The sequence below is a fragment of the Oceanicaulis sp. UBA6590 genome, from assembly GCF_002433705.1.
Lineage (GTDB): Bacteria > Pseudomonadota > Alphaproteobacteria > Caulobacterales > Maricaulaceae > Oceanicaulis.
In genome coordinates, this window is sequence record NZ_DJIQ01000062.1 from 110,593 (window position 1) to 155,008 (window position 44,416).

42 protein-coding genes and 1 other RNA gene (1 of these 43 cut by a window edge) are annotated in these 44,416 nt (G+C 64.1%); 21 read left to right on the forward strand and 22 right to left on the reverse strand.

Going from position 1 to position 44,416, the window contains the following annotated elements; all coding sequences use genetic code 11:
• The 3 genes in view from B2Z70_RS12790 to B2Z70_RS12800 are tightly spaced (each overlapping or abutting the next) and all read left to right on the forward strand, a layout consistent with a single transcriptional unit that may run on beyond the window.
• Positions 1-1,055 carry the 3' portion of a glycosyltransferase family 4 protein gene (locus B2Z70_RS12790; protein ID WP_292983722.1) on the forward strand. 247 nt of this gene lie to the left of the window's left edge, so only the last 1,055 of its 1,302 coding nucleotides appear in the window; its start codon lies off the left edge, out of view; its stop codon occupies positions 1,053-1,055.
• Complete coding sequence (locus tag B2Z70_RS12795) at positions 1,052-1,774, forward strand: class I SAM-dependent methyltransferase (RefSeq protein WP_292983724.1); 723 nt, start codon at positions 1,052-1,054, stop codon at positions 1,772-1,774. The genes B2Z70_RS12790 and B2Z70_RS12795 overlap by 4 nt, the downstream gene beginning before the upstream one ends.
• Complete coding sequence (locus B2Z70_RS12800) at positions 1,771-2,874, forward strand: prenyltransferase/squalene oxidase repeat-containing protein (protein WP_292983726.1); 1,104 nt, start codon at positions 1,771-1,773, stop codon at positions 2,872-2,874. The genes B2Z70_RS12795 and B2Z70_RS12800 overlap by 4 nt, the downstream gene beginning before the upstream one ends.
• On the opposite strand, the gene B2Z70_RS12805 is transcribed toward B2Z70_RS12800, so the two are convergent.
• Together B2Z70_RS12805 and B2Z70_RS12810 are read right to left on the reverse strand one after the other, a co-directional pair.
• A complete protein-coding gene (locus B2Z70_RS12805; RefSeq protein ID WP_292983728.1) occupies positions 2,843-3,475 on the reverse strand; it encodes a class I SAM-dependent methyltransferase in 633 nt (210 codons plus the stop codon). The genes B2Z70_RS12800 and B2Z70_RS12805 overlap by 32 nt on opposite strands.
• A complete protein-coding gene (locus B2Z70_RS12810; protein ID WP_292983730.1) occupies positions 3,475-4,131 on the reverse strand; it encodes a hypothetical protein in 657 nt (218 codons plus the stop codon). The genes B2Z70_RS12805 and B2Z70_RS12810 overlap by 1 nt, the downstream gene beginning before the upstream one ends.
• Before the next feature lie 106 nt (positions 4,132-4,237).
• Here B2Z70_RS12810 and pip point away from each other — a divergent pair, with 106 nt between their 5' ends.
• Positions 4,238-5,212, forward strand: a complete 975-nt coding sequence (gene pip, locus B2Z70_RS12815) for a prolyl aminopeptidase (protein ID WP_009801435.1) — start codon at positions 4,238-4,240, stop codon at positions 5,210-5,212.
• 71 nt (positions 5,213-5,283) lie between these two features.
• On the opposite strand, the gene B2Z70_RS12820 is transcribed toward pip, so the two are convergent.
• The 14 genes from B2Z70_RS12820 to B2Z70_RS12885 all read right to left on the reverse strand — a co-directional run bounded on the left by B2Z70_RS12820 (position 5,284) and on the right by B2Z70_RS12885 (position 20,274).
• Positions 5,284-6,639 carry a sodium-dependent transporter gene (locus B2Z70_RS12820; RefSeq protein WP_292983733.1) on the reverse strand — a complete coding sequence of 452 codons (1,356 nt, stop codon included), beginning with the start codon at positions 6,637-6,639 and terminating at the stop codon, positions 5,284-5,286.
• A 125-nt stretch (positions 6,640-6,764) separates the two neighbouring features.
• Positions 6,765-7,910: a rod shape-determining protein RodA gene (rodA, locus tag B2Z70_RS12825; protein WP_009801437.1), complete on the reverse strand. Its 1,146-nt coding sequence runs from the start codon at positions 7,908-7,910 to the stop codon at positions 6,765-6,767.
• A gap of 3 nt (positions 7,911-7,913) precedes the next feature.
• Complete coding sequence (mrdA, locus tag B2Z70_RS12830) at positions 7,914-9,791, reverse strand: penicillin-binding protein 2 (protein ID WP_292983735.1); 1,878 nt, start codon at positions 9,789-9,791, stop codon at positions 7,914-7,916.
• A gap of 26 nt (positions 9,792-9,817) precedes the next feature.
• The gene (locus B2Z70_RS12835) at positions 9,818-10,324 is read right to left on the reverse strand and encodes a rod shape-determining protein MreD (RefSeq protein ID WP_009801439.1); all 507 of its coding nucleotides are present in this window, start codon (positions 10,322-10,324) and stop codon (positions 9,818-9,820) included.
• Positions 10,324-11,169, reverse strand: a complete 846-nt coding sequence (gene mreC / locus B2Z70_RS12840) for a rod shape-determining protein MreC (protein ID WP_009801440.1) — start codon at positions 11,167-11,169, stop codon at positions 10,324-10,326. Before mreC ends, B2Z70_RS12835 begins: the two co-directional genes overlap by 1 nt.
• 78 nt (positions 11,170-11,247) lie before the next feature.
• Entirely contained in the window at positions 11,248-12,288 is a 1,041-nt protein-coding gene (locus tag B2Z70_RS12845) for a rod shape-determining protein (protein WP_009801441.1), read from the reverse strand.
• A 56-nt stretch (positions 12,289-12,344) separates the two neighbouring features.
• Positions 12,345-13,136 (reverse strand): TVP38/TMEM64 family protein, encoded by a 792-nt coding sequence (locus B2Z70_RS12850; RefSeq protein ID WP_156776114.1) that lies wholly within the window; start codon positions 13,134-13,136, stop codon positions 12,345-12,347.
• Between the two features lie 128 nt (positions 13,137-13,264).
• The gene (gene ilvC, locus B2Z70_RS12855) at positions 13,265-14,254 is read right to left on the reverse strand and encodes a ketol-acid reductoisomerase (protein WP_009801443.1); all 990 of its coding nucleotides are present in this window, start codon (positions 14,252-14,254) and stop codon (positions 13,265-13,267) included.
• Positions 14,254-15,198: a tRNA (adenosine(37)-N6)-dimethylallyltransferase MiaA gene (gene miaA / locus B2Z70_RS12860; protein ID WP_292983740.1), complete on the reverse strand. Its 945-nt coding sequence runs from the start codon at positions 15,196-15,198 to the stop codon at positions 14,254-14,256. Before miaA ends, ilvC begins: the two co-directional genes overlap by 1 nt.
• Before the next feature lie 9 nt (positions 15,199-15,207).
• Positions 15,208-16,608: a trypsin-like peptidase domain-containing protein gene (locus B2Z70_RS12865; RefSeq protein ID WP_292983742.1), complete on the reverse strand. Its 1,401-nt coding sequence runs from the start codon at positions 16,606-16,608 to the stop codon at positions 15,208-15,210.
• A 160-nt stretch (positions 16,609-16,768) separates the two neighbouring features.
• Positions 16,769-17,650 (reverse strand): protease modulator HflC, encoded by an 882-nt coding sequence (hflC, locus tag B2Z70_RS12870; protein WP_009801446.1) that lies wholly within the window; start codon positions 17,648-17,650, stop codon positions 16,769-16,771.
• A 3-nt stretch (positions 17,651-17,653) separates the two neighbouring features.
• Positions 17,654-18,808, reverse strand: coding sequence for an FtsH protease activity modulator HflK (gene hflK, locus B2Z70_RS12875; RefSeq protein WP_292983744.1), 1,155 nt, complete (start codon positions 18,806-18,808; stop codon positions 17,654-17,656).
• A 102-nt stretch (positions 18,809-18,910) separates the two neighbouring features.
• Positions 18,911-19,432 carry a dihydrofolate reductase gene (locus tag B2Z70_RS12880; RefSeq protein ID WP_292983745.1) on the reverse strand — a complete coding sequence of 174 codons (522 nt, stop codon included), beginning with the start codon at positions 19,430-19,432 and terminating at the stop codon, positions 18,911-18,913.
• Positions 19,433-19,434: 2 nt separating this feature from the next.
• Positions 19,435-20,274, reverse strand: coding sequence for a thymidylate synthase (locus B2Z70_RS12885; RefSeq protein WP_292983746.1), 840 nt, complete (start codon positions 20,272-20,274; stop codon positions 19,435-19,437).
• Between the two features lie 162 nt (positions 20,275-20,436).
• Here B2Z70_RS12885 and B2Z70_RS12890 point away from each other — a divergent pair, with 162 nt between their 5' ends.
• A complete protein-coding gene (locus B2Z70_RS12890; RefSeq protein ID WP_292983747.1) occupies positions 20,437-22,692 on the forward strand; it encodes a heavy metal translocating P-type ATPase in 2,256 nt (751 codons plus the stop codon).
• 92 nt (positions 22,693-22,784) lie between these two features.
• On the forward strand, positions 22,785-23,162 hold the full coding sequence (locus B2Z70_RS12895; protein WP_009801451.1) for a VOC family protein: 378 nt from the start codon (positions 22,785-22,787) through the stop codon (positions 23,160-23,162).
• Here B2Z70_RS12895 and B2Z70_RS12900 read toward each other — a convergent pair.
• Both B2Z70_RS12900 and B2Z70_RS12905 read right to left on the reverse strand, forming a co-directional pair.
• On the reverse strand, positions 23,146-23,733 hold the full coding sequence (locus B2Z70_RS12900) for a hypothetical protein (RefSeq protein ID WP_292983749.1): 588 nt from the start codon (positions 23,731-23,733) through the stop codon (positions 23,146-23,148). The genes B2Z70_RS12895 and B2Z70_RS12900 overlap by 17 nt on opposite strands.
• A complete protein-coding gene (locus B2Z70_RS12905; RefSeq protein ID WP_292983752.1) occupies positions 23,733-24,062 on the reverse strand; it encodes a PadR family transcriptional regulator in 330 nt (109 codons plus the stop codon). Before B2Z70_RS12905 ends, B2Z70_RS12900 begins: the two co-directional genes overlap by 1 nt.
• A gap of 112 nt (positions 24,063-24,174) precedes the next feature.
• Here B2Z70_RS12905 and B2Z70_RS12910 point away from each other — a divergent pair, with 112 nt between their 5' ends.
• The 3 genes from B2Z70_RS12910 (at position 24,175) to B2Z70_RS12920 (ending at position 26,838) form a co-directional block, all read left to right on the forward strand.
• Entirely contained in the window at positions 24,175-24,909 is a 735-nt protein-coding gene (locus B2Z70_RS12910; RefSeq protein ID WP_292983754.1) for a DUF6624 domain-containing protein, read from the forward strand.
• A gap of 31 nt (positions 24,910-24,940) precedes the next feature.
• Positions 24,941-25,297: a transfer-messenger RNA gene (gene ssrA / locus B2Z70_RS12915) on the forward strand.
• 110 nt (positions 25,298-25,407) lie between these two features.
• The gene (locus B2Z70_RS12920; RefSeq protein ID WP_292983756.1) at positions 25,408-26,838 is read left to right on the forward strand and encodes a methyl-accepting chemotaxis protein; all 1,431 of its coding nucleotides are present in this window, start codon (positions 25,408-25,410) and stop codon (positions 26,836-26,838) included.
• Here B2Z70_RS12920 and B2Z70_RS12925 read toward each other — a convergent pair.
• Entirely contained in the window at positions 26,835-28,601 is a 1,767-nt protein-coding gene (locus B2Z70_RS12925; protein ID WP_083783204.1) for an ATP-binding protein, read from the reverse strand. The two genes, B2Z70_RS12920 and B2Z70_RS12925, sit on opposite strands and share 4 nt — an antisense overlap.
• A 252-nt stretch (positions 28,602-28,853) precedes the next feature.
• Here B2Z70_RS12925 and B2Z70_RS12930 point away from each other — a divergent pair, with 252 nt between their 5' ends.
• The 6 genes from B2Z70_RS12930 to B2Z70_RS12955 all read left to right on the forward strand — a co-directional run bounded on the left by B2Z70_RS12930 (position 28,854) and on the right by B2Z70_RS12955 (position 34,992).
• Positions 28,854-29,312 (forward strand): SspB family protein, encoded by a 459-nt coding sequence (locus tag B2Z70_RS12930; RefSeq protein ID WP_009801457.1) that lies wholly within the window; start codon positions 28,854-28,856, stop codon positions 29,310-29,312.
• On the forward strand, positions 29,309-29,752 hold the full coding sequence (locus B2Z70_RS12935; protein ID WP_292983759.1) for a PaaI family thioesterase: 444 nt from the start codon (positions 29,309-29,311) through the stop codon (positions 29,750-29,752). Before B2Z70_RS12930 ends, B2Z70_RS12935 begins: the two co-directional genes overlap by 4 nt.
• Positions 29,745-30,956, forward strand: a complete 1,212-nt coding sequence (locus tag B2Z70_RS12940) for an MFS transporter (protein ID WP_292983761.1) — start codon at positions 29,745-29,747, stop codon at positions 30,954-30,956. Before B2Z70_RS12935 ends, B2Z70_RS12940 begins: the two co-directional genes overlap by 8 nt.
• 121 nt (positions 30,957-31,077) lie before the next feature.
• The gene (locus B2Z70_RS12945; protein WP_009801460.1) at positions 31,078-32,751 is read left to right on the forward strand and encodes a methyl-accepting chemotaxis protein; all 1,674 of its coding nucleotides are present in this window, start codon (positions 31,078-31,080) and stop codon (positions 32,749-32,751) included.
• A gap of 194 nt (positions 32,752-32,945) precedes the next feature.
• Entirely contained in the window at positions 32,946-33,599 is a 654-nt protein-coding gene (locus tag B2Z70_RS12950) for a hypothetical protein (protein WP_292983764.1), read from the forward strand.
• Positions 33,600-33,777: 178 nt separating this feature from the next.
• On the forward strand, positions 33,778-34,992 hold the full coding sequence (locus tag B2Z70_RS12955) for a hypothetical protein (RefSeq protein WP_292983766.1): 1,215 nt from the start codon (positions 33,778-33,780) through the stop codon (positions 34,990-34,992).
• Positions 34,993-35,066: 74 nt separating this feature from the next.
• Here B2Z70_RS12955 and B2Z70_RS12960 read toward each other — a convergent pair whose 3' ends face one another.
• Positions 35,067-35,426 carry a RusA family crossover junction endodeoxyribonuclease gene (locus B2Z70_RS12960; protein WP_009801463.1) on the reverse strand — a complete coding sequence of 120 codons (360 nt, stop codon included), beginning with the start codon at positions 35,424-35,426 and terminating at the stop codon, positions 35,067-35,069.
• 85 nt (positions 35,427-35,511) lie between these two features.
• A complete protein-coding gene (locus tag B2Z70_RS12965; protein WP_292983768.1) occupies positions 35,512-36,069 on the reverse strand; it encodes a DUF6653 family protein in 558 nt (185 codons plus the stop codon).
• A gap of 169 nt (positions 36,070-36,238) precedes the next feature.
• Between B2Z70_RS12965 and fumC the strand changes: the two genes are divergently transcribed.
• Both fumC and B2Z70_RS12975 read left to right on the forward strand, forming a co-directional pair.
• Complete coding sequence (gene fumC, locus B2Z70_RS12970) at positions 36,239-37,630, forward strand: class II fumarate hydratase (protein WP_009801465.1); 1,392 nt, start codon at positions 36,239-36,241, stop codon at positions 37,628-37,630.
• Between the two features lie 49 nt (positions 37,631-37,679).
• Positions 37,680-37,874 carry a DUF4169 family protein gene (locus tag B2Z70_RS12975; RefSeq protein WP_292983770.1) on the forward strand — a complete coding sequence of 65 codons (195 nt, stop codon included), beginning with the start codon at positions 37,680-37,682 and terminating at the stop codon, positions 37,872-37,874.
• A gap of 50 nt (positions 37,875-37,924) precedes the next feature.
• On the opposite strand, the gene B2Z70_RS12980 is transcribed toward B2Z70_RS12975, so the two are convergent.
• The gene (locus B2Z70_RS12980) at positions 37,925-40,027 is read right to left on the reverse strand and encodes a TonB-dependent receptor (RefSeq protein ID WP_292983772.1); all 2,103 of its coding nucleotides are present in this window, start codon (positions 40,025-40,027) and stop codon (positions 37,925-37,927) included.
• Positions 40,028-40,327: 300 nt separating this feature from the next.
• Between B2Z70_RS12980 and B2Z70_RS12985 the strand changes: the two genes are divergently transcribed.
• From B2Z70_RS12985 to B2Z70_RS13000, 4 genes are all read left to right on the forward strand, one after another.
• Positions 40,328-41,428, forward strand: a complete 1,101-nt coding sequence (locus B2Z70_RS12985) for an NADH:flavin oxidoreductase (RefSeq protein ID WP_009801468.1) — start codon at positions 40,328-40,330, stop codon at positions 41,426-41,428.
• 5 nt (positions 41,429-41,433) lie between these two features.
• Positions 41,434-41,652: a ribbon-helix-helix domain-containing protein gene (locus B2Z70_RS12990; RefSeq protein ID WP_292983775.1), complete on the forward strand. Its 219-nt coding sequence runs from the start codon at positions 41,434-41,436 to the stop codon at positions 41,650-41,652.
• Between the two features lie 42 nt (positions 41,653-41,694).
• The gene (locus B2Z70_RS12995) at positions 41,695-43,347 is read left to right on the forward strand and encodes a chloride channel protein (protein ID WP_292983777.1); all 1,653 of its coding nucleotides are present in this window, start codon (positions 41,695-41,697) and stop codon (positions 43,345-43,347) included.
• A gap of 105 nt (positions 43,348-43,452) precedes the next feature.
• The coding region (locus B2Z70_RS13000) for an ATP-dependent helicase (RefSeq protein ID WP_292983779.1) at positions 43,453-44,416 on the forward strand (964 nt) is incomplete at its 3' end.

Here is a 44,416-nt window from a genome sequence, read left to right on the forward strand (position 1 = left end):
TGCAATTGCGCTGGAAGACGCTGTTCGACCGGGCGGACCGCACCGAATGGCTGTCACACAATACCGGCGCCTTCGCCGAGATGATCAGCTACGCCATCCGGCTCGAAGCCTGGGTCGCCCAGCATGGCGACCAGTTCGACGTGATCCATGACAACCAGACCCTGGCTCTGGCCATGGCGGGCGTGGACCAGTACCTGCCGGTCATCACCACCTTGCATCACCCCATCGCCATTGACCGCGACTTCGCGGTGGCAGGAGCGGCGAACTGGTGGCGGCGCGCCCTGACCCGGCGCTGGCATTCTTTTGTGGATCATCAGGCGAAAGCCGCGCGGGCCCTGCCGCGCTTCCTGGCGGTGTCGGACGCAGCGCGACAATCCTACGCCCGGCATTGCGGCGTTGATCCTGACAAGGTGCGCGTGGCGTTCAACGGGCTCGACCTGGACAGCTTCAAACCCGATCCGACCGTCGAACGGGATACGGACCATGTCCTGGCCCTCGCCAGCGCCGATGTGCCCATCAAGGGGCTCGATGTGCTGATCGATGCGATGGCCAGGCTCAAGGCCCGCGGCCGCACGCCGCGACTGACGGTCATTGGCCAGCTGCGCGACGGGCCTACCAAGCGCGCCCTGATCGAGACCGGTCTTCTGGACAGCGTCGAGTTCGTTTCGGGACTGAGCCTTGATGAAATCGTCGCGCTCTATCGCAAGGCGACCGTGTTCGTCTCCGCCTCCCGCTTTGAGGGGTTCGGCTTTCCGGCGGCGGAGGCGATGGCCTGTGGCGCCCCGGTGATCGTCTCGCGCGGCGGCGCCCTGCCCGAAGTCGCGGGCGAGGCCGGGATCGTCACCGAAGTCGAGGACGCGGACGGACTCGCAGACGCGCTGGAGCGCGTGCTGTCGGATCCCGAGCTGCAACAGCAGATGAGCGCGGCCTGCGCGGCGCGCGCCCATAGCGCCTTTCGCTGGGACGAGCATGCGCGCGCCAGCCTTGATCTTTACTACGACGCGCTCTCCGAGCGCGGACGCCTGCCGGATGTGACGGAGCTTGCCGCCCAATGATGGTGACGCTGGACCTTGATGCGCTGGACCTTCAGGACGGTCAGCGTGTCCTTGACCTGGGCTGTGGCCGGGGCCGCCACAGCCATGCCTTCTACTGGCATGACAAGGCGCTTGACGTGACCATGCTCGATCTCAGCCTTGAGGATCTCAAGAGCGCCGTCGACGGCTTTATCGAGCTGCCCCCGCCCCCGCAGACCCCGCCGCGCAGCGCGGTCTGGTGCGTCGGCGATGCGGGCCGCCTGCCCTTCGCCGATAACAGCTTTGACGTGGTGATCTGCTCTGAAGTGCTCGAGCATCTGCCCGATGTGGATGCGGCGCTCGATGAGATCACCCGCATTGTCAAACCGGGCGGGCGCTTTGCGCTGTCCGTGCCGCGCTACTGGCCGGAGAAGATCTGCTGGGCCCTGTCTGAAGGCTATCAGAACACCCCCGGCGGACATGTGCGCATCTTCCGCGATCATGAGCTTCGCGACCGGGTCGCGAGCCGCGGCTACCGCCCCTACAAGCGTCACTGGGCGCACGCCCTGCACTCGCCCTATTGGTGGCTGCGCTGCGCCAAATGGGAACGCCAGGAAGAGAGCCGCACGGTCAAAGCCTTCCGCAAGCTGCTGGAATGGGATCTGTTGGAAAAGCCGCGCCTGACGCGCTGGACCGAAGCCGCGCTCAACCCGGTGATGGGCAAGTCCGTCGCGCTTTATTTCCAGAAGGACGCGGCATGAGCCATCGCCCGCAATCCATCGGCGTCGATATCGCCGCCTGCGCCGACCGGATCGAGGACCTGCAATTGCGCGACGGCGCGATCCCCTGGATCGAGACCGGCGTCTGGGACCCCTGGAACCATGGTGAAAGCGCCATGGCGCTGGCGGTCGCAGGACGCGAGACGGCGGTGCACGCCGCCCTTGATGCGCTGGCCGAGCGTCAGCATGAAGACGGCTCCTGGCTGGGTGAGCTGGGCGCTGGCGTGCCCATGGATGAAAGCGGGGACCGTATCGCCCCGCCTGAAAACCCGGTCACCGCCCGTGACACCAATTTCACCGGCTATGCCGCGGTCACCGTGCTGCGCTGTGCGCTGGCGCTCGATGAGCCGCGCCTGATCGCCCGCCATGCCGGGATGATCACGAGGGCGCTCGACTGGGTGGTCAGCCACCAGACGCCCCATGGCGATGTGGTCTGGCGCAAGCCCGATGACGGCCAGCCGCTCGAAGACGTGGACTCGCTCAAGGCCGGCAACGCCTCGCTCTACAAGAGCCTCGAGTGCGGATTGCGCATTGCCGATGCGCTCGATCAGTCCCGCCCCGACTGGGCTCGCGCCCGCAAGACAATCGCTCAGACCTTCACGGACCGGCCACACCGGTTTGACCGGCTGGGCGAGGATCGCTCCCGCTACGCCATGGACTGGTATTATCCGGTTCTGTCCGGCGTTCTGACCGGTCTGGGCGCCAAGGCGCACCTGCACGCAGGCTGGGACAAGTTCGTGGTCGAGGACCTGGGCTGCCGCTGCGTCAGCGAGGAGCCCTGGATCACCGCCGCCGAAACGGCCGAACTGGCGCTGGCCTGTCTGAGCATTGGCGAAACCGTGCGGGCGCAGCGTCTCCTGGGCGCGCTGGCGCCTCTGGCGCGGGATGGTCAGGGCTACTGGATGGGCTGGCAGTTCGAGCTCGGGCAGGTCTGGCCCAAGGAACGCCCCAGCTGGACAGCGGGCGCGGTCGTACTGGCCGCTGACGCCCTTTACGGGCTCAGCAATGGATCAGACCTTCTGATCCGTCACGCCCGGTCGGACGCCTGGCTCAAAGGCGACGCAGAATCTCGAGCGTATTGATCCGCTCGACCGGCTCGAACAGGCCTGACGCCACAGCGAGCTTCCAGATTTCATAGGGCGGGCGTCCCCCGTCCTCGGGATTGGGGAAGACGTCATGGATGGCCAGCAGGCCGCCACGCGCCACATGTCCCGCCCAAGCGCGATAATCGGCCAATGCCGTATCCATGGCGTGACCGCCATCAATGAACACAAAGCTCAGGGGCGCGGACCAGTGTGCGCCAATGACAGCAGACGGCCCGACAACCGGAACCACGTTCTGCTCAAGATCGGCGAGCGCGATCGTGCGGCGAAGCGCCGGCAGGGTGTCGACCCGGCCCAGTTCGGCGTCAAACAGGTCGGGATCGTGATAGCCCTCGCCCGGCTGATGCTCTTCAGAACCGCGATGATGGTCGATGGCGAACAGCACACGGCCCGCCTCCCGCGCAGCGCGGCCCAGATAGACGCTGGAGCGACCACACCAGCTGCCGATCTCGACAAAGTCGCCGGGCGCAGCCTGTGACGCACGGATTGCATGACGAGCCAAGGCCTGGCCCTCGTCATCGGCTAGGAAGCCCTTGACGGTTTGCGGGTCGAGCGCATCGCCCGGAAGAGTCTCTGACATCAGCTGGACAGGCCCTGACTGGATTGCGCCGCCCAGCGCCGTTCAGCCAGCGCGTCGGCGGCATCGGCAAGGCGGGTCTTCTCCGCCGCAAGCAAGGAGAGCGCTTGCGCAATCTGCGCTTCGTCCGCGGCCGGACCAAAGCCTTCGGAGACAGCCTTGAAGAAGTCCTCTGCGCGACGCACTGCTCCCAGCGCGCCTTCAGCAGACGCAAGATCCTGTGTCAGCGTCGCTTGGCCCAGACCCTGAGCGTTCTCGCTGACATTGGCGGCGGCGTCCGCCACCCCCTGCGCCAGAGTGGTCAGTTGAGCGATATCCTCATGGAAGGCCAGCACCACATTGGCGCCCTGGGCTTCTACATAGAGGCTGACAGGATCCGATTGCGCGTCAGCGTCCTCGCCGCCATTGATCAGGCGGGAAAAGAATTGTCGCGCGGCGTCTGCAGGTCCGGCCGTGAGGGTCCAGCCCTCCTCGTCCACCAGCGCGCTCAGTCGCGCCGCCTGTGAACGCAGACGCGCCTCCGCCTCGATGTCCGCCTGGGAGTCCGCGCCCAGGGTGATCGGTTGACTGGCGCATCCGGCCGCAAGGCTGCAGGTGCATAAACCGACTACCAGGCCCAGAGTCCTGAAGACCGTGTGCATGTCGAAGCGATCCTTCATACAGAGACCAACTCCCCCTCGCGAAGCTGGTTCCACATAGTGATAAAACGACATAGTCTCACGGTAAACAGACTTGAAAGTTAATCCGCTGATTAGCACGGAAAAAATGGACACAGCACGCTCTCATCGCCGTCTTGGGCTGTATCCGCCCCTGACCCCGGTCCACACCGGATTTCTGGACGTGGGTCAGGGTCACAGCCTGTATTACGAGGACTGCGGACGCCCGGACGGCGTGCCCGTCATCACCCTGCATGGCGGGCCGGGAGGCGGCGCGGCCCCCGCCATGCGGCGCTTCTTTGATCCGCGCCGCTACCGCATCATTGTCTTTGATCAGCGCGGTTGCGGACGCTCCCGTCCCTATTCCTCGCTGGAACACAATACCACCGCTCATCTCGTCAACGACATCGAGCAATTGCGCGTCCATCTGGGCGTGGACAAATGGCTCGCCTTTGGCGGGTCCTGGGGCGCGACGCTGGCGCTCGCCTATGCCCGCGCCTGTCCGGACCGCGTTCTGGGCCTGGTGTTGCGCGGCGTGTTCACCTGCACCCGTCATGAACTGAACTGGTTCTACCGTGATGGCGCCAACCGTCTCTTCCCCGACGCCTGGGCCCGGCTGACCGATCGGCTGGCGCCGGATGAGCGCGAGGATGTCATTGCCGCCTACTACACGCGGCTGACCTCGGGCGCGAGCATGGACCAGCGTCGCGATGACGCGCTGGCCTGGTCAAGCTGGGAAAGCGCGCTGATCTCGATGGGCACGACGCCCGATCATGTGAACCCTGATCCGCACCGCTCCGATGCGCTGGCGCGCATTGAGTCCCACTATTTCCATCATGGCGGCTTCTTTGAACGTGAAGGCGTCCTGCTGGAGGATACCAACCATCTCAGGGAGATCCCCGGCGTCATCGTGCAGGGGCGGTATGACATGGTCACCCCGCCGCGCACGGCCTGGGAATTGTCGCGCGTCTGGCCCGGGGTGCAGCTGAATTTCGTCGCGGACGCGGGCCATGCCGCCGGCGAGCCCGGAATTGTGGACGGGCTGGTGCGCGCCACCGACATGTTCGCCCGCCGCTTCGGCTAGGACCGGCGTCATGCAACTACAAAAAAGCCCCGGTCATCAGACCGGGGCTTTTGTTTGAGTTGGATCAGGCTCTAGCCGATGAAGGGCAGACTGATGCCGAACATGCTGGCGAGACCCGTGACGATGATCAGGCCCACCGCCACCGGCGCCAGCCAGCGAATGGTGAAGCGCCAATAGGCGAAGAACTTCTCGCCGGCATGCGGCAGCTCTTTCTGCATGAGCGCCTTGGAAACGATCCAGCCGGTGAACAGAGCGATCAGAAGACCGCCCAGCGGCAGCAGGATCGTGCCGGACACCTTGTCGAGAATATCGAAGAAATCGCCCGAGAAGGCCGCGGCGACGCCGAACATGTAGATGATCGCGCCAAAGAACAGCGCCGAGCCCACACGGCCGAAATCGGTGTGCTCCTCGCCAAAGGCGACGATCACCTGCAGCAGCGAGATCGAGCTCGTCAGCGCCGCGATCAGCGCCAGGAAGAAGAAGGCGGCGCCCACCCACTGGCCGCCCGGCATTTGCGAGAACGCTGCCGGCAGGGTCTGGAAGAACAGGCCCGGACCTGCGTCAGGGCTGAGGCCGAAGGCGAACACGAACGGGAAGATCGCCAGACCGGCAATGATCGCGACCAGCGTATCAGAGCCCGCGATGATGCCCGCCGATTGCGGCAGGTTGTCGTCGCGCGACAGATAGGAGCCATAGGTGATCATGATGGCCGACCCCACGCTCATCGAGAAGAAGGCCTGGCCCAGCGCTTCCAGGAAGGTCTGCGCGGTGATCTTGGAGAAGTCCGGCGCGAACAGATAGTTGATCGCGGCGCCCATATCGGCGGTCAGGCCGGCATAGATCACCATGCCCACCAGCATCAGGAAGAAGAGCGGCATCAGGATCGACACCGTGCGCTCAATGCCCTTGATGACGCCAAAGCACACGATCGCCATGGTCACGCCCATGAACAGGGTGTGCCACAAGATCACCGTGCCGGTGTCGCCCACCAGCTGGCCGAAGACGCTGGACACCTCGGTCGGATCCATGCCGACCATGGCGCCGGTGAACATCTTGTAGACATAGGAGGCGACCCAGCCCGCCACGACCGAGTAGAAGCACAGGATCATCACGCCGCCGGCCATGCCGACCCAGCCGGCGATGGACCACAACTCGGACGCGCCGGCGTCAAACGCCATCTTGCGGGTGGACCCCACCGCCGAACGCCGGGCATGACGGCCCACGCTGAGTTCCGCCATCAGGATCGGAAAGCCGATCAGCGCCACGCAGGCAAGGTAGATCAGAACGAAGGCCGCGCCGCCATTCTCACCCGCCGTATACGGAAACCGCCAGAAATTCCCCAATCCGACAGACGAGCCGATCGCCGCCATCAGAAAGCCGAAACGGCTGCTCCAAGTCCCGTGCGCGCTCGCGCCGCCCATCGCCATTGATGAAGTCTCCTCCCCTCAGCCACGCCTCTGGGCGCGCGCTATAAATCCGATACCGTCCTGCGACGGTTTGGCGCGGGAGGTTGGTCGATCCGCGCCCTGCGGTCAAGTTGGGCAATGCGGCGTTAACCGAACAATCCTGCACCTTTCGGCGGTTCGGTGTCGCGGTGCACGTGCGCGCCCAGGATCAGCCCGAGCCCGATCAGAACCGTCATCATCACGGTGCCGCCATAGGAGATCATCGGCAGGGGCACGCCCACCACCGGCAGCATCCCCATGACCATGCCCACATTGATGAAGACGTAGAGCGAGAAGGTCGTGGCCACGCCCATCACGACAAGCCGCAGGAAGACCGAACGGCAGGACGTCGCGATCATGATGCAGTTGGCGAGGATCAGCGCGTACAGCGACAGCACCACCAGCCCGCCGATGAAGCCGAACTCCTCGCCCAGCATCGTGAAGATGAAGTCGGTCTGCTTCTCGGGCAGGAAGTTCAGGTGCGCCTGGGTGCCTTCCATATAGCCCTTGCCGGTCATGCCGCCCGATCCGAGCGCGATCTTGGACTGCAGGATGTGATAGCCCGCGCCCATCGGGTCCTCTTCCGGATTGAGGAAGGTCATGATCCGGCGACGCTGATAATCCTGCAGCCCGTACTGGAAGAAGAAGCCGCCCGCGATGCCGCCCAGCACGCCCGAGCCTATGATCACCTTCCAGCTCAACCCGGCGAGGAACACGATCACCACCCCGGTCGCCGCCAGCAAGAGCGATGTGCCCAGATCGGGCTGCTTGATGATCAGGCCCATGGGCACGGCGATCATCAAAGCCGGAATGATCAGCCCGCCCAGCGACGAGACCTTTTCCTCGGGCAGATCGTGATAATAGCGCGCCAGCGCCAGCACGAGGGCGATCTTCATGATCTCCGAGGGCTGCATGCGGATCGGACCGATATCGATCCAGCGCTGCGCGCCCATGGCGGTGGTGCCGATCAGCTCCACACCGATCAGCAGGACCAGCGCGCCCAGAAAGGCGGGATAGGCGATTCCCATCCAGAACCGCGGCGGAAACAGCGCGATCACCACCATGGCGATCAGGCCGACCCCCAGCCTCAGGGCGTGGCGGGAGGCGTAAGGATTCCATGCCCCGCCCTCGACGGAATACAGCATGCCGACGCCGATGAGGCCGACCAGCAGGATCAGGAGGACAAAGGCCCAGTTGATCTCGAACAGCTTGCCCCGGAAACCGCGCGGCGCGGACTGGGTGAAAACGCCCATGTCCTAGCCCTCCGTCACGGGACGGGCTGCGGACGCATACATGTCCGGCCGGGTGTTTGACGGATCGCGACGCACCAGATCGCGCAGAATGGCCTGAGCGGGGACAGCGGCGCGCGTGCCGCCAATGCCATGCTCGAGCACCACCGTGACGGCGTAGCGCGGCGCGGCGACCGGCGCATAGCAAACAAACAGGCCGTGATTGCGCAATCGCCACGGCAGGTCTTCCTGATCCCGCAAGCCAGCGGCGCGCTCCTCGGCGCTGATGGAATAGACCTGGGAGGTGCCGGTCTTGCCCGCCATCTGTATGCCCTCAAGGTCGATGCCCCGGGTCTGCAGCGGCCAGTAGGCGGAGCCGCCCGGCTCATTGACGACGCCGGACATGGCGCGATTCACCTCGGACAGGTGTTCCGCCGTCCATCCCATGGATTCAAATTCAGGCGACGCACCGGACACCGGCGACAATGTCGGGATGACACGACGTCCCGTGGCGATGCGCGCCGTCATCACCGCCAGTTGCAGCGGCGAACTCAGCAACGCGCCCTGACCGATGCCCACATTGAAGGTGTCCCCGGTCGTCCAGGGTTCATTGCGGCGCGCCCGTTTCCAGGCCGGGCCGGGCACTAGCCCTTCCGCGCGTCGCGGATAGGGCAGACCAATGTCGAAGAACTGACCCAGACCGCAGCTTTCGAGCATCTCGTTATAGCGCTCTATGCCCAGCCGGTTGGCCATTTCGTAGAAATACACATCGCATGAGCCCTTCACGGCTTCATGCATATTGACCCGGCCATGGCCCTGCCGACGCCAGCAGTGGAAGTCGCGATTGCCCAGTCGTGTGTGACCGCCGCAATAGATGGTCTCTTCAGGATCCACCACGCCATGCTCGAGCGCGGCCAGGGACGACATCACCTTCACGGTGGACGCTGGCGCGTACAGCCCCGTCGTCGCCTTGTTGAACAGGGGGCGGTAGGGATTGTTGTTGAGCGAGGCGAAGGCGTCCTGGCCAATGCCCAGCACGAAGGCATTGGGATCAAAGCTGGGCGTTGAGGCGAGCACCAGGATTTCTCCCGTGATCACATCCAGGCCGATCGCCGCTCCGCTCTGATCGCCCAGCGCTTCCATGGCGGTGCGTTGCGCGCGGGCGTCGAGCGTCAGCGTGACGTCGCGGCCCGGCAAGGACGGAATGGACTGCTCGGGTATCTCGCGCATGACCCGGCCGGTGGCGTTCACCTCCACCTTCAGCTGGCCGGCCGAGCCCCGCAGCTCGTCCTCATGTTGCAGCTCGGCGCCGGTCCGGCCAATGCGGAAGCCCGGGTGCAGCAGGAGCGGATCATCATTGGCCGCTTCCGGCGGCGCGGCCTGCACATAGCCCGTCACATGGGCGAAGTCATAGGGGCGCGGATAGGTGCGCACCTCGCCCACATCCGGCGTGATGCCCGGCAGATCCGGCAGATGCAGGTTGATGCGCGCGAAGGTCTCCCAATCGAGATCCTCGGCCACGGTGACCGGCGTGAAGCGCGAGGTGCGCGCCACGGCGCGCAATATGCGGTCAATGCGGGTTTCGCTCAAAGGCATGTAGCGCGACAGGCGCTCCAGCGCCGCGCGTGGATCGCCGGCCTGATCACGCACGATCATCAGCCGGTAGCTCTCCCGGTTTTCCGCCAGCGGTTCACCGAACCGGTCGAGAAGCCGTCCGCGCGCAGGCGGCTGAAGTCGGAAATTGAACTGGTTCTGTTCCGACAGCAGGCGATAGGCGTCCTGCTCGAGCACCTGCAGCCCGTACATGCGCGCGCCCAGCGCGGCGAACGCGCCCGCCCCGAGGCCCGACAACAGAAGCGAGCGACGGTTGAACTGGGCCTGGGCTTCCTGCTTGTCGCGACGCATGCGCGCTCTTTCTCGGGTCTGCTGCGTTAGGAGAAGGTGCTGCGTTCCTTCCGCCGGGCGAACAGCCAGGCGAAGATCGGAAACAGAAGGATGGTCAGAACCGCTTCAGTAATCAACGGTCCTGGCGCCACAGGGGCGCCAATCGCGAAGGACCCCGCCCCCCAGGCCACGCCGAAAGCCGCGCAGGCGGTCAGGGTGAAGCGGAGCGCAAGCGGGCCGACTTCACCGGCGCCGTCCGTTTCTCGCAGGCGCAGTACGCTGAAGGCCACGAGGAAAGACAGGGCCCAGACGCCCATGGGCGCGCCCGCCAGCAGATCCTGTGCGACGCCGACCAGAAGCAGGACAGGCGGTGAAATGAACCAGGGCTGCCTGACCGACCAGATGAATAGCGCGATCAGCGGGAAGGCCGGGGCCAGATCGGGACCGCTGCCCAGACGACTGGGCAGGGCGTGCAGGATCAAGGCGATCAGCATGGTCACGATGAACATGACCAGATCGGCGCCGCCATTGCCACGTTCAACCGAAGGCCGCATCAGTTCGCCCCCTCCTGGAACAGGTCTTCAGGAACCGGATCGGCTTCCGGCGCCTGGACCGGCTCGAACGGCCAGATCCAGATCAGATCGATGGGCGCGGTGCGGCTGAACAACGCCACGCGCCAGCGCCCATCCCGATCCCGGACCGCCTGCCCCACCGGCACGCCTCGAGGCATGACATTGTCGTCGCCCGAAGTGACGATGCGATCGCCTTCCTGCAGGTCCGGCTCGGCGCCCAGATACTCCAGACGCGGAAACTCGGTGTTGTCGCCCACGAGAAGCGCACGGGCGTTCGAGCGGTCCGCCATCACCGCCACGCGGGAATTGATGTCCGTCAGAAGCAGAACGCGGGTCGAGCTGCGGCCCACTTCCACGGTCCGGCCCACAAGGCCATAGACATTCACCGCCGGATAGCCCGGACGAACGCCGTCATCATAGCCGGCGTCGATCAGGCGTGAGCGCACGAAAGCGTTGGAGCGATCGGCCACGGTCCAGGCGCTGATCCGGTCCTCGGCGGCGTCCGCCTGCAGATTGAGGGCTTCACGATAGCGCGCATTGCGTTCCTGCAGCGAGAGCGCGGCGTCGCGCCAGGCCCGCATTTCAGCCGCCTGCATGCGCAGGGCGCGGTTCTCTTCCGCCAGTTCGAACTGGCGTTTCCACCACGGACCGATATTGGCGAATCCCCGGAAAGGCCGCACGCTGAGATCAAGAACCGGCGTGGCGAGATCATTGAAGCCCGCACGCAGACCGGTCAGAGCCTGGGGCCGACTCTCGGGACGATCCAGATAAATCAGAATGCAGCTGACAAAGATGCAAACGATGAAGAGCAGCGTGGGAAACCGCACGCCCTCATCATTTCGCCGTCTGGAACTCCGCCTCTGAGCCAAGCTGGAAGTCCCCCCTCACAGGCTCGCCTGTCCCGGTTAAACCGCTTCCGCGAGGATCGGGCGCCACAGGCGCAGATTCTCGACCGCCTTGCCGCAACCCAGCACAACGCAGGAGAGCGGCTCGTCCGCCAGGCTCACCGGCAGGCCGGTCCGATCACGCAGTTCGGTGTCGAGATTGCGCAGCAGGGCGCCGCCGCCGGTCAGCACGATGCCCTTGTCCACGATGTCCGCCGCCAGTTCCGGCGGGGTCGCTTCCAGCGCCTGCTTGACCGCTTCCACGATCTGCTCGACCGGCTCGGACAGGGCGTCGGCGATCATCGCCTCGGTCACCACGATCTCGCGCGGCACGCCGTTCATGAGGTCACGGCCCTTGATGTCCAGCGTCAGGCCCTCGCCTTTCTGCGGCGGGGTCGCGGAGCCGATTTCCTTCTTGATCCGCTCACCGGAGGTTTCACCGATCAGAAGGTTCGCCGAACGACGGATATAGTTGATGATGGCTTCGTCCATCTTGTCGCCGCCGACGCGCACCGAGCGCGAATAGACAATACCCGACAGCGACATCACGGCCACCTCGGTGGTGCCGCCGCCAATATCGACGATCATGGAGCCGGTCGGCTCGTCGATCGGCAGGCCCGCGCCCACGGCGGCCGCCATCGGTTCGTCGATCAGGTAAACCTTGCGGGCGCCCGCGCCAACGGCGCTCTCGTGAATGGCGCGGCGCTCCACGGCGGTGGCGCCGGACGGCACGCAGATCACGACCTGCGGGCTAACGAAGGTCTGACGATTATGCACCTTCCGAATGAAGTGCTTGATCATTTCCTCGGCCACGTCGAAGTCGGCGATCACGCCGTCGCGCATGGGCCGGATGGCTTCCACATTGCCCGGAGTCTTGCCCAGCATGAGTTTGGCTTCGGCGCCGACGGCCTGCACGTGCTTGCGGCCCTTGTCGACCTTGTAGGCCACGACAGAGGGCTCGTTCAGAACGACGCCACGGCCTTTGACGTAGACCAGTGTGTTCGCCGTCCCCAAATCGATGGCGATATCCGCGGAAAGGAGACCGAACACGCTGGAGAACATTCTCTGCCTCTTTGTCTGTCAGGCGCAGCAGGCGAGTCGCCGCGCTAGGGCAAGTATCATGACTCCTTGTGCGATGGCGCGTCACTGATTGCAAGCCGCTCACCCGCCTCAGCTTCAGCGCCGGTTGAGTCTTCCACGGGATTTTTCAACTCTGTTGCTGGCCCGCGCAGCCAGCGGCGCGCCATCAGCATGAACACGATCCAGACCGCGACAATCCCTATGAGCGCAAGGATTGCGGGCCATCCGCCCCCGGACAGAAGCGACATCAGCCCTCCGCCTGCAAACACCACAAGCGCGGTTTTGGGCAGGACCCCCACCGCCAGTCCGCCGATGAATGCAAAATAGCTCATACGCGAAACACCGGCCGCCATATTGACCACGATGAAGGGCGCGCTCGGAACGATTCGCACGATCATGGAGGCGAAAAAGCCGTTGCGGCCGACAAACTCGGAGATGCGATTGACGGTCTGGCCGCCATACCGGCGAACGGCGTCAGCCCCTGCGAGACGGCCTGCATAGAAGGTCACGGTCGCCGAACAGATCGTCGCGATCCACGAATAGGCGAACCCCATCACCGGACCGAAGGCGAACACGGCCGCGCCGATGAGCGCGAATTGCGGCGCGCCGACAAAGGCCAGAACGGTGAAGATCAGAATGGTCGCCGGCAGGGCGTACCACTGGTCCGCCGCGCTCTCGAACCAGGTCCCGATCTGGCCCGGCTCGATATCGAGCACGAACTTGCCCGTGAGAAAGATGGCGAGCACCAGCGCAAACAGACCCAGCGAGATATAGATCGCGCGGGCGGCGCGGGCGTCCATCCGGGTGAAGAAGCGAACAAGGGGGTTCATGGCGGTCATATCCGGCAACAGGGGCCCCTCGCCCCCGGACAGTCATCCATCCGGCGCGAGGCGGCGGTACGCATACGCCTTTTTACACCGCAGGCAATCGGGCGCCGCAATGATTTCGCTTAAGACCCTCAGTCTCCGAAGCTGGACGACCGGCGGATAAGCCTGCCCGTGTCTTCCAGCGGATGCTCTGACGCCTTGTCGCGCATGGCCTTCAGCCCGGCCCGCCCCTGTTCGTAGTCCGCCACCCAGCGTCGGGCGAAATCGCCCGCGGTGACGTCCTTGACGATGGCTTCAAACACCGGGCGCACGGCTTCACGGATCGGGCCTTCCACCTCATGCGCGCCAAATTCGGCGGTATCCGAAATGGCCTCATACATGCCTGCAATGCCGCGGGACTGGATCAGATCGGCGATGTATTTGATCTCGTGTACGGTATCGATATAGGCCATGATCGGACTGATCCCGGCGGCGACAAGCTGTTCATAGCCCTCGCGCGCCAGGGCGCAAACGCCGCCCACAAGCACCGCCTGCTCGCCCAGAATGTCGGCCAGCGCTTCCTCGCCGAACGTGGTCGTATAGACGCCCGCGCGTCCGCAGCCGAGCCCGCCCAGATAGGCTTTCGCCCGGGCCTCGGCCTTGCCTGTGACGTCCTGGTGCACGGCCCAGAAACCAATCAGCGAGCCGCCCTTCTCAAAGCTCGAACGCACCGCCCCGCCCGGTCCCTTGGCGGCCGCCAACACCACATCGATGTCGTCCGCCGGTTCGATCACGCCGTATTCAATGGAAAAGCCGTGGCACAGCAGCAGCGTCATGCCCGGGCGATAGTACGGGGCGATATGCTCGCGCCAGATCTCGCCATGAGCTTCATCCGCCGCCAGAAGCGACAGCATGTCGGCGCGCCGGGCCGCCTCGGCCATGGACACGACGTCAAACCCGTCCGCTTCCGCCTTTGCGCGTGACGGCGAGCCCTCCCGCAGCGCGATCAGGACTCTCTCCGCCCCCATATCGCGAAGATTGAGCGCATGGGCGCGGCCATGATTGCCATAGCCGATGATCGCGATGGTCTCGGTCTTGAGCGGCCCGAGATCGAGATCGTTCTGGTAAAGCGGTTCAGCCATCATGCGGCTCCGAAGAAAGGCGTCAGAAGAATCTGGTCCAGCTCGGCCCTGGCCGTCACAGGATCAAGCGAGTTTACCCGCACCCAGTCCGGATGCTGATTGGAGAACCAGGTGAACTGGCGCTTGGCGTATCGGCGCGTATCACGCTTGGCGAGCGCAATGGCTTCGTCAAGGTCGAGCCGTCCCTGGACATGGGCGATCAGGGGCGGCAAGCCGACCGCCTTCATGGCGGGCAAATCCGCCGCCAGCCGCCGCTCGGCGATGGCGCGGGCTTCCTCCAGTGCGCCATGCGACACCATCTGGTCAAAACGGGCTTCGATCCGGCCATACAGCCCGTCCCGGTCCGGAGCGATCACCACGCCCACAGCGCGGTCCGGCTCGATCAGAGGACGCGTCTCGGCCTGGATCTCCGACAGCGGGCGACCGCTGGTCCTGGCTACGGCGATCAGACGCATCAGGCGCTGGCGATCGCCTGCCTCGATCCGGGCCGCGCCGACCGGGTCGAGCGCGTGCGCCGCTTCACGCAGCGCGTCCAGACCGCCGCCCGCATAGAGCGCATTGACCTCCGATATGACGGCCTCCGGGACGTCTGGCGTCGGTGCGAGCCCGTCGACCAGCGCCTTGAAATACAACCCTGTTCCGCCCACCAGTATCGCGCGCTTGCCCCGACCGGTGACATCGCTGATGGCTTCGAGCGCCAGCTTCGCCCAGCGCCCGACCGAGCAGCGCTCTGATGGATCGATGACGCCGAAGAGGTGATGAGGAACTCCACCCATCTCATGAGATTCGGGACGCGCGGTGATCACCCCCAGCCCGTCATAGACCTGCATGGAATCCGCATTGATGACTTCGCCATCGAGCGCCCGCGCCGCATGCAGGGACAAGGCGCTCTTGCCGGACGCCGTCGGCCCGGCGAGGAACAGGATATCAGGCTTGGACCTCACTAGGACGCTCTAGCGGCGCAGGGTTTCAAGCACGTACTGCCCCTGACGGTTCAGGCTGAACAGCACAGGCGCGCCGTCTGCGCCGGCGCGGGCCGCCAGCTCGCGCGCCTGGGCAAGACCTTCAACCCGGGTCCAGGCAATCTCCTCGACCACATCGCCCGGACGCACCTTGCCTGCTGCATCGCTGTTGGGATCAACTTCGGTGACCACGAGCCCGCTGGCGTCAGTGGGAATGCGATAACGGCGGCGAAGGGCGTCAGAGATGGGCTCCAGCGTCATGCCGAAGAGATCACCCTCGATCGCCGCCGCGGCGCTGTCCTCATCCAGCTCGGCGCCGGCGGGCGGTGTAGGGCGATTGTCTTCCTCCAGCCGCTCCACATTCAACGGCAGGGTCAGGGCTTCTCCGCGGCGGAACACTTCCACATCCACACGCGATCCCGGTTCGGTTTCGGCCACGATGCGCGGCAGGACACGGTCATCGGCGACAGGACGCCCGTCAAAGGCGAGTATGACGTCGCCTTCCTCCAATCCGCTGTCCGCTGCAGGGCCTTCAGGATCAATGCGTGTCAGAAGCGCGCCGCGCGGCTCGTTCAGGCCCATGGCCTGGGCCATGTCGCGGGTCACTTCGAGCACATTGACGCCGATCCAGCCGCGGCGCGTCTCGCCATACTCGATCAGCTGATCAATGACCGGCACGGCGATGGCGCTCGGCACGGAGAAGGAGATGCCCACAGACGTGCCGGTGGGCGAGAAGATCGCCGTGTTCACGCCAATCACATCGCCGTCCATGTTGAACAGCGGACCGCCGGAATTGCCGCGGTTGATGGCGACATCGGTCTGCAGGTAATCGTCATAGGCGCCGCCGATCTCGCGCCCGCGCGCCGAGATCACGCCGGCAGTCAATGACCCGCCCAGACCGAACGGGTTGCCGATCGCAACCACCCATTCGCCAACGCGCGCGCGCTCACTGTCGCCGAACTGCACGACGGGCAGCGGTTGTTCCGGGTCAACGCGCAGGACCGCGATATCCGTCGCCGGATCGCTGCCCACGATCCGGGCGTCCAGCACCAGACCGTTCTGCAGGACGACCTCCACCTCGTCCGCACCGGCGATGACGTGGTGATTGGTGATGACGATGCCGTCTGCATCAATGATGAAGCCCGACCCCAGCGAACGCTGCATGCGCAGCCGATTGCCCGACAGGTCGTTATAGCGCTCAAGCGGGGTGCCCGGCGCAAACAGGGGCGAGCCTTCTTCGCCGCCCACACGCTGGGCGGTGGCGATATTGACCACGGCCGGGCTCAAGCGGTCATTGAGATCCGCAAAGCCGTCATTGGGCTGCGCTGCAGCCATCGCCGCCGACGCCAGCGCCAGGCCCAGAGCAAAGATCGCAGCGGCAAGCACGCGCATGAACATTTCCCCGTGGTCAGAAGTCCCTTGTATCTGGCCACAACTCTTAACGGCGCCGCCCCCACGCCGCCAAGCGCAGACCTGACATTGAAGCCCAAAAAGTGAAACGGCCGGGCGTTTTGCGCCCGGCCGATCCCTGAATTCAACTCTCAACAGGTCGTTAACGACCGTCCTGGGAGCCGAAATAGTCAAAGAAGGCGCTATCGGGCGCCACCACGATGGGCGTGCCGTCACGCAGAGCCGTCTCATAGGCGATCATCGAGCGATAGAAGCGGAAGAATTCCGCATCCCGGCCATAGGCCGCCGCATAGATGGCGTTCCGCTGGGCGTCGCCTTCACCGCGGATACGGTCCGCATCAGCGCGGGCGTTCGCCAGGATGACCGTCTGTTCGCGATCCGCAGAGGCGCGGATCTGACGGGCGCGTTCCTCACCTTCAGCGCGGATGCGGGCTGCTTCCTGCTGACGCTCCGAGCGCATGCGCTGGAAGACCCGCTCCTCGACCTCATTGGGAAGGTCGGCGCGCAGGATGCGCACATCGATGACCTCGATGCCGAGATCGGCGCGGGTCACCGCGGCGTCCACGGACCGCTCCACCCGGTCCATCAGCTCGGCGCGCTGGCCGGAGATGACGTCCTGAGAGGAAATCGAGCCGACCACGGCGCGCAGCGCGTCTTCCATGATCGAACCCAGACGGGCATTGGCGCCCGCCTCATTGCGCACAGTCTGGTAATAGCGCAGCGGATTGACGATCCGATAGCGCAGGAAGGCGTCCACTTCGAGACGTTCCTGGTCGCCGGCCTGCAGCTGTTGCGGACGCATGTCGAACTCGACATTGCGGCGATCGAACTGCAGCACCTCTTCCCAGGGCAGCTTGAAGTGAAGGCCGGCTTCATCGTCGCCGATCTCGTTGATGACCCGGACCGGATCACCAAAGCGCAGCACCAGCACGGAGCGGCGTTCGTTGACGGTATAGGTGGCGGTGGCCGCGGCGATCAGGACTGCGACCAGAATGACGCCAAAGGCGATCGTGAGAAATCTCATGGCTTAGCCTCCCTGACCCGAACCTGCGGCGCGATTGGCGTCGCCCCGATTGCGACCGAGCTGATCGAGCGGCAGATAGGGCACCGCCCCGTTGCCGTTCTGATCGAGGATCAGCAGCTCCGAACGACCGAGCACCCGTTCCATGGTCTCCAGATACATCCGCTCGCGGGTGACATCCGGCGCCTGGGCGTATTCGTCATAGATCGCATTGAAGCGATCAGCCTGACCTTGCGCCTCGGCGACCACCTGATCGCGATAACCGCGTGCTTCTTCCAGAAGGCGCACGGCGTCACCGCGGGCTTCAGGCACGATGCGGTTGGCGTAGGCGGTGGCCTGCAGGGCGTTCGCTTCAGCATCCTGTTCGGCGCTGATGACGTCCTGGAAGGCGGCGATCACATCTTCCGGCGGCGCGGATTCCTGCAATTGCAGACCCACCACCTGGATGCCGGCTTCGTAAAGATCGAGCGTGTCCTGAATGATCTCTTCGGCGCGCTGAGCGACCTCGCCCCGGCCCGTACCGATGATCGGCTGCAGATCCGAGGTGCCGACCACTTCGCGCATGGCGCTTTCCGAGACGGCCTGAACCATCGCGCGCTGGTCACGGACATTGAAGACGTAATCACGCACGCGGGTCGGATCGACCTGCCACTGCACCGTGAAGGACAGATCCACGATGTTCTCGTCGCGGGTGACCATCAGGGCTTCCTGCGGCGTGGTTCCGATCGTGATCGAGCGGATTTCGGTGACATTCACCGTCTCAACAGTCTCGATCGGATAGGGCAACTTCACACGAAGGCCCGCGCCGGTGGTGCGGACATATTCGCCAAAGCGCTGAACCACGCCCGCTTCACCAGGACCGACCTGATAGACCGAGGCTGCGGTGATAACGCCCACGACGATGAGGGCGCCCACGACGCCGACCACGCCGCCACCGGATCCGCCCTTGCCGGAACCCCCGCGACCGCCGCCGCGCGGACCCTTGCCGCCCAGCCATTGCTGGAACCGGCGCACCAGTTCCTCAAGATCAGGTTCCTGACCCCCGCCGTTCGGGCCGCGGCCCGGACCGTTGGGGCCGCGCCCCCAGGGGTTGTTGTTATTCTGACCGCCGCCGCCGGAGCCCCAAGGGCCGCCGCCGCCTGCATTGTCGTTCCAGGGCATGAATCTCCCCGCTGGTTATAAGGTTTCGTGTTTTATTCGGTATATGAGTATTTGGCGGGTCCGCGCCTTCGGTTCAAGTAAAACCGGTATCGGGATGCTGCGCTATGACGCCCGGACGCGATCCAGCACCCGTAGCGTAAAGCCCGCATCATCGCCTTCAGCCGCCTCGACCGACTCCGCACTCACCTCACGCCACTCTTCGGGCGACAGATCGGGAAAGCCTGCATCGCCCTCAGGCTCGAGATCCACCTCGGTGAGATAGATCCGGTCCACCTTCGGCAACAGATCGGCGTAGAGCTGCGCCCCGCCGATCAGGCAGACCTCATCCACCCCCGCCTCGACCGCCGCGCCGCGCGCTTCCTCAAGACAGGCCTCAACATCGGCGAAGACATAAGCGCCCGCTGCGGCCGTCACAGACCGGCTGATGACGAAGTTTGCTCGCCCCGGCAGGGGCTTGCGCGGCAGGCTGTCCCAGGTCTTGCGCCCCATGACGACCGGCTTGCCCAGCGTGACTTGCTTGAAGCGCCTGAGGTCGGACGGGATGCGCCAGGGCAGATCGCCGTCCCGGCCAATAACGCCGTTCTTTGCAACCGCGACCACAATTGCGAGCTTGATGTGGGTCATGCCTACACCGCTACCGGCGCCGAGATGCGCGCGTGAGGGTCGTAGCCTTCGAGCGTGATGTCCTCGTACTCAAAGGCGAAGAGGTCGGTAATCTCTGGGTTGAGCTTCAGCGTCGGCAGAGGACGCGGATCGCGCGAGAGCTGTTCGCGCACCTGATCGAAATGGTTTGAATAGATGTGGGCGTCGCCGAAGGTATGCACATACTCGCCCGGCTCATAGCCGGTCGCCTGCGCGACCATGGCGAGCAGCAGAGCGTAGCTTGCGATATTGAACGGCACGCCCAGGAACATGTCCGCGCTGCGCTGATAGAGCTGCAGGTGCAGGCGCCCGCCCAGCACCTTGAACTGGAACAGCGTATGGCAGGGCGGCAGCGCCATGGAGGGCACGTCGGCGGGGTTCCAGGCGCTGATGATGTGGCGGCGGCTGTCCGGGCTTTGCCTGATCTGATCGATCAGACCGGCCAGCTGGTCGATCTCACGCCCATCCGGGCCTTCCCAGCGGCGCCATTGCTTGCCGTAGACCGGGCCGAGCTCACCATTTTCGTCCGCCCATTCATCCCAGATCGAGACGCCGCGCTCCTGCAGCCATTTGACGTTGGTGATGCCCTTGATGAACCACAGAAGCTCCACCGCAATGGACTTGAAATGCACCTTCTTGGTGGTCAGGAGCGGAAAGCCGTCGCTGAGATCACAGCGGATCTGACGCCCGAACACGCCACGCGTGCCAGTGCCGGTGCGGTCGGTCTGGTCCTCGCCCGTTTCCATGATCTCGTGCAGGAGATCGAGATAAGCGCGCTCGATCGGAGAGCCGAGATAAGGCTTGGGCGTGTCTGCGAGCACCATGGCGATCTCCTTCGGTCCGGGGTCGGGTCGAAGTCTAACCCGGCTGATGATTCGATAAAGGCCGCGCTGACAGGCCGGGCCGCGCTCTTGCGCGGATAAACCGCAGCCGGTCTTCATCTTGAAGCACTTGCATTGGATGCCGCGAGCAACGATCTGATCGGCATGACCCAGACACCCTCCCCTTCCGCTCTCACCCTGTCTCTCTCCGGCCTCAGCTGCGCAGGCTGCGTGCGAAAGGTGGAGACGGCTCTGGCCAAGGCCGAAGGCGTCGAGCGGGCCAATGTGAACTTCGCCACCTCCCGCGCCCAGATAATGGGCGACCATCTGGATGAAGCCGAACTGATCGCGGCGGTCGAGAGCGTCGGCTTCAAGGCCGAGCGCTATGATCCGGCCCCCGATCGCGCCGCCCGCGAGGAAGCGGAAAAAGCCGCAGCACAAGCTGATCTAAAGCGTCAGCTCATCCTAGCCGTTCTGCTGACGCTGCCGGTCTTCGTGCTGGAGATGGGCGGGCACATGATCCCCGGCTTCCATCATCTCATCATGTCCACGCTGGGACAGACCTTGAGCTGGTCGATCCAGTTCGTGCTGACCTCTCTGGTGCTCGCCTTCCCCGGGCGTCGGTTCTTCACGCTTGGCGGCCAGGCGCTGTTGCGCCGGGCGCCCGAAATGAACTCGCTCGTCGCACTGGGCGCTGGCGCCGCGTGGGCCTATTCCACGCTTGTCCTGCTGGCGCCGGAGCTGTTCCCGGTCGATGCGCGCCATGTCTATTTCGAAGCCGCCGCGATGATCACGACGCTGATCCTTGCAGGCCGGTACATGGAGGCGCGCGCCAAGGGCCGCACCAGCGCTGCGATCAGGAAGCTGATCGGCCTGCGCCCGCAAACCGCTCGCGTGGATCGGGACGGATCGACTGTCGAGCTGTCCCTGGATGAGGTGGCGCCCGGCGATCTTGTCCATGTGCGCCCCGGCGAACGTCTGCCCGTGGATGGCGAAGTGGAAAGCGGCCAGTCCTATGTGGACGAATCCATGCTGACCGGCGAACCTATCCCGGTTCATAAATCCAAGGGTGATGCGGTGGTCGGCGGGTCGATGAACGCCGAAGGCGCCCTTGTCATCCGCACCGGCCGGACTGGCGCGGATACGGTGCTCAGCCAGATCATCGCCATGGTGGAGCAGGCTCAGGGCGCCAAACTGCCCATCCAGTCCCTGGTGGATCGCGTGACGGGATATTTCGTGCCCGCCGTCATCGCCATCGCGCTCGTCACCTTCTTCGCCTGGCTGACGCTGGCGCCCGAAGCAGGTCTGAGCGAAGCGCTGGTCAAGGCCGTCGCCGTTCTGATCATCGCCTGTCCCTGCGCCATGGGGCTCGCCACCCCCACCTCCATCATGGTGGGCGCAGGACGCGGCGCAGAGCTGGGCGTTCTGTTCCGCCAGGGTGAGGCGCTGCAAGGCCTGTCCGATGTGCGCGTGGCGGCGTTCGACAAGACCGGCACCCTGACCGAGGGCAAGCCCGCGTTGACCGCGATTCATACGATCGAGACCGTGAACGAAGAGGCGGCGCTATCCCTCGCCGCCGCTCTGGAACGCACCAGTGAACACCCGATTGCGCGCGCCATTCTGGGCGCCGCCGAAGAGAAATCCCTTTCACTGCCCACGCTCGAGAACTGGACCGCGGAATCCGGCTACGGGGTCAAGGCGGAGCTGGATGGCGAGCCCGTCTACCTGGGCTCCAAACGCTTCATGCGCCGGCTTGGCGTCGAGCTTGACCCGCTCGCCGACGCGATCACCGCGCTCGATGAACACGGAGTGACCGTGATTGTCCTGGCTCGCGGCCAGAGCCTTCAGGCCGCTTTCGGCGTCTCCGACCCGATCCGAAAGGGCGCGTTCGATGCGCTGAACAGCCTGCGTGAACACGGCCTGACCCTGGCCATGATCACGGGCGACGCCGATGCGCCGGCGCGCGCTGTCGGTCAGGCGCTGGGCGTCGAGGATGTCCGGGCCGAGACCCCGCCGGATGAGAAGTATCAGGCTGTCGCCTCACTGCGCAAAGCCTATGGCCCGGTCGCCTTCGTCGGAGACGGCATCAATGACGCCGCCGCGCTGGCCGAGGCGGATGTGGGCATAGCCATGGGCTCAGGCTCGGACATTGCGCTTGAAAGCGCGGACGTCGTCCTGATGCGCGATGATCCGGCCGCGGTGGCGGTCGCCTTGGGCCTGAGCCGCGCAACGCTGAACAACATCAAGCAGAACCTGGTCTGGGCCTTCGGTTACAATGCGCTGCTGATCCCGCTGGCGGCAGGCGTTTTCACCCCTGTCTTCGGCTGGTCGCTCTCCCCCATCTTCGCCGCCGCCGCCATGGCCGCGTCCAGCGTCTGCGTGCTGGCCAACGCCCTGAGACTGCGCGGCTTCAGGGGATAGCCGCGTTTTTTCCATGCATGAGCATGCGAATTAACTTGCCGAACGAACGGGCGCGTGGTTCCCTCCACCATCGAACAAATGGGGAACGCACCATGATTGGCTATGTGACGATCGGGACAAATGATCTTGAGAAAAGCGCGGTCTTCTATGACCGCATTGCAGCGCTGCTGGATACGCCGCGCATGATGGAGGATCCGGGCAATTTCATCGCCTGGGGCAAGCCAGATGGCGGCGCCGGGATAGGCCTGACCAAGCCCTTCAATGGCGAGCCCGCCACGGTTGGCAATGGCGTCATGGTGGCTCTGGCGGCCCGGGACGAGGCGCATGTGGACGAGATCTACAAGACCGCGCTTGAGCTGGGCGGAACCTGTGAAGGCGAGCCGGGTTGGCGCGGCGACCAGTTCTACGCCGCCTATTTCCGCGATCTCGACGGCAACAAGCTCAACGCCTTCATCATGAAGATGGGCTGACGCCTCGTTTTTTGCGCCATGACATAATGGCGCTCCAGAGGCCCAGACCGGCGCTGGCCCCCATCATGAGGGCCAGCGCCAGGGCCAGGGCGACCGGAATCGTCCAAGCGCCCAACACGTCCTGCTCGACATTCTGGTTGTTGGCCGTGCCGAGAAGCCAGACGCCGTCAGAGAGCCTGAACACCCCCACGGACTGCGGATCGCTCATGCGCGCCAGAGCGGCCGCCAGCATCAGCATGGCCAGAATTCCGGATGCTCCGCGCGCCAGACTGGCCGCAAAACGGACCACCTTTCTGCGGACGCCCCCGGACGGCGCTTCAAGAGGCGCTTCGCTCCATTCAGCCGCGATCTCTTCGGGCACGCCCAAACGCGCAAGGGCTTCATCCACACGCTGAACACTGGCTTGCGGGTCCGACTCCAGCGCCTCGATCAGATGGCTCTCGAGCTGATCTCGGGCATTGTCGCGCGCCACTGCGTCTCCGACATAGGCTTTTGCGAAGCGATCAAACCAGTCCCGTGCATGAACACGCGCTGCTTTGTCAGCAAGGTCCTGAACTCTGACAAGGTTCATCAAAATCCCTCCTGAATGGCGTCGGCCAAGTGTGCGAAGCGCGTCCCGAGACGCTGTAGCGCCTCCCGGCCAGTCTCCGTGATCTTGTAGACCTTGCGGGCGGGTCCGGGCCGTGAGGTATCCCATTCGGTTCCGACCCACCCCTCCGCCTCAAACCCCGACAGCAGAGGGTAGAGCGTGCCCTCAGGTATCGAGGCGCCGAAAACGGCATGAAGCGATTGCGCGAGGGCATAGCCGTGCTGCGGCGAACCCGCGAGCGCAGACAGGGCCGCCAGACCCAGCAACCCCTTGCGCATTTGCCGGTCCAGCTTGGCCTCACTGTCTGTCATGGCGGTTGGTTCATCCCGTGTCAGTCCCCGTCCCGAATAGCATTTAAATCGAAAACTTGAATACCTTGTATTTCGAGGTATTGTCTTTTTCAGATTAAATTTGGAGGTCGAAATGAGGTCGTTTTCACGCTTGTCGCTCGCCATGCTGATCGGATTGTCAGTGCTTGTCGGCGCATGTTCAGCACGCGCGGATCCAGGAGCGGATGGCCCGCCGACGGCGGATGCCCTGTTTGACGCCTATCTTGAGGAGGATCGAGCGCTCGAAGCCGAGCTCAGAGCCCTTGCCCCCGAGGCGACGCTGGAGATCCTGCAACAGCGCACGGCGCGGGATCAGCGTGTCCGCTTTCTGATGCTTGAGATGCTCGAGACGCCAGGCGCAGGGCCGAATGAGGCCACGCTGACCTGGCTGCGTCTGATGCGACACATGAACGGCATTGATCGCGAAAACGCGAACTGGCTCAAAGACCGGCTGTCTCAGATCGACTGGTTCACGCGTTCGGATTATGGCGAGGAAGCGGACAATAACGCATTCCTGATCGTCCAGCACGCCACTCATGACCCCGACTTCATGAGAGATGTTCATGTGCGGTTTGCGCGTCTGGCCGAGAGCGGAGAGATTGCGCCTGACAACTATGCCCTCCTGACGGATCGACTGGCCGTCATGGACAACGCGCCTCAACCCTATGGCTCACAGTTTGAATGCGTCGACGGCGAGCAGCGTCTGCAAACGCCGCTGGCAGACCCGGAAGCCGTGGTTGATGCCCGGCGTGCTGAGGTGGGGCTGCCGCCCTTGGCGGATTATATGGCTGTACTGCCAGACTGCAGCTCGCTTCCGGGCGGCGGATAGGCTTTGAGAGGCAGGAGTGTGATGCGCCCGCCCTCTTTAACCCAGTGGGCGCATCACCTATATTCATGATGTTCGCTTCGGCGGACTATGGCGATAAACGCGCGTGTAATAACCAGGCTGGACCCGGGTGCGAATCCCGGCGGCTCCACCAATCCTCTTCCGCACGTTGGGCGGCGAGCATGGGGCCGAATAGGATCGACAGATGGCTAAAGACGTGGCTTTCGCCCGAATGGGCTTCGTTACCAGCCCATATTTAGTAGTTGCCAACGACAACTATGCTGAAGAGGTCGCTCTCGCTGCATAGCAGCGCGGGTATCTCGCACTTAAGTCCTGACCTCTAGCAAGGTCAGGCGGGGCTCGGGGGCGCCTGGCAACAGAAGCCCCCACTTTCCCACCCTTTCGACGAAGGTCGCATAGCCCAACCCGGCATGCGGAAGGTTTTGTTAATCGATCCGCGCCGAAGCTTGAGCGACAGATTCGATCCGTTTGGGGACCGGCATGTCATCCCGACCTGACCCCGCCGACTCTTTTGCAAGCCCAGAAACGTCTGAACCCGCTGAGGCGTCCCGTTCAGATGCGCTCTCCGCCTTCGGCGTCTCCATGGCCGATGTCTCTGGCCTGATCGATGAAACCTCCCAGGCCATTCTCGGGCTGAAAGACGCCTTCGCGGCTCTGGGCCAGGACGCCGAACAAACACTGGGACAGAGCCGATCTATCCTGTCCGTGACGGAAGAGACAGAGACCCATGCCCGCTCCGCCGCATCCGCGATGGCTGAAGCGCAGGGCGCGCTGAACCGCACGGGAGAGGACATCTCCACGCTCGTTTCGACGGTCAGCGCCATGCAGGATCAGGTCAGGGTTCTTCTGGATGCGCTCAACCGGGTCGGGGACATGTCCGACGCCATCGAACGCATCGCCAGCCAGACCAATCTTCTGGCTCTGAACGCCACGATCGAGGCTGCACGCGCCGGGGAGGCTGGCCGCGGCTTCGCCGTGGTCGCCGGCGAGGTGAAGGCGCTGGCCGGCGAAACCGCCAATGCGACGCTCACGATCCAGGGCCTTCTTACGGAAATCCGCGGCGAAAGCGACGCCCTGGTCAATCTGGGGCGGACCGCGGCGGGCGCCGGAGATCAGGTCAGCGAATCCACCACGCAGCTGAGCGCCCTGGTCCACGGCATGTCCGACTCCGTCTCGGGGATGTCCGCCTCCAGCGCAGCCGCGGCGAGCGATGCGCGCGCCATTCAGGATCGCACGGCGGATCTGACCAGCAAGGTGCGAGACCTGAACAGCGTCGTCAGCCGCTCGAGCGAAGCGCTCGACCAATCCGCCAGTCGGATCAGCACCACTGTCGACGAGGCCGACGCCATGGTCGTGCGCGCCGCCATGTCCGGCGCACAAACGCGCGACAGCGCTTTCATTCGCACGCTTCTGGACGCCCGTGCGAAGATCGAGACGGCCTTTTCAGAAGCCATTGCAAACGCAGAGGCGCAGCTGGAGGACTTCTTTGACGATCGGTACCGCCCGATCGAGGGAACGAATCCCCAGCAATTCATGACCCGGTTCACGCCGATCACCGACCGCCTGCTTCCCCCGATTCAGGAAGCCGTGGCGGAGAGCCATCCCGATATCGTGTTCTGCGCGGCGGTGGATCAGAACGGGTATCTTCCAACCCATAACCTGAAATTTTCCAGACCCCAGGGCGATGACCCGGACTGGAATGCGGCCCATTGCAGGAACCGGCGCATCTTCAATGACCGCGTCGGTTTGCGCGCCGGTCAGAACACCGAGCCTGTCCTGCTTCAGACCTATCGTCGGGATATGGGCGCGGGCCGCTTCGTGATGATGAAGGACATCAGCGCCCCCATTCATATCGGCGGCAGGCACTGGGGCGGCTTGCGCCTTGCCTATCTGTCTGAAGCCTCGGCCTAGGCGGTTCGCACCGATGCCGACGCCTTGAGTCCCCGCCCCGCTTCCGACACGGCGTCCGACACCGCCTGAACCAGCACATCCTGGCGCAGGGGTTTGGCCAGCGTATCCACAAAGCCGGCCTCGATGTAGCTTTCCACCTGATGGGCCATGATATTGGCGGTCATCGCGATCACCGGCGGCATGTCACGACCGTCCGCCTTGCGGGCGGTCTGCAGATCGCCCAGCACCGCCACGCCGTCCCGTCCCGGCATGCGGATATCCATCAGAACCAGGTCGAAGTCGGCTTTTGTACAAAGGTCGAGCGCCGTCTGGGCGTCACCGGCCAGGCTCACTTCGACGTCACAGGCCCGCAACAGGCCCGCCGCGACGGTCTGGTTGGTCTCGCAATCATCGACCACCAGAATTCTCAGCCCGTGCGGCAGGGTGTCGGCACAATCACAGGACGGCTTCACGATGACGTCCGCATCCCCGCTGCCGACCGGACGGAAGGGCAGGTAGACGGTGAACAGCGTGCCCACATCAGGCTCGCTCTCCACATCGATGCGTCCCTTCATGACTTCCAGCAGACGCTTGACGATCGAAAGGCCGAGCCCCGTTCCGCCATATTCGCGCGAGGTGGAGGCGTCCGCCTGCGTGAACGGCATGAAGACCCGTTCGAGCTGATCGACCGTCATGCCGCAGCCCGTGTCACGGACCCGCAGGATCAGCTCTTCGGTGTCCTCATCCTGAGCGAAGCTGAGCCGGACTCCGCCCTTGCGGGTGAACTTCAACGCATTCGAGACCAGATTGTGCACGATCTGGCTAAGCCGCGTCGGATCGCCGACCCGCAGACTGTGCGCGCTGACCCCCTGCTCGTAGCGCAGTGAAAAACTCAGTCCAGCCTTCTCGGCCTGGGGCGCGTACAGGGCTTCGATCTGCTCCGCGACATCGCCCAGCACGAACTCGACGGTCTCCACATCCATCTGGCCGGCATCGATCTTGGCGAGGTCCAGAATGTCATTCAGGGTCGACAGCAAATGGTCGCCGGACATCCGGATCACCTCGACCGCCTTGCGTTGGCGCTCATCGAGTTTGGACAGGGCCAGCACCGCGGTCATCCCCAGAACCCCGTTCAGGGGCGTCCGGATCTCGTGACTCATATTGGCCAGGAATTGCGACTTGGCCTGATTGGCCTGCTCGGCCTTGGCCTTCTCGGCGGCGAGCGCCTTGACGGCCGCCATCATGTTGAAGCGGAAAAAGGCCGCCGAGACATATACGAAGATCTGCGAGAGGATCAGCCCCGCCAGCAAGGTTTCCAGAGATGACGGCGCGGCGCCGCCTGCCCGGCTCATGAAATAGGTCGCCAGATAGACCCCGATGCTGAACAGCACGATCATCAGGCCATCTGACACGCCCAGCACCAGACAGAAGGTCAGAACCGCCGGGATCAGACCCAGATTGCAGACATTGGTCAGGTTGCCATTGATCAGCGACAGCAGGCCGAGAACCCCCACCACCGTCAGGCCGATCACGCGAACGCGAAGATTGAAGTTCGAGCGCCCGTTGATGAGGTAGGGCGCGATCAGCAACAGCGCCGAGACGGCGAAACCCGTTCCGACCTCGGCCGCGTAATCGGGCAGGAAGCGGGTATTGATGATGTTGACGCACAGACCGCTCAACCCCGCAAGGATGCAGAAAACAGTCAGCAAACGCTCGGAAGCGACCCCCATGCGGTCCTGACTGCCCGAGACGGGCCAGTATCGATCGAGTACAGAACGCATCATCCGCCTCCCCGGGGCTGCAAGCCGCGTCCATCCCCGGCGCCCCGCTCCACCCCAGCTCGATACACCACAGACCTTAGGGTTTCGTTGCCAGAATCCTACACAAATGGCGCGATGTCACCTTTTACGATTGCCGAGAGCCGAATTTCTCCCGATCGACGAAATCGCACAGGTGCGCACAGCGGCCACGATCGATTGACGCCTCGCAGGGAACAAGTACCCTTCCCTCCAGATTGCCGTGGCTGGGAAAGGGCGATGCAGGTGGCCAAAGACCTGATGCAATATGAACAGCTCGCGCAGGAAGCTCTGCGCGATGTTGTTCGGAAGTCTCTGGAACGGGCGGCGGGCGACGGCCTGCCGGGCGCGCACCATTTCTACATCACGTTTCGCACCTCCGATCCGGGATGCGATATCGATGAATCCCTCGCCAGCGCCTACCCCGAGGAAATGACGATCGTACTGGAACATCAGTTTTGGGATCTCGAGGTCGATGACGCAGGCTTTGAAGTCACGCTGAAATTCGGCGGCGTGCCGAAATATCTCAAGGTGCCGTGGCGCGCGGTGACCCGCTTTCATGATCCCAGCGTCGGCTTCCGTCTGCACTTTGATTACGCCGCCCCCTCGCCGGACGACACTCCGGGCCAGGGCGATGGCGACGATCAGGTCAATGAGGGCACGGTCGTCAGCCTTGAAGCGTTCCGGAACAAAGAGTGAGTTCGTCGCCGTCACGCAGGGATGAACTGGTCGCGCTGTTTTCCGATCCGGACCATTTGCCGGCGGCCACGCGCCATTTCGGCTTTTCGCTGATCGATCTTGATCCCGAGGCGAACTGGGTGGAAGCCTGGTTCGAGGCGCGCCCCGACTTTCTCAATCCCAACGGCTCCATCCAGGGCGGCATCGTGACCGGTTTTCTGGATGAGGCGATGAGTCTGTCGGCTTTCGTCGCCGGCGATTTGAAAGCGGCTGTGCCGACACTTGAAATGAAAACCAGCTTCCTGCGCCCCCTGATGACTGATCGCGCCCGGGCGCGTGGCCAGGTCGTGCGGCTGGGCTCCAGCGTCATTTTCACTGAAGGCTGGCTGTGGAACTCCGAAGGCGTGCTGTGCGCCACCGCCAGCGCGACCGCCGCGCGACGCCCGTTCGGGGATGACTGAGCTTCCAGGCAAAGCGCGCCATCTGGCGCTCATCGCCCTGTCCCAGGTTCTGGCCCTGTCTGTCTGGTTTGCAGGCGCAGCCGCGCTGCCCGGGCTGCAGGACACGGGCGCGCTCTCCACATTCGACGGCGCCGCACTCTCCAGCGCCGTCCAGCTGGGCTTCGTGCTCGGGGCGCTTGCCAGCGCCAGTCTCGGCGTGGCGGACCGGTTTGACGCCCGCAAGGTCTTTGCGAGCGGAGCCTTGCTGGCAGGCCTCATGAGCCTGTGCGCCCTGCTGACACCGCCGGGATCCCTGCTCATGCCGTTCACTCGGATGATCGCCGGCGCCGCACTCGCCTTTGTCTATCCGGTCGGCATGAAGCTCGCGGCCAGCTGGGCGAAAGGCGATACGGGCCTCCTGATCGGCCTGCTTGTCGGCGCGCTGACCCTGGGCTCCGCCAGCCCGCATCTGGCGCCGCTCCTGACCGACGGACTGGACTGGCGCGCGCCATTCGCCGTGTCGGGTCTGGCGGCCCTGGCCAGCGCCGCCCTGATCCTGAGCTCGAGGGCCGGTCCGGCTTTTCGACGCGCTCCGGGTTTTGACCCCCGGGCCATACGCCTGACCCTGAGGGACCCGGGATTGGCGCGCGTCAATCTGGGTTATCTGGGCCATATGTGGGAGCTCTACGCCTTCTGGGCCTGGGTCGGGGTGTTTGTTGCGATATGGACGCAGGAGCGTCAGCTCGCCCAGAGCATCTCGGGGCCAGGGCTGACCTTCGCGATCGTCGCCATAGGCGCGGTCAGCTCGCTGGGCGCAGGCTGGCTGGCGGATCGGGCAGGCCGCACCCTTGTCACGAGTCTCGCCATGACGCTTAGCGGAAGCTGCGCCCTGCTGAGCGCCTGGGCCTGGTCAGCGCCCGCCCTCGTCATGATCGTCCTGCTGCTGATCTACGGAATCACGGTCATTGCGGACTCGGCCCAGTTTTCCGCGGCGGCCGCCGAGCTCGCCCCCCCAGACAAGGCAGGCTCCATCCTCACCCTGCAGACCGCGATGGGCTTTGCCCTGACCCTGGTCACAGTGCAGCTGCTGCCGGTCTGGGCGGAGCATATCGGCTGGCGATTCGCCTTCTGGCCGCTGGCGCTTGGGCCGATCGTCGGGGTCTGGGCCATGCTCAGCCTGAGACGCCGGCCGGAATCCCGGGCGTTGGCTGACGGACGTCGGTGAACGCTTTTAGTGCAAACATATATTAACCGGCGAAGCGCACACCATGGTTAAGGATTGCGCTGTCCCTGCCTGAAAGTCTGACACGAGCTGCGCAATCGAGCAGAAAGACAGGGGTCGAACCATGATCAACAAGCTGGATCAGTTCTCGCTGACAGCGCGTCTTCGCATGATTGCGGGGGCGTCCATCATCCTGATGCTGGCCTATGTCGGCGCCAACTTCCTGATGGGCACGGTCAGCCAGCGCGTGGATGACCGCGCGACGAAGGCGACCGAGAACCTTGTGGCAGCCAGCGGACTTGAGAAGGACCTCACCTCTCTGCTGCGCGACACCTACCTCATGGCCAGCGCGCCGACGCCGGAACGCCGCGACGCCGCCCTGGGCAATCTGGCGGACTTCGAAACATCGCTGAGCGATGTCGAGGCCATCGTGACAGATCCTGTCTTCCGCGCCGCGCTCGCCGAGATCCGCGCCGACGTCCCGGGCCTCAATCAGCTGATCGAGACGGCGGCGGCGAACATCTCGACCTATTCCGATGTCGAGATGCAGCGCTTTATCGACGCCCTTGCGGTGTATGACGACCGGATGGACACGAATATCGAGGTGGTCCGGGATGGCGAACGCGCCCTTCTGGACGAGGCCTGGGCCGCTCGCGACAGTGTTGCGGCGACCTCTCAATGGGTCAGCCTGGTCGCCCTGGTGCTGACCGCTGCGGGTCTGATGGCCATGACCCAGATCATTGGCGGCAGCATCACCCGCTCCGTCAGCTCGATCCAGTCCCTGGTCGGCAAGCTGGCGGATGGCGAACGCGACATGTCGATTGACGAAACCCGCCGCAAGGATGTGTTTGGCGATCTCGGCCGCGCGATCGCCACGCTTCAGTCCGCACTGAGCAACGCCGACGAGGTTCATGCGAACCAGACCCGGGAGGCCGCCCAGCGTCTGGAGCGCCAGAAAGAGATCGAGAGCGCCGTGGTGCGCTTCGAGAGCAGCTCCACCGAGCTTCTGAACTCGGTCATGGCCGCCTCCCAGCAGCTTTCCTCCTCGGCCTCGCAAATGCAAAGCTCTTCCAGCGAGGCTTCGGGCCTCTCCCGGGACGCCCAGACCGCGTCGGGCGCGGCCGCATCCGGCATTCAGGCCGTCGCCGCCGCCTCCGAGGAGCTCGCCGCCTCAATCCGGGAAGTGTCCGAGCAGGTCACCCGGACGTCAGAACTGTCGCGTGAAGCCGGCGACGAGACCGAGCAGAGCTCTACGGTCGTGACCCAGCTGTCCGAGGCCGCACAGGCGATCGGCGAGATTGTCACGCTGATCGAAACCATCGCTGACCAGACCAATCTGCTGGCCCTGAACGCCACCATCGAGGCGGCCCGCGCGGGTGAAGCCGGCAAGGGCTTCGCGGTTGTCGCGAGCGAAGTGAAGGAACTGGCCGAGCAGACCAGCAACGCCACCCAACAGATATCCGCCCAGATCACCGCGATCCAGTCCGCCTCCGAGAAGACGGCCGCCTCGACGGACCGCACCCTTCAGGCGGTGCGCCAGCTGGGCGAACTGGCCACCAGCTGCGCTGCGGCGATCGACCAGCAACGCGTGGCCACCACCGAGATCGCAGAATCCGCCCAACGCGCCGATTCCGGATCCAGCGACGCTGCATCAAGCGTCGCCAAAGTGGTGGAGTTCACCCACCAGACTGACGAGATTTCCAAATCGGTGCTGTCCGCAGCCCAGGAAATGGCGGATCGTCATGAAGCCTGGAAGGAAGAGTTCGAGAGCTTCGTGCAAACAATGCGCGCCTCCTGAACCCGTCTCACATCATGCAAAAAGGGGCGCACAGCGCCCCTTTTTTTGTGTCGCGTCACTCGCGCCTGACGGCGCAACCGAAAAAGACAACAACCCTAGGGCAAGACTAATTTAATAACCGGCCGCTCAGGATCGGGAGAATGTTGGCGCGTGATTCTCTTTTAACGGGAACACATCTGATGCTGGAGACCCTCATGTCGAACTGGACGTCTGCTCTCTCGCCGTTTTCCCGTCAGGGGCTTCCGACCCTGCCTCTCCTCCTCCTGCTTGTGTACGCAGTGACGAGCTCGCTGCTGGGGGCCTCCATCCGTCATCTGGAAAACCAGTCCCGTGACAGCGTGGAGCTGACCTACGCCGCTTCCACTCTGGGCAAGGACCAGGCGTCCCTGATGCGCGACGCCCAGGCCATGATCGGCGCGCCCAGCCAGCTGCGCATGCAGGCGCTCCTCATCAATTTGGAAGAATATGAAGCGGCCCTAGACGCGGTCAGGCTCAGGACCGATCGGGACAGCGCGCTCCAGGCGCCTCTGGATGAGCTGGAAGCCGCACTGCCGGCCATTCGCAGCGTCATGCTCCAGGCCGCCCGGATGGATGCGGACCGGGCGGACGCGGCGATCCAGGCACAGGTCATGGAGCTGACGCGCCTTGATGAGGCAATGCAAGGCCAGCTTGCGCAGCTCGACACCCGACTCACCAGCACGCCCGGTTATGCAGAGCCCTTGGCCAATCAGCTTCGTCGGCTGTCCTGGGTCGTGCATCTGCTCGCCATTCTTCTGGTCGGCGGTCTGATTTTCGGAGCCATAAGGTCGTCCAGGCCTCAGGATCTGAGCGCGCGGATCGCAGACTGAATACGCCTCCCAGATGCGCATAACCCCATCCAGTTGATCTGGATGGGGTTTTCGCGTTCGGTCATGCTGAACACCTGACTAACCAAACTTGAAGCATTTCAGTCCGTAATGCCTGCAGTATCGGGTGGCCTGTTGGGGGCGTCCGGTTTGGCATTGTCTCCAACCGAAGAGGCTGGACATGAAATCTTACAAACTCTCCCTGCTGCTGGGGGCAGGCGCCGCGCTTCTCCCTCAAGCGGCGCTGGCGCAGTCGGCGGAGATTTTCGGCGACTTCCGGGGCCGCTATGAATCCGTGGAGCAGACCGGCAAGCTGGAAGCGGAGTCCCTGACCCTGCGCAGCCGGGTCGGCGTACGCTTCAAACCGGCGGATACGCGCTTCTCCTTCCTTGCGGAAATTGAAAACAACATCACGCTGGCCGGCGACGAGGATCGCAACACCTCGCTTGATCCGTTGCCGCAATACGCCACGATCAACGATCCGGATTTCACCGAGCTCAACCGCGCTCAGCTGGGCTTCAAGCCCAATGAGGACTGGTCCTTTACGGTGGGCCGTCAATATCTGGGCTTTGATGGCAATCGCATCATCGGCTCACCGGGCCACCGCCAGGACAAGAACTCGCACGACGCCGCCATGGCCACCTTCGGACGCGGCGCCTTTGAAGCCAGCTATGTCTATCACTGGCAGCTCAATCGTGGTCCGGGCGATGACGTCAACTGGGAGACCGACGCGCATCTGTTCCATGCGAGCTATGACGTCAATGACGCGCTGAAACTGTCCGGCTTCGTCTACCTGATCGACATTCCCGAACCGGGTCGCGAGAACCTGTCCAACACCACCTATGGCGCTCGCCTGACCGGCTCGACCACCTTGGGCGAAGTCGGCGTCAGCTATGATCTGCTGGTGGCGGCGCAGAACGACTCCGGATCCGCCACCGCGGACTTCGACAACACGCTGATCGATTCCGGCGTCGCCTTCTCGCGCAACGGCGCTCGTCTCGCTCTCGGTTATGATGTGGTGTCCGGCGATGGAACCTACGCATTCGCCAACCCGTTCGCGGCCAATCACGGCACCGCAGGTTGGGCGGACGTGTTCCATGGCGGCGGCCGGGCAGCCCCGGCGAACGGTCTTGAGGACTTTCATGTGGAAGTCAGTTATGGCGCGAGCGTCGAGGCGTCCGCGATCGAGAGCTGGCGCGCCGGCCTGATCTGGCATGAGTTCGAGGCGGAAAACACCAGCGACGATCTGGGTCAGGAACTGGACCTGTTCGTCAGCTTCAGTTTCGCCAATGATGTCAGCCTGTCGTTTGAAATGGCCGATTATGACGGCCCGGACGCCGCCTATGCGCCAGCGGACCGGACCAAATACTGGGTCACGCTGGGTTACAAGTTCTAGACCGAGCCAGACCGCCAACAAAAAACGCCAGGGCCCTGGCCCTGGCGTTTTTTCTTGTCTGCACCTGTCGCGGATCAGGCGGCGTCAGCCTGGTCCTTGTGGGTCAACTCGCCGATGGGGCGCGCGCGGACCTTCACCCGTGCGCGTTCGCCCAGAACCTTCTCCACATGCAGGCGCTGGACCTGGCTGTCATCGTGGAAGACGACGCCCGTCAGCGCATCCAGTATGGCTTTCGCCACATTGTCCACGTCATGCACGGGGCTGTTCTCAGTGCGCTCGATCTCGATGATCACCTCGAACGGCCCGTATTTCGGGCGCACGCGCTTGAACTCGGTGCGAAAGAAGGCGGCGATCAGCTCCTTGAACTTGCGCGTCTGTGAGGTCAGCGCATCCACACGCACATTCAGAGATCCATCAATGGCGGAGGCTTGCACCTTCCCTCTCCCGGTCCAGTCGAGTTGATCCCAGTACTCCGGCGGCAATGACGTGAAGCGCGGCATGGGACCTTGTTCGTTCTTCCTATGACGATTCGGCTGTCTCGCCCGCCTCGTCAAGCGTGGCGCTCCAGTCGCCCGCCAGCCAGGCGGCATAGACAGGATGGCGGTCCTTCATGGTTTCGGCAAGCAGCGCCATCCTGTCCACGAACCAGTATTTCGCGACCGCCGACCCATGCCAGGCCAGGGCCGCCGCCAGAACATCCAGCCGGATATAGGCGAGGATGAAGCCCAGCATGAACAGCGCCGACAGGGCCGAGGTCAGCAACGCCGCACGCTTATAGCCCACGGGCACCGGAACCGCCTTGCGGTTGATGAAGATGCGCTCTCCGATGACGCCCTTGCTCGCCCAGCTGCGACCGGTCTTCGGCGGCGGGGTCAGGCGCGGATTGAGCCACATCCAGAGGATCGCCATCCCGATCAGCCCCACGCCATACCAGCCGATCCAGACCGGACTCCACAGGCATATGAAGATCAAAGGCGCCGCCAGCATGCGGCTCCATACGCTGAGCGGATGGGCGTGCCTGGCCCAGATGGCGTCGCTCATCCCGATGAGGCGCGCCGCACCCTGAAAGGCATCCATCTGCATCTCCCCTGGCTGCCGGTACGCCCTTCAGGTGCGCCCTGACGGGCATCCGGTTCAATCAAGGTGCAGATCACGCTCATTGCGACCAAGGCGCGGCTTGCCTGTCTTTGCCCTGCAGGCCTATAGACGCCCCATACAAGGCCCACGCCGTACTGGAGAAAGACCCATGACCGAGATGCGCGTTGAAACCGATTCCTTCGGCCCCCTCGAAGTCCCGTCCGACAAGCTCTGGGGCGCCCAGACCGCGCGCTCGCTGATGAACTTCAAGATCGGCGGCCAGACCCAGCCCCTGCCGCTTGTGCGCGCGCTGGGCGTGGTCAAGCATTGCGCCGCAAAGGCCAATATGGCGCTCGACAATCTCGAGCCCAAGCTGGGCGACGCCATCGCCGCCGCGGCGCTCGAAGTCGCCGAAGGCAAGCTCAACGACCATTTCCCGCTGGTGGTCTGGCAGACGGGCTCCGGCACCCAGTCGAACATGAACGCCAACGAGGTCATCTCCAACCGCGCCATCCAGATCCTGGGCGGTGAAGTCGGCTCCAAGGACCCGGTCCACCCCAACGACCATGTGAACCGCTCCCAGTCGTCCAACGACACCTTCCCCACCGCCATGCACATTGCGGCGGCGGAAGTGTTCAAGCACGATCTGGTCCCGGCGCTGCAGACCCTGCGCAATGCGCTCAATGACAAGTCCGAAGCCTTCAAGGACATCATCAAGATCGGCCGCACGCACCTGATGGATGCGACCCCGCTGACGCTGGGTCAGGAATTCTCCGCCTATGTGCACATGATCGACAACGCCATCCGTCGCGTCGAGGCGGCCCTGCCGGCGCTGTACGAGCTCGCCCAGGGCGGCACCGCGGTCGGCACCGGCCTGAACGCCAAGATCGGCTTTGCCGAGAAGTTCGCCGAGGAAGTGGCGAACCTCACCAAGCTGCCCTTCGTGACCGCGCCCAACAAGTTCGAGGCGCTGTCCACCAAGGACGCCATGGTGGAAGCGCATGGCGCGCTAAATTCGGCGGCGGTGTCGCTGTTCAAGATCGCCAACGACATCCGCCTGCTGGGGTCCGGCCCGCGTTGCGGCATCGGCGAGATCGCCCTGCCGGCGAACGAGCCGGGCAGCTCCATCATGCCGGGCAAGGTGAACCCGACCCAGTGCGAAGCCATGACCATGGTCTGCGCCCAGGTGATGGGCAACAACTCCGCCGTCAGCTTTGCGGGCAGCCAGGGCCAGTTCCAGCTCAACGTCTTCAAGCCGATGATGTCCTGGAACGTGCTGACCAGCGCCAAGCTGCTGACGGACGCCTGCCATTCCTTCACCGACAATTGCGTCGTCGGCATTGAAGCGAACGAGCAGCGCATCGCCGACATCATGGAACGTTCGCTCATGCTGGTGACGGCGCTGGCGCCGACCATCGGCTATGACAACGCCACCACCGTCGCCAAGACCGCCCACAAGAACGGCACCACCCTGCGCGAGGAAGCCATCAAGCTCGGCTTCGTCACCGAGGAAGAGTTCGACCGCGTGGTGCGCCCCGAAGACATGATCGGCCCGAAATAGGCCGTACGCTTTGCTCCGCCGCTTCGGCGGCGGAGCCTGAGAGGCTCCCATGACCCAGCCGATCAATCTGCGTCAGTTCCGCAAGAAGAAGGCGCGAGAGGACAAGGCCAAGCAGTCCGAAACCAATCGCGTCCAGTTCGGTACGCCCAAGGCCCAGCGCGACCTTGAGAAGGCGCGTGAGGCCAAACGCAAGGCGGCGCTGGAGGCGCACAAGCGGGAGCCTGACAAAAGGTCCGATACATAAAAAAACGGCGGCTCGATGAGCCGCCGTTTTCATTTCGGGACGTCCCGTTTCTAGAACCGGTGACGGATTGTCAGGCGCGCATTGAGCGGCTTGCCGGTCGAGATATTGTCGTTCGAGTGCGCGTCGGGGAAGTAGTCCTCGTCGAGCAGGTTCTCGATATTGAGCTGCAGACGGGTCTGATCGGTCAGATCATAGAACACCGCCGCATCCACGCGGGTGTAATCGGGCACTTCGACAGCATTGTTCTCCAGTACGAAGAAGCTGTCCTGATAGGTCACGCCCAGCGCGAGCGCGAGCTGATCAGTGGCCTGGTACTCGTTCCAGATCGAGATCATGTTCTCGGGGGTCTGGCGGGTGGCATTGCCATCAAATGCGCCGCCCTCGACCGTGCTGTCGAGATAGCTATAGCCCGCATTCACGGTCCATTGATCGGTCAGCCGGCCCAGCAGCTGAACCTCGAAACCCTCCGTCGTGCTGCCCGGCACCAGCGTGACGATGGAGGGGTCATCGGGGTCCACCGTGGTGAACTGGCCGCGCTCCAGACGGAACAGGGCCGTGGTCAGGCTCAGACGCTCTGCGAAATCCCATTTGACGCCGACTTCGGTGTTCTCGAACCGCTGGGGCTCGATGTCCTCGCTCGTGGTCGTCAGGGTCAGGAACTGATCGCCGGAGCTCGGCAGGAAGGTCTCGGCATAGCTGACATAGACCGAGACGTTTTCCGCCGGCTTGTAGATCGCGCCCAGACGCGGCGAGAATTCCTCGTCCACCCGGCCCCGACGGCCGTCATCGGTCGGGCTGATCGCCAGACGGTCCAGCACCGCCACGTCAAACCGGTCATAGCGACCGCCCAGCACCAGCTTGAACTGGTCGGTGATGTCGATCTGGTCCTGAAGGTAGAGCGAGACAAACTCCACATCCGAGGAGCGGTCGCGCACATTGCTGGTGAAGGTATAGCTCGGCACGACCACCGGATCGGTCAGGCTGACGCTGATCTGGTCGTCCTGAGTCGCGGCGAACAGGGTGTCCTGGCGCGCATTGGTGGTGGACTGGTCGCCATATTCAGCGCCCAACAGCAAAGTGTGCTGGAAGGGACCGGTGGCGAACTCGCCCACCAGATTGCCCTGGATGATCAGGTTCTGACGTGTCGTGGGATCGCGATAGCCGTCGAGCGTGAGCGTGTCGGTCGTCGCATCAAAACCCGCCGCGTAAATGTTCTGATAGAGCTTGTCATAGTCTGCGTACTGCACCGTGACATTGCCGCGCAGCGCGTCCGAGAAGGTGTGTTCGACACGGCCGCGATAGATGCTGGCGTCCAGTGTCGTGTTATTGCCGTCCGCATCGCCAAAGAAGGTATCGCGATACCCCTCAAGCGGCGCATCTGGACCATTGGCGACGGAGACCGACGGCACGCCCCGATCCACCACGCGATCATCGCTCATATACTCATAGCTGAGCACGGCCTGAGTCCGGGCGCCGAGATCGAATGTGAAAGTCGGGTTGATGGCGTACCGCTCGCCGTCAAACACATCCCGATGGCTTTCCAGATGCTCGCCATAGGCGTTCAGGCGAAACGCAATTGTGTCAGACAGCACCGTGTTCACATCGCCCGCCAGCTGATAGGCGCCGAACGTGTCCACGCTGGCGTTGAGGCCTGCAAAGTCCTCGTCCAGCTGCGCGGTCTTGGTGACGCGGTTGATCACGCCGCCGCCGCCGCCGCGCCCGAAGAGGAGCGCGTTTGACCCGCGCAGGATCTCCACCTGCTCGAGATTGTAGAGCGGACGGTAGTACTGAACATCATCACGCAGACCATCGAGGAAAAAGTCCGCCGTGCTCTGATTGCCGCGGATGATGATGGAATCGCGGTGCCCCTCGCCCTGGCTGACCGCCAGGCCCGGCGTATAGCGCAGGATGTCGCCAATCGAGGTGAAGGCCTGATCCTCGATCTGGGCGCGGGTCACGATCGACAGGCTCTGCGGCACGTTCAGGATAGGAGTGGGCGTCTTCACGGCATTCAGCTGGTCGATCGACAGATAGCGGCCCGTGACCACGATTGTGTCCTCAACTGTCTGATCAGAGGTTTCAGCCGCCTGAGCCGAGCCCAGCGACAGGATGGCGGCCAGCGCCGTCATCATGCGCGCCTTGGTGATGAGCATGGAGATCCGTCCGGTTTGAAGATGAGAATGCTTTTCGTTGTTATGAATTATAAAATGCCGTTTCGATAATCAATCTCATTATCAGTCGCAACTGCAGACACTATGATCCGGAGCTCGAAGGCGCCCACGGGGAAGCCCGGAAAAAATCCTCATAGGCGAAACTGCGTATTGCTCTGAAAATTCTGGGAAATATCCTGGTCTCGGCAATCCGAGAGGCGCCTTCCCCAGACAAGTCCCTTGATTGTCGCGCGCGATATATCCAACTGATCGCCGTTCATTCGTGCTTTCAGGGGACCCTTCATGCCGAACACCAACGCCCTCTTCCAACCGTTCGAGCTTGGCTCGCTCCAACTCAAGAACCGGATCGTCATGGCGCCCATGACGCGGTCCAAAAGCCCGGGCGGCGTGCCCAACGACAATGTGGTCGGCTATTACGAGCGCCGCGCGGACAATGATGTCGGCCTGATCATCACCGAAGGCACCACCATCAATCGCCCCGGCGCCAGCTTTGATCCGGCGATCCCGAACTTCCACACGGAAGAGGCCCTCGCCGGCTGGAAGAAAGTGGTGGACGCTGTCCACGCCAAGGGCGGCAAGATCGCGCCCCAGCTCTGGCATGTGGGCCTCGCGCGCAAGCCGGGCACCGGTCCGCATCCGGACGCGCCGTCCGACAGTCCGTCCGGCATCATGCCCGGCGGCAAGACCGTCGGCGAACCGATGACCCAGGCCGAGATCGACGACACCATAAAGGGTTTCGCGGACGCCGCCGAGAACGCCGCGAAGATCGGTTTTGACGCCATCGAGCTGCACGGCGCGCATGGCTATCTGATCGACCAGTTCTTCTGGGAGGGCATGAATCAGCGCGACGACAAGTATGGCGGCAGCCTGCTGTCGCGCACCGAGTTCGCGCAGGAAATCATCCGCGCCGTCCGCGCCCGCATCCCCGCCGACCTGCCTCTCATCCTGCGCTATTCGCAATGGAAGCAGCAGGACTATAACGCCAAGCTGGCGCAAACCCCGGACGAGCTCGAAGCCTTCCTCGCGCCGCTGTCTGAAGCCGGCGTCGACATTTTCCACGCTTCCACCCGTCGCTTCTGGCTGCCCGAGTTCGACGGTTCCGAACTGAATCTGGCCGGCTGGACGAAAAAGCTCACCGGTAAACCTGCCATAACAGTGGGATCTGTTGGCCTTAATAGTGACTTCATTGGCGCCTTTATGGGGGAAGCCTCTGAAAAGTCTGGCCTCGACAAGCTGATCGAGCGCCTGGACGCGGGCGAATTTGATCTCGTGGGTGTGGGCCGGGCCCTGCTGTCTGATTACGCCTGGGCCCGCAAGGTCAAGGACGGCCGCTTTGAGGATCTGGAAGACTTCAACGCCGAAGCGCTCAAGGAACTGGCCTAGACACCATGCTCAAGAAACGTTCAGTCACCCTCAAGGGACACGCGACCTCTCTGGCGCTCGAGCCGGATTTCTGGTCCGTGATCGACGATGAGCTGAACGATACAGGCGGATCTCTGGCCGGGCTCATCACCTCGATCGACGAGATGCGCGAGCCTAATCAGCCCCTCTCCAGCGCCTGCCGGGTGTGGGCGCTCAAACGCGCCCTGGGCGCCGGTCAGCACTGATCCGGAGTTGACGATACGGAGCGAGCGGGGTTTGAAGATGGCATGAGCACCGCCGTCACCCCGCCGCCCCTGTCGCCGCTCGACAAACTGCTGCGCTATCTCAAGAACAGCTTTGCTGACGGGCGCTCGCCTGCGCTGTGGCTGCTGGCGCTGGTGGTGGGCGTTGTGGCGGGCTACGCCGCCATCGGCCTGCGTCTCGCCATCCAGTCCGTGCAACTTGTCGCCTTTGGCGAGTTTTCCGAACGTCTCGCCAGCACCGCCTCCACCCTGCCCCCGATCATGGTGATCCTTGCGCCGGTGGCTGGCGGCTGCGTCGTCGCGCTTCTGCTCTATGTGGGCCTGAAAACAAACTGGCTGCCGGAAGTCCGCGCCGAGGGCGTCGCCGACGTCATGGAAGCACGCGCCGCACAGGGCGGGAAAATGGCGCTGATGCCCAGCGTCTGGTCCGCCCTGATCCACGCTGTCTCCATCGGCGCAGGCGGCTCCACCGGGCGCGAGGGGCCGTCGGTCAATCTGGGCGCCGCGCTTGCGAGCTTCATCAGCCGCCCGCTGAACCTGCCGGCCCGGGGCGCGCGCATCATGCTCGCCTGCGGGGCCTCCGCCGCCGTCGCCGCCAGCTTCAACGCGCCGGTCGCCGGCGCCCTCTTTGCGTTCGAGGTGGTGCTGGGCCATTACGCCCTGCGCTCCATCGGTCCGGTCGCCGCAGCCAGCGTGATCGGCGCGATCCTCTCGCGCATCCATTTCGGCGCCACGCCCGCCTTTTCGGTGCCCGAGATCCCGCCCGCAAGTCTCGCGGACTTCATCGCCATCATTCCGCTCGGCCTCGCCTCGGCGGCGCTCGCCATCGCCTGCGTGATGCTGTCCTTCAACCTGCCGCGCGGCCTCGCCCTGCGCGCTCAGGCGCTCTCGGTCCCGCTCTGGATCCTGCCGCCCTTCGGCGGGCTGCTGATCGGAGGCCTGGGCGTCCTGGCGCCGGAAGTGCTCGGCGTCGGCTATGAAGCGACCTCGATCGCGCTGGCGGGCGGCTACGCCATCGGCACGCTGGCGGCGCTGATCGTGCTCAAGCTCGCCGCCATTGTCGCCACCATGGCCTTCCGCTTCGGCGGCGGCATCTTCGCGCCCTCGCTCTATCTCGGCGCCATGCTGGGCGCGCTCTATGGCGCGCTGATCGCCCCGATCCTGGGGCCTGACAGCGCTGGCAGCGCCTATTTCGCCGTCATCGGCATGGGCGCTGTGGGCGGCGCCGTGCTGGGCGCGCCGCTTTCGACCACGCTGATCGTGTTCGAGCTGACCGCCAGCTATGAAGCCTCGATCGCGCTACTGGTCTGCGTGTCGCTGGCCAGCGTCATCACCACCTCGATCACCAAGGGCAGCTTCTTTCACAAGCAGGTCGAGCGTCACGGCTTTGACCTCACCCAGGGCGACGCCCGCGTCATCCTGCAGACCATTCGCGCGCGCGACATCATGACCCCGCTCGACAGCCATGATGCGACCGGTGAACTCGATGAAGCCTGCGTCTATGACGATGATTATCTGGGCCGGGTGATGGGTTTCTTCTCGGCCGAGAAGATCGACGGGGCGCAGGTCCGCTCCCGCCATGGCGACCAGCCCATTGTGGGCTACATCACCAAGGCCGACGCCCATGCCGCCTACGCCCATGCGCTGCAGGCCCGGCACGAGGAAGAACATCGCTAGCGCGCTTGTCCGGCAAACCATCGATGACATCGCCGCCCCTACGCTTTGCAAGCGGATGTGCTAGTTTCGTTCTCCTGTGCGAATCGAAGTGCGAAAGCCTGCGTCATGTCCTCTGTCCCCCTTTCCCAGCAGGCGGCCCCACGGGCGCCGCGTGCGGACGCCGCCTATCTTGACGGGTTGAACCCCGAACAGCGCGCCGCGGTCGAGGCGGTGGACGGCGCGGTGCTGGTGCTGGCGGGCGCGGGCACGGGCAAGACCCGCGTGCTGACCACGCGGCTGGCGCATATCCTGGCGACCGGCAAGGCGCAGCCCTGGAACATTCTGGCGGTGACCTTCACCAACAAGGCCGCGCGCGAGATGAAGGAGCGGGTGGGCAAGATCATCGGCGAGCAGGTCGAGGGCCTGCCGTGGCTGGGCACCTTCCACTCCATCGCCGCCCAGATCCTGCGCCGCCATGCCGAGCTGGTGGGGCTGAAATCCACCTTCACCATTCTGGACACCGACGACCAGCTGCGGCTTCTGAAGCAGATCCTTGAGGCCGAGGGCATTGATACCAAGCGCTGGACGCCGCGCCATCTCGCCAGCCTCATCGACGGCTGGAAGAACCGCGCCCAGACGCCCGAACGCATCCCCGAAGAGGACAAGTGGAGCTTCGCAGACGGCAAGGCGCGGAAACTCTACAAGCTCTATCAGGACCGCCTGAGCGTGCTGAACGCCTGCGATTTCGGCGATCTTCTGCTGCACAACATCACCATCTTCCAGAACCATGACGATGTGCTGGCGGATTTTCACCGCAAGTTCCGCTATTTGCTGGTGGACGAGTATCAGGACACCAACGTCGCCCAGTATCTGTGGCTGCGCCTTCTGGCGCGCGGCTCGGGCAATGTGTGCTGCGTGGGCGATGACGACCAGTCGATCTATGGCTGGCGCGGCGCGGAAGTGGACAATATTCTCCGCTTCGAGAAGGATTTTCCCGGCGCGCATGTCATCCGGCTGGAAAAGAACTACCGCTCCACAAAGCATATCCTTGCGGCGGCTTCATCCATCATCAGCCACAATAAGAGCCGTC

Bases quoted from the DNA above. Each gene is read 5' to 3' on its own strand.
- B2Z70_RS12795 (WP_292983724.1), top strand. From the start codon at position 1,052: ATGATGGTGACGCTGGACCTTGATGCGCTGGACCTTCAGGACGGTCAG.
- B2Z70_RS12800 (WP_292983726.1), top strand. From the start codon at position 1,771: ATGAGCCATCGCCCGCAATCCATCGGCGTCGATATCGCCGCCTGCGCC.
- B2Z70_RS12805 (WP_292983728.1), bottom strand. From the start codon at position 3,475: ATGTCAGAGACTCTTCCGGGCGATGCGCTCGACCCGCAAACCGTCAAG.
- B2Z70_RS12810 (WP_292983730.1), bottom strand. From the start codon at position 4,131: ATGAAGGATCGCTTCGACATGCACACGGTCTTCAGGACTCTGGGCCTG.
- pip (WP_009801435.1), top strand. From the start codon at position 4,238: ATGGACACAGCACGCTCTCATCGCCGTCTTGGGCTGTATCCGCCCCTG.
- B2Z70_RS12820 (WP_292983733.1), bottom strand. From the start codon at position 6,639: ATGGCGATGGGCGGCGCGAGCGCGCACGGGACTTGGAGCAGCCGTTTC.
- rodA (WP_009801437.1), bottom strand. From the start codon at position 7,910: ATGGGCGTTTTCACCCAGTCCGCGCCGCGCGGTTTCCGGGGCAAGCTG.
- mrdA (WP_292983735.1), bottom strand. From the start codon at position 9,791: ATGCGTCGCGACAAGCAGGAAGCCCAGGCCCAGTTCAACCGTCGCTCG.
- B2Z70_RS12835 (WP_009801439.1), bottom strand. From the start codon at position 10,324: ATGCGGCCTTCGGTTGAACGTGGCAATGGCGGCGCCGATCTGGTCATG.
- B2Z70_RS12845 (WP_009801441.1), bottom strand. From the start codon at position 12,288: ATGTTCTCCAGCGTGTTCGGTCTCCTTTCCGCGGATATCGCCATCGAT.
- B2Z70_RS12850 (WP_156776114.1), bottom strand. From the start codon at position 13,136: ATGAACCCCCTTGTTCGCTTCTTCACCCGGATGGACGCCCGCGCCGCC.
- ilvC (WP_009801443.1), bottom strand. From the start codon at position 14,254: ATGGCTGAACCGCTTTACCAGAACGATCTCGATCTCGGGCCGCTCAAG.
- B2Z70_RS12865 (WP_292983742.1), bottom strand. From the start codon at position 16,608: ATGCGCGTGCTTGCCGCTGCGATCTTTGCTCTGGGCCTGGCGCTGGCG.
- hflC (WP_009801446.1), bottom strand. From the start codon at position 17,650: ATGAGATTTCTCACGATCGCCTTTGGCGTCATTCTGGTCGCAGTCCTG.
- hflK (WP_292983744.1), bottom strand. From the start codon at position 18,808: ATGCCCTGGAACGACAATGCAGGCGGCGGCGGCCCTTGGGGCTCCGGC.
- B2Z70_RS12880 (WP_292983745.1), bottom strand. From the start codon at position 19,432: ATGACCCACATCAAGCTCGCAATTGTGGTCGCGGTTGCAAAGAACGGC.
- B2Z70_RS12885 (WP_292983746.1), bottom strand. From the start codon at position 20,274: ATGGTGCTCGCAGACACGCCCAAGCCTTATCTCGGCTCTCCGATCGAG.
- B2Z70_RS12890 (WP_292983747.1), top strand. From the start codon at position 20,437: ATGACCCAGACACCCTCCCCTTCCGCTCTCACCCTGTCTCTCTCCGGC.
- B2Z70_RS12895 (WP_009801451.1), top strand. From the start codon at position 22,785: ATGATTGGCTATGTGACGATCGGGACAAATGATCTTGAGAAAAGCGCG.
- B2Z70_RS12900 (WP_292983749.1), bottom strand. From the start codon at position 23,733: ATGAACCTTGTCAGAGTTCAGGACCTTGCTGACAAAGCAGCGCGTGTT.
- B2Z70_RS12905 (WP_292983752.1), bottom strand. From the start codon at position 24,062: ATGACAGACAGTGAGGCCAAGCTGGACCGGCAAATGCGCAAGGGGTTG.
- B2Z70_RS12910 (WP_292983754.1), top strand. From the start codon at position 24,175: ATGAGGTCGTTTTCACGCTTGTCGCTCGCCATGCTGATCGGATTGTCA.
- B2Z70_RS12920 (WP_292983756.1), top strand. From the start codon at position 25,408: ATGTCATCCCGACCTGACCCCGCCGACTCTTTTGCAAGCCCAGAAACG.
- B2Z70_RS12925 (WP_083783204.1), bottom strand. From the start codon at position 28,601: ATGATGCGTTCTGTACTCGATCGATACTGGCCCGTCTCGGGCAGTCAG.
- B2Z70_RS12930 (WP_009801457.1), top strand. From the start codon at position 28,854: ATGCAGGTGGCCAAAGACCTGATGCAATATGAACAGCTCGCGCAGGAA.
- B2Z70_RS12940 (WP_292983761.1), top strand. From the start codon at position 29,745: ATGACTGAGCTTCCAGGCAAAGCGCGCCATCTGGCGCTCATCGCCCTG.
- B2Z70_RS12945 (WP_009801460.1), top strand. From the start codon at position 31,078: ATGATCAACAAGCTGGATCAGTTCTCGCTGACAGCGCGTCTTCGCATG.
- B2Z70_RS12950 (WP_292983764.1), top strand. From the start codon at position 32,946: ATGTCGAACTGGACGTCTGCTCTCTCGCCGTTTTCCCGTCAGGGGCTT.
- B2Z70_RS12955 (WP_292983766.1), top strand. From the start codon at position 33,778: ATGAAATCTTACAAACTCTCCCTGCTGCTGGGGGCAGGCGCCGCGCTT.
- B2Z70_RS12965 (WP_292983768.1), bottom strand. From the start codon at position 36,069: ATGGATGCCTTTCAGGGTGCGGCGCGCCTCATCGGGATGAGCGACGCC.
- fumC (WP_009801465.1), top strand. From the start codon at position 36,239: ATGACCGAGATGCGCGTTGAAACCGATTCCTTCGGCCCCCTCGAAGTC.
- B2Z70_RS12975 (WP_292983770.1), top strand. From the start codon at position 37,680: ATGACCCAGCCGATCAATCTGCGTCAGTTCCGCAAGAAGAAGGCGCGA.
- B2Z70_RS12980 (WP_292983772.1), bottom strand. From the start codon at position 40,027: ATGCTCATCACCAAGGCGCGCATGATGACGGCGCTGGCCGCCATCCTG.
- B2Z70_RS12985 (WP_009801468.1), top strand. From the start codon at position 40,328: ATGCCGAACACCAACGCCCTCTTCCAACCGTTCGAGCTTGGCTCGCTC.
- B2Z70_RS12990 (WP_292983775.1), top strand. From the start codon at position 41,434: ATGCTCAAGAAACGTTCAGTCACCCTCAAGGGACACGCGACCTCTCTG.
- B2Z70_RS12995 (WP_292983777.1), top strand. From the start codon at position 41,695: ATGAGCACCGCCGTCACCCCGCCGCCCCTGTCGCCGCTCGACAAACTG.